The 55,664-nt window shown below is 43.1% G+C and carries 45 protein-coding genes; 31 read left to right on the plus strand and 14 right to left on the minus strand.

All coding sequences use genetic code 11. From position 1 onward, the window contains the following. Positions 1-143: 143 nt before the first annotated feature. Positions 144-626, minus strand: coding sequence for a YajQ family cyclic di-GMP-binding protein (locus tag AB6E52_RS13125; RefSeq protein ID WP_017059699.1), 483 nt, complete (start codon positions 624-626; stop codon positions 144-146). A 12-nt stretch (positions 627-638) separates the two neighbouring features. Further along, positions 639-1,697 carry a 3-deoxy-7-phosphoheptulonate synthase gene (locus AB6E52_RS13130; protein ID WP_017059698.1) on the minus strand — a complete coding sequence of 353 codons (1,059 nt, stop codon included), beginning with the start codon at positions 1,695-1,697 and terminating at the stop codon, positions 639-641. Positions 1,698-1,904: 207 nt separating this feature from the next. Here AB6E52_RS13130 and AB6E52_RS13135 point away from each other — a divergent pair, with 207 nt between their 5' ends. Beyond that, a complete protein-coding gene (locus AB6E52_RS13135) occupies positions 1,905-2,792 on the plus strand; it encodes a putative PEP-binding protein (protein WP_102321144.1) in 888 nt (295 codons plus the stop codon). Between the two features lie 159 nt (positions 2,793-2,951). Beyond that, the gene (locus tag AB6E52_RS13140) at positions 2,952-3,437 is read left to right on the plus strand and encodes a PaaI family thioesterase (RefSeq protein WP_102321145.1); all 486 of its coding nucleotides are present in this window, start codon (positions 2,952-2,954) and stop codon (positions 3,435-3,437) included. 108 nt (positions 3,438-3,545) lie between these two features. Here AB6E52_RS13140 and AB6E52_RS13145 read toward each other — a convergent pair whose 3' ends face one another. After that, positions 3,546-4,901: a hypothetical protein gene (locus tag AB6E52_RS13145; protein WP_017063834.1), complete on the minus strand. Its 1,356-nt coding sequence runs from the start codon at positions 4,899-4,901 to the stop codon at positions 3,546-3,548. 28 nt (positions 4,902-4,929) lie between these two features. Here AB6E52_RS13145 and AB6E52_RS13150 point away from each other — a divergent pair, with 28 nt between their 5' ends. Continuing rightward, positions 4,930-5,838 carry a S1 RNA-binding domain-containing protein gene (locus AB6E52_RS13150; RefSeq protein ID WP_017059694.1) on the plus strand — a complete coding sequence of 303 codons (909 nt, stop codon included), beginning with the start codon at positions 4,930-4,932 and terminating at the stop codon, positions 5,836-5,838. Positions 5,839-6,137: 299 nt separating this feature from the next. On the opposite strand, the gene rsmF is transcribed toward AB6E52_RS13150, so the two are convergent. The 4 genes from rsmF to AB6E52_RS13170 form a co-directional block, all read right to left on the minus strand. Beyond that, positions 6,138-7,559 carry a 16S rRNA (cytosine(1407)-C(5))-methyltransferase RsmF gene (gene rsmF, locus AB6E52_RS13155; protein ID WP_017063836.1) on the minus strand — a complete coding sequence of 474 codons (1,422 nt, stop codon included), beginning with the start codon at positions 7,557-7,559 and terminating at the stop codon, positions 6,138-6,140. A gap of 149 nt (positions 7,560-7,708) precedes the next feature. After that, positions 7,709-10,366, minus strand: coding sequence for an MlaD family protein (locus AB6E52_RS13160; RefSeq protein WP_102321146.1), 2,658 nt, complete (start codon positions 10,364-10,366; stop codon positions 7,709-7,711). Beyond that, positions 10,353-11,636 carry a paraquat-inducible protein A gene (locus tag AB6E52_RS13165; protein WP_102321147.1) on the minus strand — a complete coding sequence of 428 codons (1,284 nt, stop codon included), beginning with the start codon at positions 11,634-11,636 and terminating at the stop codon, positions 10,353-10,355. Before AB6E52_RS13165 ends, AB6E52_RS13160 begins: the two co-directional genes overlap by 14 nt. Positions 11,637-11,690: 54 nt before the next feature. Continuing rightward, a complete protein-coding gene (locus AB6E52_RS13170) occupies positions 11,691-13,487 on the minus strand; it encodes an ABC transporter ATP-binding protein (RefSeq protein ID WP_017059690.1) in 1,797 nt (598 codons plus the stop codon). An 89-nt stretch (positions 13,488-13,576) separates the two neighbouring features. Here AB6E52_RS13170 and AB6E52_RS13175 point away from each other — a divergent pair, with 89 nt between their 5' ends. The 14 genes from AB6E52_RS13175 (at position 13,577) to rmf (ending at position 35,113) form a co-directional block, all read left to right on the plus strand. After that, positions 13,577-14,068: a GAF domain-containing protein gene (locus tag AB6E52_RS13175; RefSeq protein ID WP_017059689.1), complete on the plus strand. Its 492-nt coding sequence runs from the start codon at positions 13,577-13,579 to the stop codon at positions 14,066-14,068. A 97-nt stretch (positions 14,069-14,165) separates the two neighbouring features. Beyond that, positions 14,166-14,789: an RNA chaperone ProQ gene (gene proQ, locus AB6E52_RS13180; protein ID WP_017057223.1), complete on the plus strand. Its 624-nt coding sequence runs from the start codon at positions 14,166-14,168 to the stop codon at positions 14,787-14,789. Positions 14,790-14,806: 17 nt separating this feature from the next. Beyond that, positions 14,807-16,801, plus strand: coding sequence for a carboxy terminal-processing peptidase (gene prc, locus AB6E52_RS13185; RefSeq protein WP_102321148.1), 1,995 nt, complete (start codon positions 14,807-14,809; stop codon positions 16,799-16,801). Between the two features lie 322 nt (positions 16,802-17,123). After that, positions 17,124-17,807 (plus strand): hypothetical protein, encoded by a 684-nt coding sequence (locus AB6E52_RS13190; protein ID WP_102321149.1) that lies wholly within the window; start codon positions 17,124-17,126, stop codon positions 17,805-17,807. Between the two features lie 218 nt (positions 17,808-18,025). Continuing rightward, positions 18,026-20,632, plus strand: coding sequence for an aminopeptidase N (gene pepN, locus AB6E52_RS13195; RefSeq protein WP_102321150.1), 2,607 nt, complete (start codon positions 18,026-18,028; stop codon positions 20,630-20,632). Between the two features lie 219 nt (positions 20,633-20,851). Next, positions 20,852-21,070, plus strand: a complete 219-nt coding sequence (locus AB6E52_RS13200; protein WP_081325156.1) for a DUF2835 domain-containing protein — start codon at positions 20,852-20,854, stop codon at positions 21,068-21,070. Positions 21,071-21,298: 228 nt separating this feature from the next. Further along, entirely contained in the window at positions 21,299-26,140 is a 4,842-nt protein-coding gene (locus tag AB6E52_RS13205) for an NAD-glutamate dehydrogenase (protein ID WP_102321151.1), read from the plus strand. A 330-nt stretch (positions 26,141-26,470) separates the two neighbouring features. Continuing rightward, entirely contained in the window at positions 26,471-27,481 is a 1,011-nt protein-coding gene (gene pyrD / locus AB6E52_RS13210; protein ID WP_069597199.1) for a quinone-dependent dihydroorotate dehydrogenase, read from the plus strand. A gap of 206 nt (positions 27,482-27,687) precedes the next feature. Beyond that, a complete protein-coding gene (locus AB6E52_RS13215; protein WP_017063848.1) occupies positions 27,688-28,236 on the plus strand; it encodes a cell division protein ZapC in 549 nt (182 codons plus the stop codon). A gap of 507 nt (positions 28,237-28,743) precedes the next feature. Continuing rightward, complete coding sequence (gene rlmKL / locus AB6E52_RS13220) at positions 28,744-30,864, plus strand: bifunctional 23S rRNA (guanine(2069)-N(7))-methyltransferase RlmK/23S rRNA (guanine(2445)-N(2))-methyltransferase RlmL (protein ID WP_102321152.1); 2,121 nt, start codon at positions 28,744-28,746, stop codon at positions 30,862-30,864. Positions 30,865-30,889: 25 nt separating this feature from the next. Then, positions 30,890-31,150 carry a glutaredoxin family protein gene (locus tag AB6E52_RS13225; protein ID WP_019823251.1) on the plus strand — a complete coding sequence of 87 codons (261 nt, stop codon included), beginning with the start codon at positions 30,890-30,892 and terminating at the stop codon, positions 31,148-31,150. After that, positions 31,128-33,044: an ABC transporter ATP-binding protein gene (locus tag AB6E52_RS13230; RefSeq protein ID WP_102321153.1), complete on the plus strand. Its 1,917-nt coding sequence runs from the start codon at positions 31,128-31,130 to the stop codon at positions 33,042-33,044. The genes AB6E52_RS13225 and AB6E52_RS13230 overlap by 23 nt, the downstream gene beginning before the upstream one ends. Before the next feature lie 9 nt (positions 33,045-33,053). Then, positions 33,054-34,778: a DUF3466 family protein gene (locus tag AB6E52_RS13235; protein ID WP_102321154.1), complete on the plus strand. Its 1,725-nt coding sequence runs from the start codon at positions 33,054-33,056 to the stop codon at positions 34,776-34,778. Between the two features lie 161 nt (positions 34,779-34,939). Then, complete coding sequence (rmf, locus tag AB6E52_RS13240) at positions 34,940-35,113, plus strand: ribosome modulation factor (RefSeq protein ID WP_017059676.1); 174 nt, start codon at positions 34,940-34,942, stop codon at positions 35,111-35,113. Positions 35,114-35,365: 252 nt separating this feature from the next. Here the strand turns inward: rmf and fabA are convergent, their stop codons facing one another. Both fabA and AB6E52_RS13250 read right to left on the minus strand, forming a co-directional pair. Further along, the gene (gene fabA / locus AB6E52_RS13245) at positions 35,366-35,881 is read right to left on the minus strand and encodes a bifunctional 3-hydroxydecanoyl-ACP dehydratase/trans-2-decenoyl-ACP isomerase (protein WP_017059675.1); all 516 of its coding nucleotides are present in this window, start codon (positions 35,879-35,881) and stop codon (positions 35,366-35,368) included. Positions 35,882-35,951: 70 nt separating this feature from the next. Next, the gene (locus AB6E52_RS13250; RefSeq protein ID WP_102321155.1) at positions 35,952-37,604 is read right to left on the minus strand and encodes a Lon protease family protein; all 1,653 of its coding nucleotides are present in this window, start codon (positions 37,602-37,604) and stop codon (positions 35,952-35,954) included. A gap of 189 nt (positions 37,605-37,793) precedes the next feature. Between AB6E52_RS13250 and matP the strand changes: the two genes are divergently transcribed. From matP to AB6E52_RS13270, 4 genes are all read left to right on the plus strand, one after another. Continuing rightward, entirely contained in the window at positions 37,794-38,249 is a 456-nt protein-coding gene (gene matP, locus AB6E52_RS13255; protein WP_102321156.1) for a macrodomain Ter protein MatP, read from the plus strand. A 23-nt stretch (positions 38,250-38,272) separates the two neighbouring features. After that, complete coding sequence (locus AB6E52_RS13260; protein ID WP_102321157.1) at positions 38,273-38,581, plus strand: DUF3634 family protein; 309 nt, start codon at positions 38,273-38,275, stop codon at positions 38,579-38,581. Between the two features lie 105 nt (positions 38,582-38,686). Continuing rightward, complete coding sequence (locus AB6E52_RS13265) at positions 38,687-38,998, plus strand: hypothetical protein (RefSeq protein WP_017059671.1); 312 nt, start codon at positions 38,687-38,689, stop codon at positions 38,996-38,998. Positions 38,999-39,142: 144 nt separating this feature from the next. Beyond that, a complete protein-coding gene (locus AB6E52_RS13270) occupies positions 39,143-40,363 on the plus strand; it encodes a hypothetical protein (RefSeq protein ID WP_102321158.1) in 1,221 nt (406 codons plus the stop codon). 100 nt (positions 40,364-40,463) lie between these two features. Here the strand turns inward: AB6E52_RS13270 and AB6E52_RS13275 are convergent, their stop codons facing one another. The 5 genes from AB6E52_RS13275 to AB6E52_RS13295 form a co-directional block, all read right to left on the minus strand. After that, the gene (locus AB6E52_RS13275; protein ID WP_017059669.1) at positions 40,464-41,066 is read right to left on the minus strand and encodes a DUF2971 domain-containing protein; all 603 of its coding nucleotides are present in this window, start codon (positions 41,064-41,066) and stop codon (positions 40,464-40,466) included. 311 nt (positions 41,067-41,377) lie between these two features. After that, positions 41,378-41,980, minus strand: a complete 603-nt coding sequence (locus AB6E52_RS13280; RefSeq protein WP_102321159.1) for a porin family protein — start codon at positions 41,978-41,980, stop codon at positions 41,378-41,380. A gap of 938 nt (positions 41,981-42,918) precedes the next feature. Further along, positions 42,919-44,640 (minus strand): ATP-binding protein, encoded by a 1,722-nt coding sequence (locus tag AB6E52_RS13285; RefSeq protein ID WP_017070552.1) that lies wholly within the window; start codon positions 44,638-44,640, stop codon positions 42,919-42,921. Further along, positions 44,640-45,824 carry an FIST signal transduction protein gene (locus AB6E52_RS13290; protein WP_102321160.1) on the minus strand — a complete coding sequence of 395 codons (1,185 nt, stop codon included), beginning with the start codon at positions 45,822-45,824 and terminating at the stop codon, positions 44,640-44,642. Before AB6E52_RS13290 ends, AB6E52_RS13285 begins: the two co-directional genes overlap by 1 nt. 115 nt (positions 45,825-45,939) lie before the next feature. Next, positions 45,940-46,305 (minus strand): hypothetical protein, encoded by a 366-nt coding sequence (locus AB6E52_RS13295; RefSeq protein ID WP_102321161.1) that lies wholly within the window; start codon positions 46,303-46,305, stop codon positions 45,940-45,942. Positions 46,306-46,557: 252 nt separating this feature from the next. Between AB6E52_RS13295 and ccoN the strand changes: the two genes are divergently transcribed. The 10 genes from ccoN to uspE all read left to right on the plus strand — a co-directional run bounded on the left by ccoN (position 46,558) and on the right by uspE (position 55,562). Beyond that, positions 46,558-47,991: a cytochrome-c oxidase, cbb3-type subunit I gene (ccoN, locus tag AB6E52_RS13300; RefSeq protein ID WP_009846707.1), complete on the plus strand. Its 1,434-nt coding sequence runs from the start codon at positions 46,558-46,560 to the stop codon at positions 47,989-47,991. Between the two features lie 11 nt (positions 47,992-48,002). Then, a complete protein-coding gene (gene ccoO, locus AB6E52_RS13305; RefSeq protein WP_017059643.1) occupies positions 48,003-48,623 on the plus strand; it encodes a cytochrome-c oxidase, cbb3-type subunit II in 621 nt (206 codons plus the stop codon). Positions 48,624-48,632: 9 nt separating this feature from the next. Continuing rightward, positions 48,633-48,806, plus strand: coding sequence for a CcoQ/FixQ family Cbb3-type cytochrome c oxidase assembly chaperone (locus AB6E52_RS13310; protein ID WP_004733679.1), 174 nt, complete (start codon positions 48,633-48,635; stop codon positions 48,804-48,806). After that, positions 48,806-49,780, plus strand: a complete 975-nt coding sequence (gene ccoP, locus AB6E52_RS13315; RefSeq protein WP_017063857.1) for a cytochrome-c oxidase, cbb3-type subunit III — start codon at positions 48,806-48,808, stop codon at positions 49,778-49,780. Before AB6E52_RS13310 ends, ccoP begins: the two co-directional genes overlap by 1 nt. 108 nt (positions 49,781-49,888) lie before the next feature. After that, a complete protein-coding gene (locus tag AB6E52_RS13320; protein WP_017059641.1) occupies positions 49,889-50,368 on the plus strand; it encodes a FixH family protein in 480 nt (159 codons plus the stop codon). Positions 50,369-50,373: 5 nt separating this feature from the next. Then, a complete protein-coding gene (locus AB6E52_RS13325; RefSeq protein ID WP_029235846.1) occupies positions 50,374-52,746 on the plus strand; it encodes a heavy metal translocating P-type ATPase metal-binding domain-containing protein in 2,373 nt (790 codons plus the stop codon). Then, positions 52,746-52,982 (plus strand): cbb3-type cytochrome oxidase assembly protein CcoS, encoded by a 237-nt coding sequence (gene ccoS, locus AB6E52_RS13330; protein ID WP_017059639.1) that lies wholly within the window; start codon positions 52,746-52,748, stop codon positions 52,980-52,982. The genes AB6E52_RS13325 and ccoS overlap by 1 nt, the downstream gene beginning before the upstream one ends. Continuing rightward, entirely contained in the window at positions 52,972-53,646 is a 675-nt protein-coding gene (locus tag AB6E52_RS13335) for a sulfite exporter TauE/SafE family protein (protein WP_102321162.1), read from the plus strand. The genes ccoS and AB6E52_RS13335 overlap by 11 nt, the downstream gene beginning before the upstream one ends. 86 nt (positions 53,647-53,732) lie before the next feature. Then, positions 53,733-54,479: an FNR family transcription factor gene (locus AB6E52_RS13340; RefSeq protein ID WP_017059637.1), complete on the plus strand. Its 747-nt coding sequence runs from the start codon at positions 53,733-53,735 to the stop codon at positions 54,477-54,479. 132 nt (positions 54,480-54,611) lie between these two features. Continuing rightward, positions 54,612-55,562 (plus strand): universal stress protein UspE, encoded by a 951-nt coding sequence (gene uspE / locus AB6E52_RS13345; RefSeq protein ID WP_102321163.1) that lies wholly within the window; start codon positions 54,612-54,614, stop codon positions 55,560-55,562. The last annotated feature ends 102 nt before the right edge of the window (positions 55,563-55,664 follow it).

Consider the following 55,664-nt stretch of genomic DNA (forward strand, 5'->3'; position numbering starts at 1 on the left):
CCAGCTAAATATCCGTTTAGATTCAAACAGTAATGCTTATCCGAACGGCATTGACTTCAAAAGAAGTGGCTTTTTGCTATTTCAAACACGACATTGTGCTGATGAATGAGCAACCCAAATAGGCGGTTGCTCCAACTCAATAATTAGTCGCGGAAGTTGTCAAACTGGAAAGGTTGACCAAGTTCACCGCTGCGAACTAGAGCCATAACAGCTTGTAGGTCATCACGCTTCTTACCAGTAACACGAACTTTGTCGCCTTGGATAGAAGCTTGAACTTTAACTTTGTTGTCTTTGATTAGCTTAACGATCTTCTTAGCGACATCAGTTTCAATGCCTTGCTTAAAGATAACCGTTTGGTGCCAAGTGCGACCTGTTTGGTCTGCCGCTTTCGCTTCCATCGCGTTAGGATCAACATTACGCTTCGTTAGGTTGCTGCGAAGGATATCGCGCATTTGCTTCAGTTGAAAATCGTCTTGAGCAGTCAATTTTACTGATTCATCTTTGTAATCAAAGCTTGCGTCAACGCCGCGGAAATCGAAACGAGTCGATAGTTCACGGTTTGCGTTGTCTACTGCGTTACGCAGTTCTACTGCTTCTACTTCAGAGATAATGTCAAATGATGGCATTGTGTTGATTCCTTAAGCTAAGTTTCTATCTTTAATTGCTGTTGCAAGCATGTCTAGCATTGTTGCAGTATCTTCCCAGCTTAGGCATGGGTCAGTAATCGACTTGCCATATTCTAGGTTGTTGATGTCTGTCATTGGCTGGTTGCCTTCAATAATGAAGCTCTCTGCCATAATGCCTGCAATTTGGTTCTTGTTAGATTTAATTTGCTCACAAATGTCTTGTGCAACTTCTAACTGCTTACGGTGTTGCTTCTGACAGTTAGCGTGGCTAAAGTCTACAACCAAACGTTGAGGTAGATCGAATTCAGCCAGTTGCTTACATGCAGTATCTACAGATTCAGCGTCGAAGTTAGGGCCTTTATCACCACCACGTAGAATAACGTGACCGTATGGGTTGCCAGAAGTACGGTAAACCGTCATGCGGCCGTTCTTATCTGGAGAGTAGAAGTAGTGTGAAGCATGTGCTGCACGAATTGCATCGATAGCAATCTTGATGTTGCCGTTGGTCGCGTTCTTGAAGCCAACAGGGCAAGACAGTGCAGAAGCCATTTCACGGTGAATCTGAGATTCAGTTGTACGAGCGCCAATCGCACCCCAAGTGATAAGGTCTGCAATGTACTGACCTGTGATCATATCAAGGAATTCAGTCGCGGTAGCGAGGCCAAGCTTGTTGATATCTAGCAGAAGCTTACGAGCTTTGTTCAAGCCTGTTTCAAGTGCGTATGAACCATCAAGGTTAGGATCTGTAATCAAACCCTTCCAACCTACAACAGTACGAGGCTTCTCGAAGTAGGTTCTCATTACAACGAACAGTTCATCTTTGTACTGGTCTTGAATTTTGCTTAGGCGCTCAGCGTAATCAAGTGCCGCATCTGTATCGTGAACAGAGCAAGGGCCTACGATAACTAATAGGCGGTTATCACGACCAGTTAGGATATCTTCGATTTGGCGGCGAGAATTTTTAATGCGCTCAGCAACGTCGTCAGTAATAGGGTGTGCATTGCCTAGTTCGGCAGGAGTTGGCATAGGACCCAGAGCTTGGGTTCTCAACTCATCAGTTTTTAATGGCATGTGATAGCTTTTTTATTCTATTGCGGAGTGGTTAAGATAACGGAATTGAACAGAGGAATAAACTCTATTGAGTCAAAGTTATCTCAGTTATTGCTAATATTCTTATTTTTATCAGCAGGCCAGCGTCAAATAAGGGATTTTCACTTGTATTAACAGGCAGCTATCGGTATTTTCGTTTGAACACAACATAAAAATGCTGGAGCAGCAATGACTCAAGAAAATCAAAGCACTTTGCACCCAGAACTCGTCTTAGGTGATGTGCTGCCTTCTTACAACGATAATAATAATTCTAACCACTTATACGTTTCATTATCAGAATTAGTGATGGATCGTGTCTTCTACCACCCAAGTATCGAGAGTCACTTAGATACTTTGACTGATATTGAAAAAACGTCTTTAGAAGCGATCCTTGGCGATAAAACAGTCGATGAGCATTTTGTTTCGACCTTAGTGATTGCCATTCAAGCTGCCGTTCAGCCAAATCACACTTCTGTTCGTATCGCATTAAGTAGTGCAGACAGCTATGGCTTCCGTTCGCTACTTGGCGGGAACTGTGAAGCTGAAGAGATTAACCCAGCACTAGGCGTTCGTGGCGTTGCTCGCTATGCAACACCAGAATACAGCAAGGCTTTCGCTTTAGAGTGTCAGGTCATTAAAACATTGCGTGAGCAGGGTATTAACGTTGAAGTGGTTGTGCCTTATGTACGAACATTAAGCGATGCCGCTAAGATTATTGACCTGCTTGCCGAGCAAGGGCTACCACGCGGCCTTAACGGTTTGAAAGTACTGTTCTCGTGCGATGTGCCGTCTGCAGTGCTACTGAGCGAACGTTTACTGCATTACTTCGATGGTGTAGTGGTAAACGTTGATAGCTTAGCGTCTTTCACTTTAGGCGTAGACAAACACAATGAAGCTCAGCAACACGCTTTTGATCCACAAAACGAAGCGGTTATTACCTTGTTGGATATGATTGTTAAAGCAACCCTGAACGCGAAGAAGCCAGTGCTGCTAGTTACGCAAGGTTTAGTCGATTATCCACGTCTACAAGGTTACATTGCTGACCTTGAAGGTGTTGAAACGGTCGTGACTGCGTAAATCGATTAGCTTGCCTGATAAGCCGACTTAAGGCGCTAATGCTTTGAGAATGAAAGAGATATCATTGTGCGATGATATCTCTTTTTTGTAACATTTTTTTGACATTCTTATCGCTAGTCGATTAACTGGTCTGATGACTAACTTGGCTAGGTAATTCGAATGTTGACCCCTCTACAAAAAGCAAATTTCTACTTAAGCATGTTTGGCTTTTTCAAAGTCCCACTTATCTGGTTGTGCCGACCAAAACTACTCGCGTTGGACAACCAACATGTTGAAGTGAAAATCCCGCTTAGAAGGCGTACTAAGAATCACCTTAACAGTATGTACTTTGGCGTTTTGGCTGTAGGTGCGGATGTCGCGGGTGGGTTTCTTGCGATGAGCAAATCTCAGCAGCAAGGTGAAAAGATCTCGTTGGCTTTTAAAGAGGTGACGGGTAACTTTTTGAAGCGCCCTGAAGGTGATGTGCATTTCACTTGTAACGACGGTGAGCTGATCAACACTATGCTGGCAGAAACCATGTCGACCGGAGAACGGGTCAATCAACCCGTAACCATTATCGCGACTTGCCCATCTTTACATGGTGACGAGCCGATGGCGGAGTTCACGCTTACGCTTTCAATTAAGAAAGTCCCTTCAAGAAGATAGCGATTAAATAATAGATTTTGGTTTAGAAGTCATGGGTAACGTTGAAGAGATAAAACAACGGTATGTGAATGGTTTCCACATACCGTTATAGAGAACTTTATAACGGCTCTATGACTCTTGAGTGATCTGCTCAATATCAACTATTTTTGAACGGTTCATAACGATCTTCCAACGGTAGTAGGTTGGTTCGTTATCATGGTTGTTCTCTTTAATGATCAGGTTGAGAAGATGACGCTTTTCTACTGATTCGCGGCTCACTTGTCCTTCATTCAAGCGGTAGATCTTGTTTGAGCCTTTATCCATCAACCGTGTCAGCGCTCTTAGGCTGATCGATAACGTTTCACGAGTCTCCTCATAACCACTCATAAAGGTCGATGTCGACATCTCAGTATGAGAGCGGTAATGCAAGATTTGCTCTTCACGTTGTACCACACGCTTTTTACGGATCGACTGAATGCGATCTGCAAGCTTAGAAAAATTTGCGTAGTCCAACCATTCCAGTTTATGGCCTACTGACTTGTTGGTCGTTGGATCATAGTAACGACGCTTCCATTTTGGCTTGCCTTTACGCAGCCAGCGCCAAAGGATGTCTCTCAAGTCATCTTTAAAGATCTCACGCAGTGCGTAAATGAAAGACATTGCCACGATGAAAGAGGCGGTAATCTCACCAAGAAAGTCACGAGCCAAGATCACAGTAGTGGTCACGACAACCATCACCAAACCGGTCGCGATGCCTTTCACGGCACGCTTAACGTTCTTACCCATCGACGTTGTCTTTTCTTTAAGCACGATAGGGTGTTCAATCAAACGACGCAGCAAACGCATCTTGTTACTCAAGCGGGTAACGTCCTCTCGAACTCTTGCTGAGTTGTAGCGGTTCAGTTTACGGTGCGCGGTCTCTTTATCACAAAGCGTTAAGAGTCGTTCTTTAATCGTTGAATACTCACTACCTCGTGGCATGTGTGAAACTAGCGATAGGAACTTTTGCTCGGTATACCAAGATAGGTAGTTATCGATATTAGCGTAGTAGCGCTTGAGATTTTCTTCGTAAGGGATGCTTCGGCGTAGCTTCTTCAAGATATCTAAAGCCAATTCAATGACTTCATCTACTTCATCAGCCGTTACGTCGTCACTATCAGTTTTATTTAAGCTGCTGACTGCTTTATCTAACGCGATAACATATTGGTAGGCAAACAGACTCAAACTGACACGATACTGTGTTGTAGATAAGCGTCCACGTTTTGCCAAGCGACTGTGTACCAAAGGTAAAAGTGTTTTGTCACTATAGTAGGCACGTTTTTGAGTGATTGAGCTGTAGAAAAAGGCACTTTCAGAAAGCACTTCAGGAGTCAGTCCAAGTTCACCGGGAATGAATAGATAAACGTCCATGTCGAGCTTTTTGGTCTTAGCCATGGCATGGTTAATTTTAAGTGTTATCGCATCTTGTTTATCAACGGTGATCAACGATGTCTCCTAGAATGTAAAAATATGAATGAAACTAGCGAAAGCATATCAGAGATCACGTATAATCTCCGCCAAATTTAAAGTAGAGACAACCTTGATGATTAATATTGGTCAAATAAACAACTTAGAAGTAGTAAAACAAGCAGACTTCGGTGTATTCCTTGACGCGAGCGACTATGGAACCGTGTTGCTGCCGAAACGATTTACTCCTGAAGGTGTTGAAATTGGTCAAAAGCTAGATGTTTTCTTATACATAGATTCTGACAACCAGATCGCTGCAACGACTGAAAAACCAATAGCTCAAGTAGGCCAGTTTGGTTTGATGACGGTTGAAGGTGTTAACAGCACTGGTGCATTCATGAGCTGGGGCGTGAAAGGTAAAGACCTTCTTGTTCCTTTCAGCGAGCAGCGTGGCCGTTTAAACGAAGGTCAGTCAATCTTAGTATATGTGTATATCGATAAAGCATCGAGCCGTATCGTTGGTACAACGAAGTTCAACAAATGGTTAGACAACACGCCTGCGACTTATAAGCAAAATGAGCAAGTCGATCTCATTATCGCTGAGCGCAGCCAGTTAGGTTACAAAGCGATCGTGAACGGTGAACACTGGGGTATGATTTTCCCATCTGACATCATCGGTAAGCTGTTCATTGGTAAAACACTAAAAGGCTACATTAAAAACGTTCGTGAAGAAGACGGTAAGATTGATTTGTCTCTTCAGAAGGTTGGTGTGGCTAAGATGGATGACTTAAGCACTAAGGTTCTTGACCTGCTTGAGAAGAAAGGCGGTTACCTGCCTTTGAATGATAAGTCTTCTCCTGAAGTTATTTTCTCTGCATTCAGAACCAGCAAAGGTACGTTCAAGAAGACAATTGGTGGTCTATACAAATCTGGCAAGATCACTATCGACAAAGAAGGTATCAGCTTAGTTAAGTAAGCGGTCCTTTCGGTCAAAAAAAAGCCCAAACCTTCCTGTTTGGGCTTAGGGGAAAGGGCTCCGAAGAGCCTACGCTAATCGTTTTAATCTTTTGACTGTTAGATTGAAGTCTAGTTTAGATTCTCTAAAGTGAGATTTTTCTTTTTGGAAATAGTGACTTGAATTGATATTTATATAATTAGCTGTTGATTTACAAGCGCTCGCACACTGACTTATATGGCCGATAGAATAGAAAAAGCCCAAACAATTAACGTTGTTTGGGCTTTTTGTTTATTAAGGTGTACTCAGTGCGAACGCTTTTAGAAAAGGTTCTTATCGCGCACGAGTTCGCGTGGTAAACCGTTCTTCACTCGGTTGCCAACCCACTTACCAAGGCCGATGATTGCACCATTGTACTTCACTAGTACTTCACCTTTTCCTGACAAGTTTTCAGGGCGAACATCGCGGCCCATGAACCATTCACGAGCATCTTCAATACTAAGCTCTACAACATTAGCTTCATTACCTGTTGCGAGCGTTGTCGCTACTTGGTGCTGCCAGCGGTAACCTTTTTTATGGGTTTCAGCGATCTTGATTCCCATGCGAGAAAAACGGAACTCACCGATCATCGGCTCTAGCGCTTCTGGGAATAGCCAAACGTCTTTGTCGCGAATCCAAACCTGAGTATCGCTTGGCAATTCGATATCGAGAGTACTCATTAGTTGTTCAGCGACTTCTTGCTGAGTTTTCTTTGATGCTTTTTCAAATGGGAATTTACCCATACGTTTTTTAACTTCTGGTGGAGTAACAGACGCTAGTTTACGGATACGTGCAACAAAGAAACCTTCAGAGTCATAGACCTGTGGGAAGATGTGAAGAAAGCCTTCTTCTGTCGTGGTTGCTTTTGCGTTGTCGAATAGTGATTCCAGAGATTCGAATTCAACCGCATCACCAAAGGTTTCTTTTAGGTGATGACACACTTGTTGGTTCTCTTCGGTGCTAAGCGTACACGTTGAGTAAACCAAAACACCATTAGGTTTAAGAGCATGGAATGCACTTTCAATCAGATCTTTTTGCGTGTCGGCAATGTCGACCACTGATTGATACGTCCAGTTCTTCATCGCATCGGCATCTTTACGAATGGTGCCTTCGCCAGAGCAGGGTGCGTCTAGCAACACAGCATCAAACTGTTCTGGTAACCAACCACCAAAAACTCGACCGTCAAAGTTACTTAGAGCGGCATTACGAACGCCACAACGTTCGATGTTAGCGTGAAGGACTTTCACACGGCTTGCTGCATACTCATTGGCAACCAATACACCGCGATTATTCATTAGCGCAGCGATTTGCGTTGTTTTAGAGCCGGGTGCAGCCGCAGTGTCTAGCACCGCTTGGTAATCAGCTTCGCCTTGGAAAAGTGCCGAGGGTGGCATCATCGAGCTGGCTTCTTGGATGTAGAAAAGACCAGACATGTGTTCTGCCGTATTACCTAGTGGCGCTTCACTTTCGTCCGCTGTAATCCAAAAGCCCGTTTCACACCAAGGTACAGGTTCCAGTTCCCAGCCTTTCTCTTTTGCTCGTACTAGGAAGTCTTCAACACTGATTTTCAATGTGTTGATTCGAATACTTTTACGAAGTGGTTTTTGGCATGACGCAACAAAAGAAGCCATATCTAGATGACTAGGCATGATTGCTTCGATGTGCGTTAGGAATTCTTCAGGAATATATACGTTAGCGTGCAAAAGAGTATCTCGATTTATTGCATTAATGCGGGGAGTTTAAAGCAAAATGAGGCCGTCCTAAACCATATTTGCAGCAAACAACAAAAATGCAGCCTAATGGCTGCATTTTGATGAAGAATTAATCTTCCAGAAACGTCAGAGAGTTCACTCTATGGACGAGGAATTGCGGTTCTCCATGATTTCCACTCATCTTCGGCTTGAGGATAGAGGTAGAAAGACTGATCTTCGCTTGCTACTGGTTGAAGTTCATTTGTCGGTGGCGTTGAGAATGTAATACCACCTCTTAACAAGCTGTCTACCGTTCCGGCTTTGATGTTTGCGCCTGACAGGCCGATAGAGACATCGACGCCCGACACGTTCCAGAACACGGTGTTTGCGCGGATTAGATACGCGTAGTCAGGTTCTATTTGAATCGTAGATATGATGCGATCAGCAAACTCGCCCAGCTGAACATCTATAACACTGCCAATTTCTAGTTCACGGAATAGGATAGGTGTACCTTCAGATACTGAGCCGCGCGTTTCGCTTTGCAGTTGGAATATCTTGCCTTCAGGCTGCACAGGTCCTTTGCTAAGCTCAAATTTCGTGTTTCTTTCACCTTTGCCCGGGTCTACGTTGATGTGTTTAGAGAGCAGCGCAGAGACGTTTTTGATGCCATTAAGGCCAATCTCAGGTTCTGCCAACCAGAAGTGACTGTTCGTTACGGCAATCTTGTCGACGTACTCAGGTAAAATACGCGCAGTAATTTCAATGCCGCCCTTGTTGAAGTTCGGAATCACCAAAGTAACCTCACCAACAGTGACACCTTGATATTTGATCGCCATGCCCTTGCTGACTTCTTGATCGCCAGAAGAGGTGATAGTAATCGCGCGGCCAAATTTTCGAGCGGATTTCGAATCTTTATAAAGCTTCCACACATCGCCGAGTTTGTTGTCGATTCCTGGCAGAGAGTCAAAAGCAATACCGCCTTGGATAAGGGTTTTAACTGGTGCCGCTTTAATGCTGATACCCGATAGCGACGCATCAACCTCAACGCCTGAACGGTTCCAGAAAACAGTGTGCTTGTTGAGTAAGTGCGTGTAACGATTTTCGATTGTGACTTTGATTCTTACGCCACCGTCTGCAAGCTGAAAATCAGAAATATTACCCACTTGTAGGTTGCGGTAGAGGAGTGGGCTGCCTTTAGAAATTGAAGGTAACTCACTGGCAAACAAAGAAAGTGTCTTTGAACCAGACTGATTAAACTTAGCAATTTCTGCTAACGACTTACTTTGGAAAAGTTGGTAGTCCGTTCGAGCTTCAGATTTACCTTCACTCACAAAGCTAATCGAGCCGGTAAGAAGCTGTTTTGCTGGTGGGACCGTAACACTCAAGCCTGATTCGGTTAGCTCTGCAGTCGCACTACCTGTCACAAAGAAACGGTTGTGGCTTTTGATAAGGTGCGCGTACTCATTATCGATAAGTGCATCCATGAAGACTTCGTGTTTATCAGAGCCCGTACCAACACCATCAACTAATCCCACATGGATGATAGAGCCAACGGCAATGCCTTTGTAGAGAAGTTGTGTACCGACATCTAACCCGAACGAATTGTTCGACGTTAAGCGAATCGCAACGGATTTCTCTTGTTCCTGACTGAATTCATTTTTGCGGATTGCAGTAAATCGACGCGCCTTTTCACCTTCACCCGGTACCAAGGTTAAAAAGTTACCTGTCACTAAATTGGCAATGTTTTTCATGCCAGTAAGCGACAGTTCAGCCTCTTCTAGAACGAATTTACTGCCGCTGTTTAAAAAGTCACTGAATGCCGGTTGGATAGCGGCAGATGCAACGACGTTTTCACGCCCTTCACTTAGCGATAAATCAGTGATTTGACCGATTTCAATGCCGCGATACATGATCGGAGCACCCGTTGCACTGATTTTATTATCATCGGGAACGGCAATCTTGATAGAGATACCTCGACCCGCTGTTTTCAGATCTGGGTAGAGTTTGAACTTAGTATTCATCTCAACCGGTTGGCCTTCTCCTGGAGAGTCGACCGCAATTGAACCGCCAAGCAATGCACTTAGGCTCTCTAAGCGAACATCAACACCAGAAAAGCCAATACTGGCACCTAAGCCACTGACATTCCAAAAACGGCTTTGGTCGGTAATGATATGGCTGTATTCATCTTTAATCGACGCTTGAATCGTAACGGATTTCGCGTTGTCGTTTAACTGGTAGTTGTAAACCTCACCAATTGGGATTTTACGGTAAACGATTTGAGAGCCAACAGACACACCACCTAGATCTTTGGTCGTCAATGAGATGTTTAGACCTTCAGAAGCCAGCAAATCAGAAGGGGACGACTCTAAAGCCTGAAAAACGGTTTCTGGCTCTTCTTTAGTTTCGCTAGGATGTATAGCGATATAGTTACCTGAAACAAGTGCATCTAACCCAGAGATACCAGACAAACTAGCGGTTGGCTTTACGAGCCAAAAACGTGTGCCTTTTGATAGTAGTTTCTTCGCTTCTGGGTAGATGTCAGCATCGACATAGATGCTCGATAGATCTTTGGATAAGGTGATGTCGCGCACCATACCCACCTCTAAGCCTTGGTAACGAATCGTTGTTCGACCTGCGACTAAACCTGCGGCATCTGAAAAGTATATCTGCACACGTTGGCCTGCATCGTGGATCGATTTCATGACCAACCAACCGGCTAAGGCGACGGTTAATATCGGCAGAATCCACAAAGGTGAGATGCCTTTGTTTTTCCTTACTTCTGGTGAATATGACGTTTGTGATTGGTTATCGTTGTTCATTCACTGACTCATCTTTAGAGGTGTAGTTATCCCAAATTAGCCTAGGATCTAAGCTTTCCGCTGCTAGCATCGTGAGAACAACTACGACGCCAAAAGCGACTGCACCATAACCTGGTGTAAAGTTTAAAATTTGTCCGCGGTCGACCAAGGTCATCATGATCGAAATAACGAACAGATCCATTACCGACCATTTCCCCACCCATTTCACGATGAAATAGATGGTCATACGTTGCCTGTGGTAAACGGCGCGCTTCATCTTGATACAGATTAAGATGTACGCGAGGCCCAGTATTTTCGCGACTGGCACGACGATACTGGCAATGAAAATGATCGCAGCGATGCCATACATATCGCTATTAATCAGCGAAGCGACACCGGAAATGATGGTGTCTTCTAGCCTTTGACCGTTGGTAATAAGAATAGAAATAGGAATGACATTGGCTGGCACGATAGCCACGGATGCGGCAAATAGCAGAGCCCAAGTTTTCTGTATAGAGTAGGGCTTGCGGTGATATAAGTCATGGTGACAACGCACACAAGTATGACCGTCAGGCTGAGATAGGTGACAGTTGTGACAGTGTACGTTCTTACTCTCAGCAAAAGAGTATTCGGATTCTTTTGCCCAAGCTTCCCAGTAGCGACGTACACTGATACGGCTTACTAGTAATACGCTGAAAAGCTGCAGAAGAATCAGGCCAATCAAACCAGGGCCGACGAAAATGTCAGAGTAATCTTGCAGTTTGAAACATGAGACCGCCAAACTTACCAGAAACACATCCAACATCATCCAATGTTTGAGAGTCTGAATAATGGCTAATGCATAACGAAAGGGTGTGAAGATCTTAAGACGCAGTGATGCATGAGTGATGAGTACCGAGGTGCACACGAGCAACGGAGCGATCGAACTGCAGAACAGGATCAGCAAACCAAGTAGAGGAAAGCCTTCGCCCATTAAGGTAAAAACACCCGATGGTAACGTCGCGGGTATCATGACGCCAATCAGGCGAATACTGATGAATTCAAAAAAGTGCGATGGGATAAACAGCAATAAGCAGGTAATTGCGATTGCTAGGTTTCCAGAGAGGCTAGGGGTACCGCCTCTATAAAGCTGAGTTCCGCATCTTGGGCAGTAAGCTGATTTCCCTAAAGGGATGTCCATTTTATCTACGGGAAGTTCGCAGCCCTGGCAAAGACGCACTGAGCTGCTGTCGCATTGGTGTTTTGTTGATAAAGGGTTGGTTACGGATGGGGAGGTCACGCGACCTCCCAAGTTGAAACGTAAGTTAGGTTAGCAACCCGACTTAAAGACTCAGAGCCACAAACATCAGGCGTGCGATTGCACACTGCCGTAGAGTGTTTGATAGAGTCCTTGTTGTTCAACCAATTCACCATGTGTTCCCGTCTGTGTGACTTGTCCATCTTCTAAAACATAGATTAGATCGGCTTGTTTCACCGCTGATAATCGATGAGCCACTATCAAAGTTGTGCGATCTTTCAAAAACTCGCTCAACGCTTTATGCAGTGCTGACTCTGTTGCTGTATCGAGTGCAGATGTCGCTTCATCAAGAATAACAAACTTAGGATTGCTCAGCACCATACGAGCTATTGCTAAGCGTTGTCGTTGACCACCAGACAGTCGAACGCCATTCCTACCAATTTGTGTATCTAAGCCATTGCTCAGTTGCTTGATGACATCTTGCATTTGAGCGACTTCAAGCGCACGCCACAACGACATTTCGTCGTATTCAGCACCAAGGGTCAGATTATGCCTTAATGTATCGTTAAAGAGTATAGGTTGTTGTAAAACAACGGCAATTTGATTGCGTATTACATCAAAGCTGATGTCATCGGTTGTTTCACCGTTATAGCGAATGCAACCTGAGTCTGCTTGGTAAACCCCAATCAGCAACTGGATTAACGTAGATTTACCCCCTCCACTCGCACCGACCAAAGCGACTTTTTTACCTGCAGGGATGTGCAGCGATAGCCTATTTAAAACAGTGTTTTCTAATGTGTAAGAGAATGTAACGTCTTCGATGTCAACTGTCACTTCTTGATCTTCAGTAAATGGGTTCACTTTACTGATAGGGCGCTTCTCTTCTTCTAACTGAAGAAGATCGTTGATGCGTTGCAGTGCCGCTTTCGCGCTATACCAAGAGAATTGAATCCCTAGTAGCTCTTGAACTGGGCCTAACATGAACCACAAGTAGCCAAATACCGCGAAAATCTGACCAATGGTTAAGTCACTGAATAACACCATTAGCATCGCGACGGCACGGAAAAGCTCGAAACCTAATAAGAAGAGTAGAAACGAAACACGGCCAGCAGCTTCAGATTGCCAAGCGTATTTGTCGGCATCGATTCTTACTTGGTTTGCTTGAACCTTAAGCTCATCGAGAAAGATACGCTCTTTATTCGCCGCGCGCAGTTGGTAAATACCATCTAAGGTTTCCACCAAACGGTTTTGAAAGCGCTCAAAAGATTGGTTTTCGTATTTCTTAAGGTGTTTGACCCTGCTGCCTAGTTTACGGGAGAAATAAATCACAACAGGATTGACCAGTAAAATGAACAACCCTAAACGCCACTCTAGCCACAACAGCACGATCGCTGTACCGAACACGGTCAGGAAGCTGATGATAAATTTAGAAAGAGTCGAGCCAATGAACTTATCTATTGTCTCTATGTCTGTTATTAGGTGGGCGTTGATACCGCCGCTGCCTTTGGTTTCGTATTGTCTAATACTGATGCGACCAAGCTTATCTATCATCTTGCTGCGCATTTGATAGGTAATTGTTTTGGACACAAGCGTAAACTGACGCCCTTGCAGAATGTTCAACGCTTGGCTAACGGAGCGCATGATAATCACTAACAACAAAGTTAGTGCTATATAGCCAGTCGGTGTTTGTAATGAAGATGGAAGTAGGTGGTTCATCATCTCTAAGCCTGAAGCGGGCTTATCGAGTAATACTTCATCAACCATTAATGGCATGAGCAACGGGATAGGGACACTAATGAGAGTTGCAAATATGGCAATAATGTTAGCAAACAGTAATTTGGACTTGTGTTTTTTTACTTGAGTTATTAACCAAGAACGGCTAATAGTGTCTTCTGAATTGTTCATTGTAATGAGAATAAGTCCTATTTAGTTTGATGGCCGCATTCTACTGCGTTCTCTTGATAATGGAAGTCTCAATTTAATTGGAAGTTAATATGAAAATAGAACATTACCAACGCTTAACCAAACAAGCCGTTGCATTAATTGAATCAGAAACCGATCTAACTGCTAATCTTGCTAATATCAGTTCATTATTATTCATGGAATTGGATGACTTGAATTGGGCGGGTTTCTATTTAATGAAGCAGGATTTAGCTAAGGAAAAAGACGAACTTGTACTGGGCCCTTTCCAAGGTCAACCTGCTTGTGTGCGAATTCCGGTCGGGCGTGGTGTGTGTGGAACTGCGGTTGCGACGAATACAGTTCAGCGCATTCATGATGTCCATGAGTTCGAAGGTCACATCGCTTGTGACGCTGCAAGTAACTCAGAAATCGTTATTCCGTTCTCGATTGGCGGAAAAATCGCGGGCGTTCTTGATATTGATAGCCCAAATGTTGGTCGTTTTTCTCAAATTGACGAGGACGGATTGACATTTTTCATGGCAGAAGTGGAAAAGCTGCTTAATTCGCACGCGAACAAGGCATAAATTATTCTCTTACTGTGGTTTTTCCCAAGCATCTCTCTATAATACGTAAAAATATTTTCTTAATGCTCGCGGAAAACCGCAAAAACCAGGAACCCACATGGAAAACACTGAAAAGTTAAAAAACAGCAAAGAAGTTATCGCATATATTGCTGAATGTTTCCCTAAATGCTTTACTCTAGAAGGTGAAGCGAAGCCACTTAAAATTGGTATTTTTCAAGATCTTGCTGAACGTCTAAATGAAGACGAAAAAGTAAGTAAGACTCAGCTTCGTGCAGCGTTAAGACAGTACACATCATCATGGCGTTACCTGCACGGCGTAAAAGCTGGCGCAGAACGTGTTGACCTAGACGGCAACGCGTGTGGCACACTAGAAGAAGAGCACGTTGAACACGCTAAAGCTACACTTGCAGAAAGCAAAGCGAAAGTTCAGGCTCGTCGTAAAGAACAAGCACAAAAAGCTCGTGAAGAGGGCAAAGCGAAACCTAAGGCGAAGAAAGCTCAACAGCCTCGTCGTCAAGCGCCTAAAGCACCAAAAGTAGAAAAGCCTGTAGAAACACGCGCTTTGAACGCTGACGAATTCATCGCTGGCAAAGAAGTAAATGTGAACATGGGTAAAGGAAACATGGCTGCGACCATTGTTGAAATCAATAAGGAAGATGTGCGTGTTCAGTTAGCAAACGGCCTACAAATGGTTGTTAAAGCGGAGCACTTGCGCGCTTAAAGGAGATACTCCTACGCATGAAATGCCGTTCAAAATTGACACTGATTGCTGCTAGCTTTTGGCTAGCAGCTTCAGCTCAGGCTCTTGAAGCCAAATTAGATCAGGACGATTTACCTCTACTCGCTCCTGAGGTCCAACACGAAACTGCTAGTAAACGTGTTACTTCTCGATTTACTCGTTCTCACTATAAACACTTCAATCTCAACGATGATTTCTCTCAAGCTATCTTTAATCGTTACTTAGAGATGCTGGATTATAATCGTAATATCTTCACTCAAGCTGATATTGACTCTTTCTCTGCGTCATCTAAACAAATTGATGATCAGCTGAAATCGGGCAATAACCAGATTGCATTCGATGTTTATAATCTGTCTATGCAGAAGCGTTTTGAACGTTTTCAATATGCATTGTCTTTGCTAGATACAGAGATTAAGTTTGATACCGATGAAAGTATTGAGCTCAATCGTAGTGAAGCGGAATGGCCAAAAGATATCGCTGAAGTGAATGAGCTTTGGAGAAAACGCGTTAAATATGATGCGTTGAATCTAAAACTTACTGGTAAAGAGTGGCCAGAGATTCAAGAAGTTTTGGAAAAGCGTTACAACAATGCGATGAAGCGTATTACGCAATCGCATAATGAAGATGCTTTCCAGATCTACATGAACGCATTTGCGCGTGAAGTTGATCCTCACACAAGTTACCTTTCTCCAAGAAATGCAGAACAATTCCAATCTGAGATGAACCTATCTCTAGAAGGTATTGGTGCTGTGCTTCAGATGACAGACGACTACACCGTTATTCGCTCTTTAGTTGCTGGTGGCCCTGCGTCAAACAGCAAACAATTGAGTGATGGAGACCGCATTGTTGGTGTTGGTCAAGATGGCGAAGAAATTGTTGATGTTATCGGGTGGCGTTTAGACGATGTAGTACAACTTATTAAAGGCCCTAAAGGGACCAAAGTTAAGCTACAGATCTTGCCAGATGGTAAAGATGCAAAAAGTCACGTTGTCACAATTGTTCGCGATAAGATTCGTTTAGAAGACCGCGCTGTTAAATCAGAAGTGATCGAGAAAGACGGCAAGAAAATTGGTGTATTAGAAGTACCAAGTTTCTACGTTGGCCTTTCTAAAGATACCGATAAACTGATCACCGAGCTTAAAGAGCAAGGTGTTGAAGGTATTATTGTTGACCTCCGAAACAACGGTGGTGGTGCACTGACTGAAGCAACTGAACTCTCTGGTTTGTTTATCAAAGAAGGACCTGTTGTTCAGGTTCGTGATAGCTACGGTCGTGTCAAAGTGAACAGTGATACTGATGGTGAAATCAGTTACCAAGGTCCGTTAACGGTATTGGTGAATCGCTACAGTGCTTCAGCATCTGAAATCTTTGCAGCAGCGATGCAGGATTACGGTCGTGCAATCATCTTAGGTGAAAACTCTTTCGGTAAAGGTACGGTACAACAGCATCGTTCTTTGAATCATATTTATGATTTGTTCGACAAAGAGTTGGGCTATGTTCAATACACAATCCAGAAATTCTACCGAATCAATGGTGGCAGTACGCAAAACAAGGGTGTAGTACCTGATATTGCTTACCCAACGCCAATTGACCCAGCAGACACTGGTGAAAGTGTTGAAGACAATGCTCTACCTTGGGACAGCATTGATAAAGCAAATTACTCAGTGTTACAGCGTAACGATGAGCAAATTGCTGCTTTAACAGCTCAACACCAAGCTCGTATTGCGACAGATATGGAATTTGGCTTTATCGCGCAAGATATTGAAAAATATAAGGCAGATAAAGACGACAATGACCTTTCTTTGAATGAAAAGGTTCGTCAACAAGAGAGTGATGATGCGGATGCGCTTCGTCTAGAGCGTATTAACCAACGTCAAAAAGCCGCTAAGTTAGAGGCATTTAAAACGTTGGATGATATTCCAAAAGACTACGAAGCCCCGGATGCTTATCTTGATGAATCAGTTGCTATCATGCTGGATATGATCAAGAAATAAACAAAATACCTGTTATAAGGTGATTGTTTAAAGACGTACTATTTGAAAAGCGAGCTTAGGCTCGCTTTTTTTGTACCTGTGTTCTTGCCTCGAATAATGTCATGTTAACGGCATGCTTCCTCGCTTTTTAACTTGCTGCAGAACCACTGTTATTTGATTTTCGGCTGTGAAGTACACTGTAAAAATAACTAAACTTAAGTATTATTTTTCGAGTGATAATGACATTTAAGTTACTTCGCACTTAAAATTTAGTGACTTAGATCATATTTTTTCGCTTTCTATTCATTACGTGCCTAAGCTTAAAGAAAACGAGGGGACGCTTATGAAATGGATTCTACTATTTTTATCTTGTTTAAGTTTTGTGGCTTTTGGGAGCGAGGTCGCTTCGAGTAACCAACAATCAAAAAGTGATAGTAATCTATCTCATTTTGACCTTCCTTTGCTGCTTGGTGATTGGTATTTGATGAATCCTGATCCTGAGCAAGGCACTGAAAACTTTAGAGCGATCAAGCTCACTCTTGATTCAAACTACTCATTCACTATCGATATCCAAAAGAAAGACTACAGTGTCGATCATTGGGAAGGTTTGTATAACGCCAATGAAGACACGATTATTTTGGGTTTGAATACCTCAGAACCTCAGGTTTACGCGTACAGCAGTAATCACAACATGCTGAATCTTAACGGTGTTATGTTCACCAAGGCCTTGCCAAATGCATTGGCGGGAATCTGGTCAAGTGCCGAACTGTCTGGAAGCGATCTACGTGCGAGTAACATTCAAAAAATGGATTTAGTCCTTCAGCCGGACTTTATATTCATGTTCCGAGTATCAGATGAAGAAGGTGGTGAAGTCATTCGTCGCGGGGTGTATTACACAGAAGGCGATCAACTAGTGTTACTTTATGAGAACGGTGAACACGGCACTCGATATACACTGAACAGCGATGTGTTAACGCTGCAAGGTGAAGAGGGAGATATGTTTGCGGTACTCAATCGCATTCGATAATCGTGAGTTTTAGCATTAACGGCGTACTCGTTGATAATATTGTGCACAGTTCATTTCTTAGGCGTTCCTGTCTGATTTGATTGATAAAATAGCAAAACATGGAGGCATTTTCTTACAATGCCTCCTTTTTTTAATATTCCCCTTGTTTTATTGGCGCTCAACCTTTAGATATATACAGTTAAAAAATAATTACGTATAACGATCAAAAGGAACCCGTCATGGCACATACACCTCAAGCCAAGTATCGTAAAGATTATCAATCACCATCTCACACGATTTCTGAAATCGATCTTACTTTCGATTTGTACGACTCAGCATCCATTGTTACGGCTGTTTCTAGTGTTAAGCAGGAGAAAGACAGCACGACATTAGTACTTGATGGTGAAGGCTTGAAGTTGGTTTCTGTTTTGGTTGAAGGCAACGAATGGACTCAGTACGAGCAGTCTGAAACTCAACTTACGCTGAATGACCTTCCAAAAGAATTTACTCTAACTATCGTTACCGAAGTTAACCCTGAAGGGAACAGTGCACTTGAAGGCTTGTACAAGTCGGGTGGCGCGTTCTGTACTCAATGTGAAGCTGAAGGTTTCCGCCGTATCACTTACTACATGGATCGCCCAGATGTGTTGGCGAAATTCACTACAACGGTAATTGCAGACAAAGCAGAGAACCCATTCTTATTAAGTAATGGTAACCGTGTAGATGAAGGTGAAGCTGAAAACGGTCGTCATTGGGTGAAGTGGCAAGACCCACATCCAAAACCAGCGTACTTGTTTGCTTTAGTAGCGGGTGACTTTGATGTACTTCGTGACGCATACACTACACAATCGGGTCGTAAAGTTGACCTAGAAATCTTTGTTGATAAAGGCAATCTAGACCGTGCGAGCCACGCGATGGTTTCTTTGATCAATTCAATGAAGTGGGACGAAGAACGTTTCAACTTAGAGTACGACTTAGACATCTACATGATCGTAGCCGTTGATTTCTTCAACATGGGTGCGATGGAAAACAAAGGCTTGAACGTATTCAATTCGAAGTTCGTTCTAGCAAACGACCAAACTGCAACGGATACAGATTACCTAGGTATTGAAGCAGTAATCGGCCATGAATATTTCCATAACTGGACCGGTAACCGAGTGACTTGTCGCGATTGGTTCCAGCTGAGCTTGAAAGAAGGCTTAACCGTATTCCGCGATCAAGAGTTCTCATCTGATCTTGGCTCTCGCGCAGTAAACCGAATCAACAATGTTCGTATTATTCGCGGGCCACAATTCGCTGAAGACGCAAGTCCGATGTCTCACCCAATTCGTCCAGAAAAAGTGATAGAAATGAATAACTTCTATACTTTGACCGTGTACGAAAAGGGCAGTGAAGTGATCCGTATGATCCACACATTGTTGGGCGAAGATGGTTTCCAAAAAGGCATGAAGCTGTACTTCGAACGTCACGATGGTACGGCTGCAACATGTGAAGACTTCGTCGCGGCAATGGAAGATGCGTCGGGCGTTGACTTATCTCAGTTCCGCTTATGGTACAGCCAGTCTGGTACGCCGACGCTGTCTGTTGAAAGTAAGTACGACGCAGAGAAGAAACAGTACACGTTAACAACTCGCCAAGTAACAGCGCCAACTCATGAGCAAACGGAAAAGCAGGCTCTGCATATTCCTCTTGATATCGAGCTGTACACAGCTGCAGGTGAAGTTGTTGAGTTACAATGTAACGGTAAGCCAGTTCATAATGTATTAGATGTGAAAAAAGCAGAGCAAACGTTCGTGTTTGAAAACGTTTCTGAGCAACCGATCCCATCATTACTTCGTGAATTTTCTGCGCCAGTGAAATTGGAATATGACTACTCAGATGAAGAACTGATCTTCTTGATGGTGAATGCTCGCAATGAATTCTCTCGTTGGGATGCGGGTCAAATGCTATTAGCGAAGTACATCCGCAGTAACGTGGAGAAAGTTCAGCAGGGTCAAGCGTTTGAGCTTTCTGATTCTGTTGTTGATGCATTCCGTGGCGTACTGCTGAGTGATTCACTAGAGCCTGCGTTTATTGCAGAAATGCTTTCTCTACCAAGCCACAATGAAGTATCGGGTTGGTACGAGCGCGTTGATATTGATGCGGTCGCATCGGTTCTTAACTCGATGAAAGTTACATTAGCTGCAGAACTTGAAGACGAGTTAGCGGCGGTTTATCACAGCCACGCACTAACAGAATACACGATCGATCACGATTCGATTGGTAAGCGTACTCTACGTAAAGTTTGCTTAAGTTACTTAGCTCATACTGGGCAGGGTAATGACTTGGTTGTTGCGATGTATCAACAAGCGAATAACATGACAGATACGATGGCAGCAATGGGCGCGGCAAACAGTGCACAACTACCATGTCGTGAAACCTTGATGGTGGATTACAGTGACAAGTGGAAACACGATGGTCTTGTTATGGATAAGTGGTTTGCATTGCAAGGTACAAACCCAAGTTCAAACGCACTTGAAGTGATCAAAGCGTCGATGTCGCACCAGGCGTTCAGTTTGAAGAACCCGAACCGTACCCGTAACTTGGTCGGTTCATTCTTAAACATGAACCCGGTTCAATTCCACGACAAGTCTGGTCAAGGCTATGCATTTGCAGGCGAGATCTTACGTGAACTGAACAGCAGCAACCCGCAAGTGGCTTCACGTCTGATTGATCCACTTCTTAAATTCCGTAAGTACGACGATGAACGCCAAGCTCTGATCAAAAAAGAACTAGAGACGTTAAAGAACATGGACAACCTAGCAAAAGACTTGTTTGAGAAAGTGACGAAAGCACTAGAGGCTTAAGTCAGCGCGCATTCAGGTAACTGTTTGCTAATAAGCGGTTTACTAATAAACTGTTTGCTATAACGAAAGGTCATCAGTGGTAGAGAATATCTGCCACTGATTTTTTGTTTCTGGTTCATCGAATTTTCGATAAGCTAGAGCAGCTTCAAGTTCAGTTTCACCGTCAGACATCTAAAAGTGCCAAAAAACACTGGCACTGTATATTTATACAGGTATCGTATGAATCGCTATATTTTCCAACTTAACATCTCATATCAGCAGTTTTTGGCCAGCTATTCTGGTACGGCAAGTAAAGTTCAAGTGATAACAACAACAGGTTTACGCTTACAGTTACCTGCAACTCGGTTCAGACCATTTCTTACACAAATAGGGGTTAGAGGGCAGTTTAGGCTGACAACTGACCAAAAAAATAAGTTTATTAAGTTAGAAGCTCTGTAAACCTTGGCATGCCTAGTGAGTTAAAAGGAATCTTAATCACATAATCAAACATTTCAGCTCTTACCACCTCCAAAACAATTAACTATTTTTCAATAATGCTTTTACAATAAATGAATGCATTACCTTTGCTTAACTCGTTAGTAGAAAAGCGCTCAACGGCACGTTTCAAACACCAGATTAAGTGATCCCCCTAATAATAAAATATAATTCTAATTGTGGAGTGTGACTATGACCGCACGTGAAACTGTGGTTCCAGTTTTACTTGAAAAAGTTTACAAGCTGATTCAAGACAAACTTGACCTTGCTCATCGACCTCTCGTAACTCAACTTGCTCAACACTTGTTTAGTAACGTTTCTCACGACGATCTGACTCAGAGAAACGAATCCGATTTATACGGTGCTGTAGTTAGCTTATGGCATCACATCAATGAAAAGAAAGCCGACGAAATCTCTGTACGCGTTTTCAACCCGACGGTAAGTCGTCAAGGTTGGCAGTCTACTCATACTATCGTTGAGATAGTCGTTCCAGACAGCCCATTCCTTGTTGATTCCGTAAAAATGGCATTGACTCGCCTAGACCGTTCTTCTCACCTTATGCTTCATAACCCAACACAAATCTCTCGCTCAGATAAGGGCAGTGTTGTCGGTGTAAGCAATAACGAAGGTGCATTCCAATCGCTTTTCCATATCGAAGTTGACCGTCTGAGTAGTAAAGCTGAAATGACAGCACTTAAAACGGAGTTGCTGGATATCTTTACCGACACTAGCTTAGTCGTGAACGATTGGTTGAAGATGGTTGAAAGACTTGAAGAAGTGACCAATCAAGTTGAACAGCAAAAAGAGAGCATTCCAGTAGACGGCCAGCGCTTTGATGAAACGTTGGCGTTTCTTCGTTGGTTAGGCCAACACAACTTTACATTCATGGGTTATAAGGAATATGACCTAGTTTCAGTTAACGGCGACACTGAACTGCAACCGACCAAGGAGCAAGGTCTTGGTTTGTTTGCGAACTCAGATCGTGTACGTAACGTTAAGCTATCTGAGTTTTCTGATTCGGCACGTCTTGAAGCGAAAAAGCCTTATGTGCTTATCGTAACCAAGGGCAACACGGCTTCACGCATTCACCGCCCAGCTTACAACGATTACATTGGTATTAAGAAGTTCGATAAGAACGGTAAGGTCATTGGTGAGCACCGCTTTACTGGTCTTTACACATCTGCCGTTTATAACCAAACCGTTGAAACGATTCCTCTTGTTCGCGAGAAAGTAGAACGTATTTTGGATGCGAGTGGTTACCGTGAAGGTTCATACTCTTACAAAGCGCTGCACAACATTCTTGAAAACTACCCACGTGATGAACTGCTGCAAGCTCGAGAAGAAGAGCTACTAGAAGTCGGTACGGGCGTAGTACAAATGCAAGATCGCGATCTCCTGCGTTTGTTTGTTCGCAAAGACCCGTTTGGTCGTTTCTTTAGCTGCATGGTTTACGTAACAAAAGATCGTTACAACACTGAGCTTCGTCGCCAAACACAGCGCATCTTGAAACAGTACTTTGGTTGTGAAGAAGAGGTTGAATTTACAACGTACTTCTCTGAAAGCCCGCTAGCAAGAACGCACTATATTGTTCGTGTTGATAACAACAACATGGATGTGGACGTGAAAACAATTGAGCAAAATTTAATGGAAGTATCGTCTACGTGGGATGACCGTCTGTCTGAATCTATCATTGCAAACTTCGGTGAAAGCAAAGGTCTTCCATTGTCGAAAGAGTACATGCGTGCATTCCCACGTTCGTACAAAGAAGACATGATGCCAGGTTCTGCTGTTGCCGACATTGAACGTTTAGAAGCGCTAAGTGAAGACAACAAACTGGGTATGCTTTTCTACCGTCCTCAAGAAGAAGCGGCAGATTCAAAAGCCGTTCGTTTGAAGTTGTTCTACCACAGCGATGAGCCAATTCACCTTTCTGATGTTATGCCAATGCTTGAAAACTTTGGCCTACGCGTTATCGGTGAATCTCCATATGAAGTGCGTAAAACCAACGGTGTGACCTATTGGATCCTTGATTTCTCTATGCTGCACAAGAGCGATAAGACCATTGATCTTCGTGAAGCTCGCGATCTTTTCCAACAAGCCTTTGCGGCAATCTGGGCGGGTGAGTTAGACAGCGATGGTTTCAACCGCTTAGTACTTGGCGCTGGTCTTTCTGGCCGTGAAATCTCAATCTTACGTGCTTATGCTCGTTACATGCGTCAAGTTGGTTTCCCATTCAGCCAACAATACATTGAAGACACATTGTCTCATTACCCAGAATTAGCGAAAGGGCTAGTGAGCCTATTCGGCAAGCGTTTTGACCCGAAACTGAAGGGCAGCGTAAAAGGCCAACAAGATCTTATTAAGAAGATCACTGAACAGTTGGATCATGTAGAAAGCTTGGATGATGATCGTATCATTCGTCGCTACATGGAAATGATCACTGCAACGCTTCGTACTAACTACTACCAAGTAGACGAGAATAAGCAGTCTAAACCTTGGTTGGCTCTGAAAATGAGACCAAGCGAGATTCCAGATATCCCTGCGCCGGTTCCTGCGTTTGAGATCTTCGTTTACGCACCAGACATTGAAGGTGTGCATTTACGTGGCGGTAAAGTAGCACGCGGTGGTTTACGTTGGTCAGACCGTCAAGAGGACTTCCGTACTGAGATTCTAGGCCTAGTTAAAGCGCAACAAGTTAAGAACACGGTTATCGTACCGGTTGGTGCTAAAGGTGGTTTCGTTTGTAAGCGTCAACACATGATGTCTGGCCGAGACGAGATCTTTGCTGAAGGTCAACGTTGTTACAAGCGCTTCATCCGTGCATTGCTAGACGTTTCAGACAACATCATTGAAGGTGAGGTTATCCCACCTAAGAGCGTTGTTCGTCACGATGAAGATGACCCATACTTGGTTGTTGCAGCCGATAAAGGCACCGCGACATTCTCAGATCTAGCGAACTCAGTAGCTGAAGAGTACAACTTCTGGCTAGGTGATGCGTTTGCATCGGGTGGCTCTAACGGTTACGACCACAAAGCCATGGGTATCACGGCGAAAGGTGGCTGGGAATCGGTTAAACGTCACTTTCGCGAAATGGGTATTAACTGTCAAAGCACAGACTTCACTGCCATTGGTGTGGGTGATATGGCGGGTGACGTATTTGGTAACGGTATGCTGCTATCTAAGCACATTCGCTTGCAAGCTGCGTTTAACCACATGCACATCTTCATTGACCCGAATCCAGAATCAGCATCAAGCTGGGTAGAGCGTGACCGTCTGTTTAATCTGCCTCGTTCAAGTTGGGAAGATTACAATAAAGACCTGATTTCTCAAGGTGGTGGCATCTTCTCTCGCCGAGCGAAGTCTATCTCTTTGACACCTGAAATTCAGAAAATGCTGGGTACCAAGAAAGCATCAATGGCACCAAACGACTTGATCAAAGCGATCTTGTCTATGAAAGTTGATCTACTTTGGAACGGCGGTATTGGTACTTACGTTAAGTCTTCTAGTGAGACTCATACCGATGTGGGTGACCGTGCAAATGACGTGCTACGTATCGATGGCCGTGACCTGAAAGCTAAGGTTGTTGGTGAAGGCGGTAACTTGGGTATGACTCAATTGGGTCGTATTGAATACGCTCTAACGGGCGGTCGAGTTAATACTGACTTTGTCGATAACGTTGGTGGTGTAGATTGCTCGGATAACGAAGTTAACATTAAGATCTTCTTGAATGGCTTGGTGTCTAATGGTGATCTTACCGTTAAGCAACGTAACCAAGTTCTTGAATCTATGGAAGATGAAGTAGGTGAAATCGTACTAGACGACGCTTACTGCCAAGCTGAGTCTATCTCTGTTACTGAGCATCAAGGTGTAGGCTTAGTGAAAGAGCAAATCCGCTTTATCCACACAATGGAAAAAGCCGGGTACTTAGACCGTGGTTTGGAATACATCCCAGATGACGAAACGCTGCTAGAACGTGAGAAGCAGGGCCAAGCACTAACAAGACCAGAGCTATCAGTATTGATCGCTTACGGTAAAATGGTTCTAAAAGAAGATCTTGTGAGTGATGACATTGCGAATGATGAGTTCCATGCTCAACAACTGATGCAATACTTCCCAACAGAGTTACGCCGTAACTACTCTCAGCACATGGATAACCATCCACTTCGTGCAGAGATCATTGCGACTGCGCTTGCTAACCAAATGGTTAACGAGATGGGCTGTAACTTCGTGACTCGCTTGCAAGAAGAGACGGGCGCGAACATTGTTGATATTGCGAATGCTTACGCGGCATCACGTGAAATCTACGGCCTGGGTGAGGTATTGAAGAGCATCCGTGAACTGGACAACATCTCAAGTTCTGAAGCTCAATACGAATTGCTTTACCATGTACGTCGTACGCTTCGTCGTCTAGCACGCTGGTTGCTAAGAAACCGTACCGGTAAACAGTCAGTGAATGCATTGATTGAGCTTTACCAAGGTGATGTCGTCGCAATTACTGAGAAGCTGGATGAAAACCTAGTGGCTTCAGAAGTAGAAGAGCATCAAGCAATGGCTCAAGTATGGATTGACCAAGGTGTAAACGCTGAGCTGGCTAATTCCGTGGCTCGTTTGTCTAGCTTGTACTCAGCACTGGATATATCCACAGTGGCTCGTGAAACAGGTAAAACAGTACAACAAGCTTCTAAGCTTTACTTCAACCTCGGTGATCGTTTGTCACTGCATTGGTTCTTGAAGCAAATCAATGGCCAAGCTGTAGACAACAACTGGCAAGCACTGGCGCGTGCAGCATTCAGAGAAGATCTGGATTGGCAGCAACGCCAGTTAACTGGTCAAGTACTTAACTGTGGTTGTGCTTCAGATATCGATGTGATTAAAGCGCTTGATGACTGGATGGAAAGTAACTCTGTTTCTCTACATCGTTGGGAAAGCATCCTAAACGAATTCAAAGTAGGTTCTGTTCATGAGTTTGCTAAGTTCTCAGTAGCACTGCGTGAATTGATGCTGTTGAATCTAAACTGCATGTCAAAAGACTAGTTACTAGATAAGACGAAAAAGTATAAGGGCAGGCCAAAAGGTCTGCCTTTTTCGTTTCGGTAAAGTGGAAACAATAGGCCTAACGACTTTTGAAGAACAAACTTCGACGCAAACGTTGTTTGTTGTTAAGTGACCTGATGGCTGTACTAAGGTTGAGATTAGAAATGGCTTAATAACTTGAAGAAACGATAACGTTTGCTTAATAATGAACCTCATTCGTTAGCAAACTTGATTATCTTACCCTTACAGACAGTAATAGATTGAATAGTTGGGTAAATAAGTAAATAATAGCGCCCCGTTTACACGGGGCTTTTTTCTATCGGAGGCACAATGCTTTACCGTCTAGCCAGAACTGGCTTTTTCCAACTTGATGCCGAAAAGGCACATGATCTTGCAATTCAAAATTTCAAGCGCTTCACAGGCACACCTATTGATCTTTTGTATCGCCAACAATTACCTCACCGACCTGTAGAGTGCATGGGTCTTACTTTTAAAAACCCAGTTGGCCTTGCTGCTGGCCTAGATAAAAACGGCGAATGTATTGATGCATTTGGCGCAATGGGTTTTGGTTTCGTAGAAGTAGGAACAGTGACTCCACGTCCGCAAGCGGGTAACGACAAACCTCGTTTATTCCGTCTTGTTGAAGCTGAAGGTATCATCAACCGCATGGGTTTTAACAACCTAGGCGTCGACAACCTTGTTGAGAATGTTAAGAAGTCGAACTACGATGGCATCTTAGGCATTAACATTGGTAAGAATAAAGACACACCAATTGAAAAGGGCGCTGAAGATTACTTGATCTGTATGGAGAAGGTATATCAATACGCTGGTTACATTGCTGTGAACATCTCTTCACCAAACACTCCAGGACTTCGTTCTCTACAATACGGCGAAGCTCTAGACGATCTATTGTCTGAACTTAAAACGAAACAATCTGAACTGGAAGAGACGCATGGTAAATATGTTCCTCTTGCTCTTAAGATTGCTCCGGATCTAAGCGACGACGAAATTCGCCAAATTTGTGAATCATTGATCAAAAATAAGATCGATGGTGTGATCGCAACAAACACAACATTGGATCGTTCAATCGTTGAAGGTATGAAACATTGTGATGAAGCGGGTGGCCTAAGTGGACGTCCTGTTCAATCTCGTAGTACTGAAGTAGTTCGTAAACTTCACGAAGAGCTGGGTGACAAACTGCCGATCATTGGAGTAGGTGGTGTTGACTCGTATGTTGCTGCAAAAGAGAAAATGATGGCGGGCGCGAAGCTTGTACAGGTTTACTCTGGTTTCATCTACAAAGGCCCAGGCCTAGTTGGCGACATCGTTAAAAATCTTTAAACGGCAAGACGCTTTTATTTCTGAAAAGCGACAATCTGGCATCGTCTTAATAAAAGAGACACTGTAACTCACTGAGTTGTAGAGAAAAGCGATAAGAAAGAGGAATTCATTTCCTCTTTTTTTTTGCCTATTGCTCAGTAAAATTACTGTAATTGAAGGTAATTTTGCGTTTTACCTAATGGAATGGTTCAACAGTGTGAGACGAAATGATGCTTAAACCTAGCGATACATGGAGTTGGTATTACGATGAGCAGCAATGTTCATTAATGCTAAACCTCGGAGAGGATATGATTTTCAAAACGAATCTGGTCCGCAATAAGCTGGTGGACTGCGCGTTTCGAGATAATGAATTCACCGTTGATGACGCATCTTCATACCAAACCTTCAAAGAACAAATTTCTGGCTTAGAACTGTCTGAGCCTCGTCAAGCTGAATTAGCACTCTATTGTGTGGCAGCAAAGCGTTTCCATAAGCCTGTACAGCCTAAGAGTTGGTTCTTCGACTCACAAGGTACTGGCCATGAATATCCTCAAGAAGGGGATATTGTACAAATGAATAACGAGCATAGCTTAGGGTATTTCATTGTATTAGAAGTGGGAGAGTGTGCGAGCCTATGTGCATTTGTTGACCTAGAAGAGTTCCTGTTAACGCCTTCAAAAGGACTGCGATTTGGAGACTCAATCAAGGTGATGCACGATAGAATGGTAGACGCGAACGCTATCCTTCATCAGACACACATAGCGATGGTAGGTTAACCTCTAATCTAGCACATCATTTCAACCACGCATCGCAGCACACAAACGTATAAACCTTCCTCAGAATCGGCTCATTAGCCGATTTTTTTGTGCCTAAAAAACCTCATCCTGATAAATACATCACGGCTTAACCATTTAAATAGTGAACTTACGACTATTTTTTCACCTTAATTTCTGCCCGTTTTCATCGCCAGAAGAGTAAATCTACCGTCTTTATTCCCTGTTTTTGGTCTTTTGTAGTTAAATTCCATCCATAAATCTACTTTGGTATATACCAGTTTTGAGGTGAATATAAATTCACATTGCTACTTTGGTTAATAAGTGGTCAGAAATGAAGTTGGTTTGATAGGTCTTATGTTCTAAGGGGATGTGGGTAAGCGATCGCTTCAAGACTGTGCATTTGCTAGCCAGTTAGTCGAAAGATTCAATGAAAAGACGTGTTTAGTGTGATGCTCTAGTTACAAATTCAGGTATAATCGAACTCATTTTTATCAATAAAAGAACACTATGAATCAATATCTAGCGGTTACCTCAAACGGCCTTGAGAATTTATTAGTTGAAGAACTAACCCAACTAGGGATTACAAACGCAAAACCTGTTCAAGCAGGTGTTAAATTCAAAGCGACCAATGAGCAAATTTATCGTTGTTGTTTGTGGAGCCGTTTGGCTTCTCGATTTGTACGTGTCCTTTCTGAATTCACTTGTATGGACGACATGGATTTGTACCTATCAACCACTGCGGTTAACTGGGTAAATCAATTCCATAGCTCTAAGCGTTTTGTTGTTGACTTCAATGGTACGAACAACGAAATCCGTAATAGCCAATACGGTGCGATGAAAGTAAAAGATGCCGTTGTTGATTGCTTTGAGAAGAAGTCTTTACCTCGTCCTTCTATTAGCAAAGAGAACCCAGACATTCGTATCCACGTTCGTTTACACCGTGATAAAGCGATTCTTGGTGTTGATATGGTAGGTAGCGGTCTTCACCAACGTGGTTACCGTCCTGAATCAGGTCGAGCACCACTACGTGAAACTCTTGCTGCCGCGATTCTTCTTCGTAGTGGTTGGGACGCAACTAAGCCTTTCCTAGATCCAATGTGTGGTTCAGGTACGTTAGTGATTGAAGCGGCGATGATGGCTGCAAACCTAGCACCGGGTGTTAAACGTCAGAAGTGGTGTTTTGAATCACTAGAAGATTTCGAACCAGAGCTATGGGCTGAAGTGAAAGCTGAAGCGAACGTTCAAGGTCGTCGTGGTGTTAAGAAAGTGGAATGTAAGTTCTATGGCTACGACAATGATGAACGTATGATCAAAACTGCGCGTGACAATGCTCGTCGTGCCGGTGTTGAAGAGTTGATTGAATTCGAAGTAGGCGATGCTGCAAAGCTTAAGCGTCCTACAGAGTTTACTGATGGTGTGATTGTTTCTAACCCGCCTTACGGTGAACGTCTTGGTACCGAGCCGGGTCTTATTGCACTTTACACAGCATTCGGTGCACAGCTCAAAGCTGAATTTGGTGGCTGTAACGCATCTATCTTCTCTAGCTCAGACGAGCTACTAAGCTGCTTACGCATGCGTGCAGATAAACAGTTCAAGTTGAACAACGGTGCGTTACCTTGTCACCAAAAGAACTACTCAATTTCAGATCGTCCGATGTCAGAGCGTCCATCAGGCGAGCAAGAACAATTGATTGCACCTGATTTCGCGAACCGTCTTAAAAAGAACATCGGTAAAATTGGCAAGTGGGCTAAGAAAGAGCAATTAGATTGCTACCGTATCTACGACGCTGACCTACCAGAATACAATGTAGCGATTGATGTATACCCAGGTCACCTTGTGATTCAAGAATACGCAGCGCCTAAAGATGTACCGGAAGAGAAGGCAAAACGTCGCTTAACCGATATCATCCGTGCTTCTATTCAAGTAACAGGCGTAGAAGCAAACAACGTTGTGCTTAAAGTTCGTCAGAAACAGAAAGGCCGTTCTCAATACCAGAAATTGGCTCAAGACTCATCGAACTTAGAAGTGAACGAGTATGGCGTTAAGCTGATTGTTAATCTTCATGATTACCTAGATACCGGGTTGTTCCTAGATCATAAGATCACTCGTCGTCGTATCGGTGAGATGGCCGCAGGTAAGGATTTCCTAAACTTGTTTGCTTATACAGGAAGTGCATCTGTTCATGCTGCTGTGGGTGGTGCTCGTTCTACAACTACTGTTGATATGTCTAATACCTACCTAGAGTGGGCGAAAGAGAACATGGAGCTTAACGGTCGTGTTGGTCGTCAACATCAGTTTGTTCAAGCTGACTGTCTACAATGGCTAGCTAAGGAGCAGGGTTCTTATGATCTGATCTTTATCGATCCACCTACGTTCTCTAACTCAAAGCGTATGGATCAATCTTTCGATGTTCAACGTGATCACATTCAGCTGATGGAAAACCTTAAACGTCTTCTTCGTGAAGAAGGCACGATTGTGTTCTCTAACAACAAGCGTCACTTCAAAATGGACTTGGAAGCTCTAGATGAGTTAGGTCTTAAGGCTCAGAATATCTCAGCGAAGACACTTCCATTGGACTTCTCTCGCAATAAGCACATTCATAACTGCTGGTTGATTACACATAAGTAGTTAAGAGATCGTATAAGGATATATAGTGCTGACTCTCTACAGTACAGAAGGGTGCCATCTATGTGAGATGGCATTCCAACTCACGGAACAGTTAAACATTAGCCATCACGTCAACGTTGTTGACATTGCATTTGATGATGAGCTCTTTTCCCGTTACGGGGTCACTATTCCGGTGCTCAAATTTGAAAGCTCTGACCTTTCTCAAAGCTCAGAGCTTAACTGGCCATTTGGCTTGTTAGAACTTAATGATTGGTTAAAGAAGAATGGCATTACTTACAATTCATAATGGGCAATTAGCGTTTGGTGATCACCCATTATTAGATCGTGCGGACTTCGTGCTGCAAGAAAACGAACGTGTATGTTTAGTAGGGCGCAATGGCGCTGGTAAGTCGACATTGATGAAAATCCTATCTGGAAACATCATCATGGACGACGGTAAGATGCAAATCACGCAAGATGTGGTTGTGTCTCGTCTAGAACAAGATCCACCGCGTAATGAACAAGGTACAGTTTATGACTATGTTGCTGGTGGCCTTGCTGAAATCGGCGAACAGCTGAAGATCTATCATGATCTTCTGGATCTCATCGCGACAGACCCAAGTGAAAAGAATCTAAACCGCCTCACTCGCGTTCAAGAACAACTGGATCATGCTAATGCATGGCGTTTTGAAGATCGTGTAAGTAACGTATTGGCAGCACTTAAGCTGACTGCTGAAACCAAACTGACAGATTTGTCTGGTGGTTGGCAACGTAAAGCGGCACTTGCTCGTGCGCTTGTATGTGACCCTGACGTGCTTCTACTCGACGAACCGACTAACCACTTGGATGTTGCAACCATTGAATGGTTAGAGGGCTTCCTGAAAGACTTCCGCGGTTCAATCATCTTTATCTCGCATGACCGTGCGTTCATTAAATCGATGGCAACACGTATTGTCGATCTTGATCGCGGTAAATTGAGCTCTTTCCCGGGCGATTACGAAAATTACCTTGTTGAGAAAGAAGAGGCGCTTCGTGTTGAAGAAATGCAAAACGCTGAATTCGATAAGAAGCTTGCTCAAGAGGAAGTTTGGATTCGTCAGGGCATCAAAGCTCGTCGTACTCGTAACGAAGGCCGTGTTCGTGCGCTTAAGAAGCTACGTGAAGAACGTTTGAACCGTCGTGAAGTGCAGGGCAAAGCGATTATCCAAATCGACGATGGCCAGCGTTCAGGCAAGATTGTATTTGAAGCTGAGAATCTTAACTTTGGCTTTGAAGGCAAAGAAATTGTTAAGGACTTCAGCTTCAACATCATGCGTGGCGATCGTATCGCTCTGATTGGTCCTAACGGTTGTGGTAAGAGTACGCTACTTAAGCTGCTTCTTGACCAGCTTAAGCCTGATTCAGGTCGTTTGCATTGTGGTACTAAGCTTGAAGTCGCTTACTTTGACCAATACCGCGAAATTCTAGACCCTGAGAAGTCTGTAATTGATAACCTCGCGGATGGTAAGCAAGAAGTGACCGTAGGTGGCCGTGAGCGTCATGCTCTAAGCTACTTACAAGATTTCTTATTCTCTCCAAAACGTGCTCGCACTCCTGTTAAAGCACTATCTGGTGGTGAGAAAAACCGTCTGTTATTGGCGCGTATTTTCCTTAAGTCGAACAACTTGTTGATTCTCGATGAGCCAACCAACGATCTAGATATCGAAACTTTGGAACTTTTAGAAGATTTGCTTGCCAACTATCAGGGTACGCTGCTTTTAGTGAGTCACGATCGTCAGTTTGTTGATAACACAGTGATGACAAGTTGGATCTTTGAGGGTAATGGCGTTATTGAAGAATTTGTTGGTGGTTACCACGATGCTCAGCAGCAAAGAAAGCAAGCATTAGAGTACCGACAGGTTGAAAAGCCATCAAAGCCAGCGAAAGTAGTTGAGGAAACTCCCAAAACTGCACCAGTTAAGGCTAAACCTAAGAAGTTATCGTATAAGCTACAACGAGAGCTAGAAGCGTTACCAATGCGTTTGGAAGAATTGGAAACTCAAATTGAAACTCTTCAGGAAGAAGTCAACGATCCAAGCTTCTTTTCAAAATCTGTAGAGCAGACACAACCAGTATTAGATAAGCTATCTGCAGCAGAGCAGGAGCTTGAAGTTGCTTTTGAGCGCTGGGAAGAGCTCGAGGCACTACAACAGGAAAGTTAAGAAGTAATAATGACTTGTACTAAATTCAAATTAACAACTGTTGCAGCCCTAGTTTTGGCTGCAACTAATGCCAACGCTGCGCTTTACAAGGTCGTTGAAGTCACTCCTTCAATTACAGGTGCCTCTGAAATCTATGGTGTGGCGATTCAACCTGGTGTTGCGACAGACGGAACGAATGAGCTTGCGTTAGGTTGCTTCGATTCAGCTGCAACCAACTGTACCGATAGTGCATTTAAACTTGCTGGTGAGACTCGCGATACGCTTGAAGCGGTAAGTTATCGTGAAGAAGTACCATTCGCAATGGATGCACCATTTCAGTACATTCAAGAGCGTGATGATTTCGAAAACTATTGTTATCGAGAGCTGAGATATTCTACATGTGAAAGTTGGGCTGAAAACCGTTGGAATGACACTTGGAGTAAGGAAAGAAATGACCTTACTCACGTAAATGCGAAAGCGTTTGTTGAAGGTGGGGATACTTTTGAAACTCGCAATACGGTAATCAATTCTTTAGATGAGAATGCCCAACCTGTGGGGATCAAATCCAAAGATGATATTCGCAATAATGCATTGTTTACGACGACAGCGGCGCCAACTGGAGCTTCAGAAACTCGTGCTTGGAAAGCGATAACGGCAAGCAACGGTACCGTTTACAATGTAGGTAGTATCTCTGAAGAGTTTGATCCGACTGACACTTCTGAACCAGATAAGGCGTTTGCTTCTAAAGCGGCAATTTGGGGTGGCACAACAACAAAAGAAATTGATTGGGTCAGAAGTGGTAATGCCCAACAAGGCGATTATTTTGCTCAAGGCAGTATGCGTTCAATTGTTGAGTCGAGTTCGATCTTTTATGGTGTCGGTTACAACACTGTAGATGGGAATGGCGACCTTCAAGACATGAACGCAAGTGTTTTTGTTAGTGATTCATTAGACATTTCAGGCTCTTGGTCAACGAAAGTTATTAGCGGTGCAGAGGTTAAGTCTGGTTCATCTAACGATGATGCTAGATACAGTAACTCAGTAGCAACCGATATTAACGACAACTTGTTTGCAGTTGGATATTCAAAACGTAACGGTTATGTTCCTGAAAATGGTAGTGCCGGTAATAAGCCTTTTATTGTAACGGATGCTAAAAACCCAACAGCAACGTATTTGTCTGGCGGTATCTTCTTCAGTGGCTCAAGCGGTGAAGCTAAAGCGGTAAATAATTACAATGAACTTGTTGGCCAGATCGATGCGGAAACGACGCGTGAAGTCGATGGCAGCGAAAGAAGACACAGAGGCTTTATTTACCCTTACGATCTCCCGTCTTCAACTGATGAACGCCGTGTTGATATTTTTGGTGGTAAAGCATGGTGGTTAGATGACTTAACAAATGATGGTGATGCGTCTAGTCACAATAACCAATTTAGAATCATTGATGCGACGGATATCAATGATGCTGGCGTGATTTCAGCAACGGCTATCAAATGTACAGTCGACGGTAATGATAAGCCTTATGACACAACATCACACAACTCATACTGTGGTGGTGCCTCATCTAACGCAGTCGAAAAGGTTGTAGCTGTTAAGCTTATCCCAATCAAGGGAGCAAGGTATGACACTGGCTCTGACATTGATAGCGTAGTAACTCGTAGCACCGACACCGAGAAAGTTGAGCGCCAAGGTGGTAGCCTAGGTTGGTTAACTTTGACTGTGCTTGGTCTATTAGGGTTCCGCAGAAAATTTAAATAATTTTATCTCCTGAGCCCGAGTTCACAATTCTGAACTCGGGCTTTTTTTCACCTTGAGAAAAGTGAAAATTTGACCGATTCTTAAAGTTGGAGTCACAAAAACTCCGTAAAGTTGTAATCATTGTATGTTAGTAAATGTAACACCCGTATGAGGACTGCACTATGAAGAGACAAAAGCGTGATCGACTAGAACGAGCACAATCTCAAGGCTACAAGGCTGGTTTAAATGGACGGTCGCAAGAAGCTTGCCCATATAGCCAAATGGATTCTCGGTCTTATTGGTTAGGTGGATGGCGTGACGCCAAAGATGACAAGCAATCAGGTCTCTATAAGTAGATAGGGCGTAAAGAATTCAAGGTCAGGGCTCCATTGTCTGTTGATTACAACGGCTGGAGCCTTGTTAGTTTCAGAACAACACAAAGACTCCCAGAGCTATGTAGCATTCTAGTTTCGCTATCATAAGCGTATCGCTGGTGGATTTATCCTGTTTCAAGCTTAATACGGGATACTTTAATGCACTATAACTAAACTTATTGGAACGAAAATAAAGCAGCCATGGGCTGCTTTACTAAAAATCTAACTATTAGATTAGAATGCTGACGTATCTTGGAAAAGGCCAACTTTCAAATCTTTAGCAACGTAGATCTCTTTACCATCAACAAGTACGCGACCATCCGCAAGGCCCATAACTAGACGACGGTTAACAACACGCTTCATGTGGATCTCGTAAGTTACTTTTTTTGCAGTAGGTAGAATTTGACCAGTGAATTTCACTTCGCCAACACCTAGAGCACGGCCTTTACCTTCGCCGCCAACCCAACCAAGGTAGAAGCCAACAAGCTGCCACATTGCGTCAAGACCTAGACAACCAGGCATTACTGGGTCACCCGGGAAGTGACAATCGAAGAACCATAGGTCAGGAGTAATATCCAGCTCAGCAAGAACTAAACCTTTACCGTAATCACCTTCAGTTTCAGACATCTTAGTGATGCGATCCATCATTAGCATGTTCGGTGCTGGTAGTTGAGGGCCTTGTGGCCATAGTTCGCCTTGGCTTGATGCTAGAAGCTCTTCGCGAGTGTAAGAATCACGTTTGTTTTGCATTATCAATTACTCCGATTTTTGATAGGTGCATATTAGTGAACAGGTGTACGCTAAACAAGTCCGATCAGTACTAGACAAACCAGTTTTTAATGCGTCCAACGATTCCAATAGGGTGCTCATGTCTTTCAAAGTTTTCAATACGTTCCGCGATTTTACTCAGAACGCTTTCTTGTTCATCGTCTCTAAATGGCTTGTTCATAATGAGAGGAATTGCTTCGTCTACATTAGACACAGACCAAATATGGAATTCTTCATTCTTAATGCTTTCAATAAGGTCAGGCTTTAGTGCAAGATGCCTTAAGTTCGATCTTGGAAGGATCACACCTTGTTCGCCTGTTAAGCCGTTGTGCTTACACACATGGTAGAAGCCTTCGATTTTCTCGTTTAGCCCGCCAACAGCTTGCACACGTCCAAATTGGTCAACTGCACCTGTAACCGCAATTTGTTGATTGATAGGGTATTCAGACAAAGCACTCACCAGAGAACAAAGCTCAGCAAGAGAAGCACTATCGCCGTCTACTTCGCAATACGATTGCTCAAACACAACAGAAGCAGCGTATGGCAACGGATCTTCAAGGTTTAGTGCGCTGCTCACAAATGCTTGCATGATCATCATGCCTTTAGCATGAAGATTACCACCCAGCTCGGCTTTGCGCTCAACATCGGCAATATCACCATCACCAAAGTGAATAACACAGGAAATTCGTGCAGGTTCACCATACGATATTGGGTGTCCCGGTACATCGATGACCGTCAATCCATTAACTTGACCAACTTGTTCACCTTCAGTTTCGATAATGACTTGGCCATCACGAATATCATCAAGGGCGCGTTCTGGTAGATAAGATTCACGGTTGTATTTGTGCTGTTGAGCTTGCTGGATATGGTGAATATCAATCTCACCATTGTCGGCTTCAATCAAAGCTTCGTTCAATAACGCGTTGTGCCAAATAGGGCACAGTGGGATATAGCTTTGATCTTCGGTTTCTCTTGCTCCGGCAGTAAGAATGCCAGTCAACGCTTGTTGCGTGATGGTTGGCAATTCATAACGTTGTTGAAGCCACTTAAGGTAACCAAGATATTGAGTCAAAGTCTCTTCAGAGAGCTTGATATCTTGTTCAATTTCGCTAAATAGGCAAAAACCGGTTTGAATATCGCTGTCCAGGTAATCAAGGTCACCTAGTTGAGCTCTGTCTCCAACCACAATCAACTTAATGTTGTAAGTCAAAGGCAAAGTCGGGGATTGGTTCAAGTGCTCTGGATTACTGCTGATTGGTTCTACGACTTCACCAAGCAGTGCTGATTTAAGCAGTAACCAGCTTCCTGGGTTGGCCAAGATCAAGTTTGCTGAAACGATCAGATAGCCGTTGTTTGCTCTAGCCAGTAGGCCGGGCTTTGTCGCTACAACCTTACCGTCTTTTGACTGAACTTGGTCAAACAGAGAGACAGCATTTAAAGACTCAGTTTTTATAACCGGTAGAGTGTGATCATCTAAAGCAGTGACTAGAGATTCAACAATCATTTGACGATAGATCGAATTGTCTGGAGCGTTTACAAGTAAAACACGCGAAAGGTTAGACAAACGGACAAAGCGGGTTAGCGCATCTTTGAATCTATGTTGAATATCTGAAAACGGGAAAGGCGAGATGTCAGGGAATTGCTCTAATTGAGCGCTATATTCGTCGTACTGAGGCGTAACATGTCGCCAATCTACTTGAGTCATTTAAGTTTCTGATTATGATAATGAGGTAGGGAGTATATAGAAAAACCGATCTCGCTTGTAGCTCTATGTTGTAGTTACTAATCACTAAGCTAATATAAGTATGATCTTGGTCTATTCTTTCAAGATCATAATTGTTAAATAGCCTATTTTGGGTTACGCTGTCACTAGGATTAACTCTCGAGATTAGACATGAAATATCAGCAACTTGAAAACTTGGAATGTGGTTGGAAATGGAACTATCTGGTCAAAAAATGGAAAGAAGGCGAGTCGATCACCTGCCACATAGATTCAAGCGAAGCTGACGTTGCTGTTAAAGCCTTATTGAAGCTTGAACACCAACCTACAGGTGTCCCTGAGTGGATATCTAACAACATGTCTCCTGAGCTCGATAACAAGCTTAAACAAGCGATCAGAGCTAAGCGAAAACGCCACTTCAATGCTGAACAAGTTCATACAAAGAAGAAATCAATCGACCTTGATTACCGTGTATGGGAAAAGCTATCTCAACGTGCGAACGAGCTAGGTTGTACGCTCTCAGATGCCATCGAGTATTTGGTTAGCGAAGCGTCTCGTAGTGAGCAGGCCAGCAAGACGGTGACTAGCCTCAAAGAAGACTTAAGCAAGCTCCTTTCTGACGATAAATAACCATCAACAGTAGTGGTGACATTATGATGTACGTAATCTTAATCGGTGCGGTATTAGTTTTTTGGTTAGTAGCAGTCGACCGACCGGTATTGAAAATTAAATTTAGCTACGGGGCGATCGAACAAGTTAAAGGGCATCTTCCACCGAGCTTTAAGCACAACCTTCAAGAGATTGCTCATAACAATACCTTTAAAGGCGAGCTAAAAGTGTATGCAAAACGTTCTGGTTACAATCTCAAGTTCACTAAAGATGTTCCTAAAAACGTACAGCAACGTATTCGTAACGTGTTCCCGCATAATGGTTTTAAGTCTAAAGGCTCAAAGAAAGCGTAATCGTTGAGAGTTACGCGTTAGCTGGTCAATCCTCATACTAAGTTAATCCTTCATTTCTCTTAAATCTCCGCATACTGTTCTCACCCTCAACAAAGAGAGAGCAGTATGAGATATCTAGTATTACTATTATGTTTTTTATCCCCAGTCGCTTTTCCCGACGATGCATTGGTTAATCCTGTAGCTAAAAAGATAAAAGTCACCGTCATGAAAGGGCTCAACAAGAGTAATGTTGATTTCGAGGGTTATTGCGATCTGATGATTGAGATGAAGCACTCTAAAGGTTATGCAAGAATCAAAAAGGTGAGAACGTCTGGAGATAGTAAAGTTTGCAAGCAGGCGAAAAAACACCTACCGACGAAGAAAAGGTTCAAATACAGCTTTCCAGAAAAGTATATCCGGCTACATATCACACACTAGCCACTCTCAACGCACTATAACTAAATATCCTTAATTTTATTGAAACAATTTCGTGAACCAATCTCTAATTTCTATTAATATTAGTTTTGTTATAAAGGCAGGATATGCCGATACAAGAGCATTTACGACAAAGGAAAGTCACGGTTGTTGTTAGCAAATAAAAGTTATACCCCTGAAGTAGTTGAGATCTCAAGGAAGGTCTCAATCAATGTTGAAGCTCGCTTTAATCGATGGTTAATCTCACCTGAATATAAGCTCGCACAATCTACAGTAGACACGTTACTAAGTTTGGAAAATAGGTATTGTGATAGTGTCATATTTGATGAATCTGACCGCATATCTCACAATCAACGTATTTTATTGCGCTGCGAGCAGGATAGAGTCAATGCTCATCGTGAAAAAGTCGACGCGAAGCAACAAACCTTACGATACGTTATCGATGATGTCAGCAATGCCGCTTCTGCGCTAATGCTTGAGAAGCTTCAAGGTACCTTAATAAGTTCGTTGTTTTCAGACTTACCCGATTACAATCAGTTCGCTAGTGTTGCGTATTCGCCATCTTTAAACTTTTCCAAACTCCATGAAATATCCGCGAAAAGTAGGCCATTGAGCTCAAGTTTAATCGAGTTTGTTTCCAATCAAGAGTTTGCAGATAAATATGGAAAGAAATCTAAGGTAATTCTCGATCCAAAAGTTGCAGCACGACAAATAGGAATAGAAAATTGTCGTTTATTGTTCCCATTGTTAATGAGTCAACAGCTGATTAAGTGGAATGATGTCAACATTAAACACATCACACCTAAGGTTTGGCAACACTTGGTCGTGACGTCAAATGCGACTCGAATTCGACTTCAAGAAACGTCGGTTAAAGATCCTAACGTAGGCATTTTACTTGGTGTGTTGAGAGTTCTGCCTTTGTTTTTAATTTGTAACCACTTTTCTTCAACGTTTGAAGACGCATTGGTAAAAACGATGCTTGGTTATCGTGAAGCAAGTGACAAGCATGACGAATATTATGCTTGTACTGAGGTGATGCCAAACACACAGTTTCTTGAATCAATGGTCGAGCAGCTAGAGCTTAAGCTACTAAAAAACCTCGTTGAATTTATAGATTGGAGTCCTGGAAATCAGTTCATCAAGAGGGCACTTCTAGAGGATGTGAATGACATTCCAGTACTTGAGCGAACGGTTTATGGTGCAGCTTTGGCTCAAGGTAGAAAATATTCTGTTTTCGAGGCGTTAGATAATAGTGAACTATTTAACGTTAAGCACCGACCTTATTGGTTTTCAACTGTTCAAATGTCTATCGCGACGATTGAGCAGATGCAAGATAAAGGATTGGGAAAGCTTACGGTGAACATGTAATAAAAAGAGAGAGTCTCATTAATGTCGCTCTCTTTTTTGTTGCGCTGTAACTTTATGTGAATGTCTTGTTTTGGCGCTAAACAGTAGGATTACACTCTACTTAACTGACCACTTCGAAGGTAAACGACTCTTGCTTTGCTATTGCGTGTTTAACAGGGATACCAAGGCGCTGGCAAGTCATCAGAACTTTCAATTTCCTGTCGGCAGGAGCGTGCTCTGACAGAATCACCGAGCTTAGGCACTCTCTATTAAGGTAGAGTTTATTTCCGATCATCTCGTCATCAGGTAATACCCAGCGGTATTCCTTTTCATAACGCCAATTAGAATGCTTAATTTTGAATATCTCAGCTCCCAGTCTTGATGTTTGTAAACCTCTTAGCGATGCCGGGCGGAACATATTCGGTTCGTCTTCATACTGGACTTCAAAACAGTTGAGATTGGCCTCGCCGTTATAGCAGTTGAGATCATACTCGATACACATGCCTTTAAAGTTGTCACCATACTGCGACCATAGTATTGGGTGGTCGTTCGACTGAGAGAAACACATGATCTTAAAGTTTTGTTGAAGCTCTTTGTTGAATGCGTGGTTAGATTCAAAAGGGTTATTAAAAGTTTTAGCGTAATCAAACCACAACGAACACTCGGAAATAGATTGTATGTTTCTGTCGTGGAGCGATCTGAACTTATAAAGTTTAGGCAACATATCAAACACCTAGTTTACAAAATTGCCTGATGTTAACACTTTAATTTACTTTTAAGGATTGAATGCATAGCATTTGATTGCTTAACCACCAAATTTATTCATATAACTGTTTGATAGATCAAAATTTAAACGCGAAATAGTAGCCTGTTAAAGTGGTTTATTTTGCGTTAAGGCTAAGTTTTCAGGCTGCAGCTTTAAATAAAGATACAACGTAACTTTTATAGACTGATTCAGTCAAGATAAAGGACCGATTAAAGCCCACTTTAGAGAGTAAGGCTTTGCTAGAGTGGGCTAACGGTTATTCGAAGGGGTTAAAACTTGTATCGCGCACCAATATAAGCGGTTTGTGAAGAAACATCGACATCGTAGATTTCAACACGTGCATTTCGGTAGCCAAGGTGAATGTCGATATTGTCTGAGACTATCGCACCAAGCTCCGCACCAACTTGGTAAGCTGCTTCTGATTTAGATTCCGAGGTTCCTGGCATTTTTACGTCCATATCCATCGAGCCAACACCAGCTAATAAAGATACATACAGATCTAATACGTCACCTTCAACAATAAACTTTGGTTTAATGTTTACGAAGAAAGCATGGCCTTCAATATCCATTAAGTCGTTATAGCTAACTTTTCCGATTTTTCGGTACTCGGCTTCTAGCCCCAGTTTGACGACATCATGTGTATTGAATTCGTAGCCTCCAACCAAGTTATAGCTAAAGTCTGATAGATCAGATGAATCTTCAATGGCGCTGCCACGATATTCTAATTCAGTTTCATTATAAAAGCCGATATCAACACCAGCATAAAAATGACCATGCTCTCTAGGTGAGTTTTCGTTTTCACTAGCAAGCGCCTGCGAGCTGATGCCAAAAAAAGCGGTGAATAGCGATAGGGCGATTGTACTGATTTTCATGTAAAGCCTTCTAAGATAATAAGTTATTCTGTTCCAGAATATGTTAACAAACAAAAGATACTCTAACTAATTGAGAACTAGCCTAAAGATCTGATTTTAAAGACTTGTTGGTAATAGAAGTGTCATTATCGCAGTTATGAGACAAGTTAATATAGTCCAGACAGAGGTTAATAGAATTTATGTTGCACTGTAACTTACGATTAGCCAAGTCGTTTATAGAAGTTCGTTTTGGATGGCAACGCAGTTTGGTAACAATGACCGTTGGGCATCAGAAAATTCAAAGTTAGTGGTTTGAAAAACGAGTACGGATGTTACTGATGACGTTGATAGTTGATTCAATTTGGTGAAGAACAAGCCAACATAGGTAAACAAGACTAGATGATTCGGGAGTTCGCTTGGTCTTTTGGGACCGTTAAATCTAGCGAACAAGAGTAACCAAGTCTTTTCAGTTTATTGGTAGTACGGACAATAGACCGAGAGTTAGTGGAAGCGTTAATCATCTAGGTTCTTTTGGTAAGCAAAATCAGGGTAATAGCTTTTAACACTCAACCAGCAGAGACTCTGGACTAACTTTGGAGAGGCATCCGTAATTAGAAGTCTTAATTAAGTTTGAGCAGACATGTGATAAAGCCATCACGATTTAATCCAATTAACGCGGAGTCAAAGCCAGCCAGTAATTAAATAGATAGATTCATGCGGCGCTGTACGTAAAATTACGCGAGTAACAGGCCCTGAAACCTCTCAGATTTCAATCTCCTTTTTGCTGCGTATTATGTATATTATGTTAAATGGTGTTTGGTATTTATAAGGCAGGTATCTTTGTGCGATGCCCTGCCTCTTGTTTATCTACCAAATCGATGTTCTATTTAACAGTAAGGCTATTTACCATAAAATACCTAATAAACATATTTCCTAATCTTCGATTAAGAATACGTTTATTAGACTTCAAGCATTAATCGATCAATTGCTTCTGTGATCTCTTTAGTTCTTACTGGCTTGGTCACGAAATCATTCATGCCGACATCTAAGCACGAACATTTGTCTTCTACTGATGTGTGTGCTGTTAGCGCAACGATTGGTGTTTTGATGTTTGCGTCTCTCATGTATTTGGTTGTGGTTAATCCATCCATGACCGGCATCGACACATCCATTAAGATAATGTCTATTGATTCGTTGCCTCTTTCAATAAAGCCAATCGCTTCTTCACCATTACTTGCGATGAAAACCTCGTGGCCTTGTCTTGTAAGGATTAACTTTATCACCATTTGATTCGTTGGATTGTCTTCGACAACTAACACTGAATAACGGCTTCTTAACTCTCGTGAAGATTCGTCTTCTTTGTTAGCCAGATTATTCGTAACTCTAGTAAGCACTGGCAACTGTACTTCGAATTTGGAGCCTTTTCCAGGCTCACTCTTTACCGATATGCGCCCGCGCATTAGCTCAACCAGTCTTTTAGTGATGGCCAAGCCTAAACCTGTGCCACCAAATCTACGTGTGATTGTGCTATCAGCTTGCACAAATGGACTGAACAGCGACGAAAGTTGTTGCGAGCTAATGCCAATCCCTGTGTCTTCCACCGTTATATAGAAAGAGCTCTGCTGGTACTTTATAGAAACATGGACATGCCCACGCTCAGTGAACTTAATCGCGTTACCGATCAAATTAAATAGGATCTGTGCCAAGCGACTTGGGTCGATGTAATGAAGTTCACCTTCAGGGATATCGCTAGTTACTGTTAGCGGCAAACCTTTATCGTCTGCTGTCTTCTTTTGTTCAGATAATACAAAAGTTACAGTGTCTCTTACGTTGCTCCATCGAGGAGCCAACGAGAAACACCCAGATTCAATCTTAGAAAAATCCAATACGTCACTGATAATTGCCAGCAATAGCTCAGATGATGTGCTCATATTAAGCAGTATAGACTGTTGTTCTTCGTTCAATGATGTGGATTTTAGGGCGTCTATTAGGCCAATTATGGCATTTAGCGGTGTTCTTAATTCATGACTCATCATCGCGAGGAATTCAGACTTGGCCTTGTTGGCTCTTTCTGCGTCTTTTCTTGCTGTGACAAGCTCTGCGGTACGTTCTCGAACGGTTGCTTCAAGCTTTTCTTTGTTCTCAATATCGAAAACAGCACGCTCTATCAACGGTCGAAAACGGTTTAGTGTGGCCTTAGTTTCAATACTAAAGTGCTTGGTATTCGAGTGGATAAAGATGATGACGGATTGTGTTAGTCCGCTATCGATACCAGTAATTAGAACAGAGTTGATTTGATCGAGGATAATGGGATGTAAGGAATTGAATTCACCCAGAGACTTGGGTTCAAAAAGGATGGCGCATTCTCCATTGATCACTCGAGATAACTTGCCACAATCACTCCAATTCATCTGTTCGAAGACTTTGTTATTGCTTAGCAGGGTTTTGAAACTGCCTTCGTTCCCTACCCTTGATACCACGATAAAGTCATCAAACTTAATGTATTTTTTGAGCACGAACTCGAGACTGGAGAATATCTCAGATATGTTACTTGCCTTACTGATCGCAGAGATGGTTGATAAGATCACCCTGTTCTCTTCAGCCAGCTTTCGCTCACGGGCTTTTAGTTTTTGCAGTTCAATACGTGCTTCTTGCAGCGCTTCTTGACCTTCAGACCCCATTACTTTTTCAACCTATAAAACGTTGCAGACGATACCATTAAATTCCCGTGTGCATTCTCGCCACCAGAGAGCCTGCCTTGTTCACCAAACGTAAATGGACATATGTATGGGAGCCCATTAAGTGCTTGATTTATTTGGTCACAAACCTCATCCATATCTTGTTTAAGGTTCAACATTGAGCCTGCACAAAAGATATTGATCGCCCCTAGTTTCTCTTCAAGATCCATGTCGTTGTAGTATGAGGAGTGAATGATATTCGCGGCGCGGCTAATCAACTGCTGCTTAGACCCTTGCATCAGGTAGATGGTGTCGCCTTCACTGATGTCTGTGAACAGCTCAATCCCATTACACTCCGTCTCTCTGATCGAATGAGACAATTTGAAATATGGGTAATCGTAAGAAGAGCCGACTTTCCTGCCTAATGGGTAGACTGACGACTTTTCGAATATGTAGCCATCATCACTGCCATCTAAGTGGAAATTAGTCCATTCGTTGTAAACGGTGACGGCTGGCCTGTGGTCTATCTCCAACAAAATTCGGTTTCTTACTTTGGTCACGGTGCCTGAATACCGCGTAGGCGTATGACCCGCGCTGAAAGAGGAATAGATGGACTGAGACGCAAACACTACCGTTAAAGACACACCATTTATAGACAGCGACTCTTCGGTGAAGATACTCCAATTTCCGGAAACCTGGTTGTCTGCAGCACTGCCACCAATAATTGGCACTTCAGTACCAAATTTCTTATCGATAGCCGCCATCACCTTTTCTTCGTTACCCGGTGTGGAATGCAGCAAGATAAGATCAGGAATTTCACCTTCTCGGTTGGCGTTCTTGAGTGCTTTGTCTATCGCGCTGAAGGTACTGCGGTCTATGGAGTCGCTGAAATGTTCGATTCCCGTACCATAGGCGTTGATCCCCGAGTCATGAATAATGAGGACGCCAATGACTGGACCAGAATGAAAACCAGTTTCGGTCATAATGCCGTGACAAGTGGTGCAGCCATGTATTGGGGTGTTAGGGAGAGCATCTACGAAATATCTCTGCACAGCGAGTGTTGAGTACTCTTCTGTGCAGTAGCAAATAAGACAGGCAATATCGTCAGGGTTTTCTACCCCATTGAGCAACTCATCTACTGCGATTTTATCGTCTAGGGAATAAGAGACTTTTGATAGAAATTTCATAGATTCCGGGAAACTTTATTAATGTCCTCTTTATAACACTTTAATGCATGGTGTTTCACTGATTTGGTACATATTTCTATCAAAAGAACCGAGGCGTGACTCAGTTTTCCCTCTATTACTCTTTAGAAAGGTTTACGGAAAACGTGCTTATCTGTTGTGGAAATGTAACTGTTATTGAGGAGGTCTTATCATTAGTTTGTAACAGCCAATTCGAAGGCCCTTTTTCTTCTAGAATTCCGCTTTCATTATAGCTAATGATAAATTTGCCAGTTTTAGATGTTTCGATCGAATACCCTAGGTTATTGCTTGAAACTGAAACATTATGATTATCAATGCCAAATTTACAAGGTTTTGAAACTATACAGTTTACTGTTTCGTTATTATCGTATGTTACTGTTCTCCAAGTAAATGCAGCTATTAAAATAACCAACATGACGATAATTTGAACAAGCCTGCCTTTTGTTAGCTTTTGTGCCGCCATTATAATCTTTACTCCTTGTTACAAAGTTCAAAGTTTTTAAATAAAAATCCAATTCCAGACCAAGCGTAAGGTTACTACTCTGTCATTGATTTGTTAATTCAAGTATAGTGTCGCGTTGAAAATGCCACTTTTTTTTAAAATCAGCAAGTGGAAATAAAGCCCTGAATAGGCTGAATTTCCTTTTCTAATTTGGGTGGCATTACGACGTGAGTCGTGTTGGAAGTAAAGTGTAGTAAATAAGAAATTGGAAGCATGCAAATGAGCCAAGAAAAGCAGCTTGAACAAAACTACAACTATACGGTCGTCCGTCAATTTACCCTAGTTACAATTTTGTGGGGTATTGTCGGTATGGGCGTTGGTGTTTTGATTGCCGCTCAATTAGTTTGGCCACAGCTAAACTTTGATACGCCGTGGTTGACGTACAGTCGTTTACGTCCCCTGCATACTAATGCGGTTATTTTTGCGTTCGGTACAAGTGCGCTGTTTGCAACATCATATTATGTTGTACAACGTACCTGTCAGACGCGTCTCTTTGGTGGCCCTCTCGTAGCCTTTACCTTTTGGGGTTGGCAAGCGATTATCCTGTCCGCTGCAATTACTTTACCGTTAGGTTTAACCTCTGGTAAAGAATACGCAGAACTTGAATGGCCAATCGATATTGCTATTACTCTTGTGTGGGTAGCTTATGCGGTCGTGTTCTTCGGAACCATGATTAAACGTAAGACATCGCACATTTACGTAGCAAACTGGTTCTTCGGAGCCTTCATTATCACGGTTGCCGTGTTGCACATCGTTAACAGCCTAGCTGTTCCTGTCTCTGCGTTTAAATCGTACTCGATTTATTCCGGAGCGATCGATGCAATGGTGCAATGGTGGTACGGACACAATGCGGTAGGCTTCCTATTGACAGCTGGTTTCCTAGGCATGATGTACTACTTCGTTCCTAAACAAGCTGGTCGCCCTGTTTACTCTTACCGTTTGTCGATTGTTCACTTCTGGGCTCTCGTGTCTCTGTATATCTGGGCTGGTCCTCACCACCTACACTACACTGCACTTCCTGACTGGACTCAATCTCTAGGTATGGTTATGTCTTTGGTTCTGTTTGCTCCATCTTGGGGTGGCATGATCAACGGTATTATGACTCTATCTGGTGCGTGGCATAAGCTTCGCTACGACCCAATCCTACGTTTCCTAATCGTTTCTCTATCATTCTACGGCATGTCGACTTTCGAAGGCCCAATGATGGCAATCAAAACGGTTAACGCACTATCTCACTACACGGACTGGACTATCGGTCACGTTCACTCTGGTGCGTTAGGTTGGGTTGCAATGGTTTCTATCGGTTCGGTTTACCACTTAGTTCCTAAACTATTTGGTCAAGAGCGTATGTACTCTGTATCCCTAATCAATGTTCACTTCTGGTTAGCAACGATTGGTACGGTTTTCTACATTGTAGCAATGTGGATCTCTGGCGTGATGCAAGGTCTGATGTGGCGTGCAGTTAACTCTGACGGTACATTAACTTACAGCTTCGTTGAATCTGTAGAAGCGTCTTACCCGTTCTACTTTGTACGTTTCTTAGGTGGTTTCATCTTCCTATCTGGTATGTTCTTAATGGCATACAACACGTACAAAACTGTTTCTGCACCTAAAGATAGCCTTAAAGCTATCCCTCAACCGGCTTAAGGAGATTTAGAATGAGCTCAAATTCAAATAATCGCCATGAGTTGGTAGAGAAGAATGTTGGCCTACTAGCGATTCTTATCGTTATTGCTATCAGTTTTGGTGCTTTAGTAGAAATTACCCCACTTATTTTCCAAAAGCAGACTACTGAACCTGTAGAAAATCTACGTGTTTACTCTGCTCTGGAAATGGAAGGTCGTGATATCTACATTCGCGAAGGTTGTAACGTATGTCACAGCCAAATGATTCGTCCTTTCCGCTCTGAAACTGAACGTTACGGTCACTACTCTGTAGCTGGCGAAAGCGTTTGGGAACACCCATTCCTATGGGGTTCTAAGCGTACTGGTCCTGATTTAGCGCGTGTTGGTGATCGTTACTCTGATGAGTGGCACCGCGTTCACCTTATCGACCCTCGCGAACTTGTTCCTGAATCAAACATGCCTGGTTTCCCATGGCTTGCTGAGAATGTACTTGATGGCAAATTGACTAAACAGAAGCTTGAAATCTTCCGTAATCAATTTGGTGTTCCTTACACAGACGAACAAATTGCTAACGCTAAACAAGATGTTGAAGGAAAAACAGAGATGGATGCAATCATCGCTTACCTTCAATCGCTTGGCCACGCAATGAAATAAGGAATAATTATGGACATTATTACATTTCAAAGTGTTTGGACTGTTACTGTTTTTGCTTGTTTCATCGGCATCGTTTGGTGGGCTTTCGGTAAAAATCGTAAGTCGCGCTTCGACGAAGATGCAAACCTAGTGTTCGCTGATGAAGCACCTGCGAAAGATAAAAATCAAGGAGTGACGAAGTAATGAGTACATTCTGGAGTATTTGGGTAACAGTAATCACAATCGGTACATTGATTGGCTGTGCAGCCTTACTTCGTTGGTGTTCCAACGATAAAACAGGTGTAGAAGAAGGTCAGGATATGGGCCATGAATACGATGGTATTCGTGAGCTTAATAACCCGCTACCTAAATGGTGGACATACCTTTTCGTTAGCACAATTGTGTTTGCAGCTGTTTATCTAGCTCTATACCCAGGCCTTGGCAACTTTAAAGGTCTACTAGGTTGGACGAGTTCAAACCAAACAGTTCGTAGCGTAGAAGAGTCTCGCTCTGCAATCGCTGCTGCGCAAGCAAACAAACAGTTAGACGCATACGCGAAAGAGCTTGATGATGCAGACACCTACTTTGGTGAAGCATTCAGAAAGCTAGCTCACGACGAAAATGGTCTACGTTCCGTCCCTGACATTGCATCAGATGCCGATGCAATCAAAGTGGGCCAACGTTTGTTCCTACAAAACTGTTCTCAGTGTCACGGCTCTGATGCACGTGGTCAGAAAGGTTTCCCGAACCTAACTGATGACGCATGGTTATATGGTGGTGAACCACAAGCTATCGTTACTACCATCATGCATGGTCGTGTCGGTCAAATGCCAGGTTGGAAAGACGCTCTTGGCGAAGAAGGCGTAAAAGAAGTAGTTAGCTACACGCTTAGCCTTTCTGGTCGTAGCGTAAACGCACGTGAAGCAGAGGCTGGTAAAGCTCGCTTTGTAGTGTGTGCAGCGTGTCACGGTACTGATGGTAAGGGTAACCCTGCTGTTGGCGCCCCTGACCTGACTGACCGCGACTGGCTATTCGGCGATTCTCGCGCTGATGTGACGGAAACAGTCATGTACGGACGTTCTGGTGTAATGCCGGCTTGGAAGGACATCCTCGGTGAGGATAAGGTTCAGCTCGTCTCTGCCTACGTCTGGAGCCTCAGCAACTCAGATAAAGAGTAACATAATAATAACAGCCCCTTCTTAAGGGGCTGTCTTTCTTTTACAGTTATAACCTTAAGTGTTTGTAAAAATTAGTTTTATTTCATTGTATATATTGAGAATAATAATATGGAACAACCTTGGTATAAGCAGTTTTGGCCGTGGTTTTTGATCTTCCTAACCGTTGGCGTTTCTATGCTAACATTGGTTCGAGTCGCGATACTTACCAACCATTCAGTTAACGTTGTCACTGAAGATTACTATAAAAAAGGTAAAGGTATTAATGTCGACATTTCGAAAGTAAATGTTGCTAAAGAGCTTGGCTTATCAGCTTCAGTTAGCGAGAAAGGTAACTCAGTTATCATTACTCTCGACAAAGGCAAACTAGACCACTTCCCTGCTATTAGCGCAATGTTCGTGCACCGAACGCTGCCTGACCGTGATTTTACTCAGCTACTGACCGCTGATGCGAGAGGCAACTACACGTTGACTCTGGATCATGAAATGCAAGGTCCATGGTTTATCGAGCTTTCTCCGCATGATTCTGAATGGTTAGTGCAAGGTCGCATGAACTTCCCTATTGATACTCCTACTCAACTAACGAACTAAATCTTATGTGTGAATCCTGTTATCACTGCGGTGAAGATGTACCAGCGGAAACGGATTTTAAAGTAGAAATCTTAGGATCGGTGCGACCTATGTGTTGTCCGGGTTGCGAAACCGTAGCCCAGACAATCGTTGATAGCGGTCTGGTCTCTTACTACCAATATCGTACCGCTCCAGCTGAAAAAGCGGATCTCGTGCCAGAGCAACTTCTGGCACTCAGTCATTACGACAACGAAGATGTTCAATTGGAGTTCGTCCGTAACTCTGAAAACACCTCTGAAGTGACATTGTCACTAGAAGGTGTCTCTTGTGCTGCTTGTGCTTGGCTTATTGAAAAGCAAGTCTCTTCAAAGTTAGGGGTTGTTAGTATTCGTGTTAATACCACGACTAACCGCGCCCTGCTCAGTTGGGACAACACTCAGACGAAACTGAGCGAGCTGTTGTCTGCAATCCATACCTTAGGCTACAAAGCCGCACCTTTTGAGGCTGATCAACAAGAAGCCGCCTATCATCGATCGATGAAGAATTATCTCTATCGTCTTGGTATTGCTGGTTTAGCAACCATGCAGGTCATGATGCTGGCTGTGGCGTTGTATCTTGAAGTCTTCGGTAACCTTGAGCCCGAATTCAAAAGCTACTTCCGTTGGGTGAGCTTAATCTTTGCAACACCGGTTCTGCTCTACTCTGCATTGCCTTTCTATATCAACGCGTGGCGTAGCCTCAAAGGTCGAACATTGGGTATGGATGTACCTGTGTCGATCGCTCTTTTGTTTGCCTACGTTGCAAGTTTGGTCGCAACGGTGACAGAGAAAGGTGAAGTATTCTTCGAATCTATCTCGATGTTTACCTTCTTCCTACTGCTTGGTCGTTTCCTTGAAATGCGCGCTCGTCGTAAAGCCGCCGCTGCTAGTGGTAACCTGCTTAAGCTCGTTCCTGCTATGGCAACAACGTTAGATGGCGAACAAGTTCCAGTCAAAACCTTAAAAGTTGGCGACCAAATTCGCGTTCTACCGGGTGAGCACATTCCTGCCGATGGCAAAGTATTGTCTGGCAGAGTTCATATCGATGAATCGATGCTGACTGGCGAATCTATCCATGTGGTCAAAAACGAAGGCGATACCGTCTTTGCTGGTACATTGAATGGTGATGAATCATTTGAATTGGAAGTAATGACGTCAAAAGCGGATTCGGTTATTTCCAATATCGTTCGCCTGCAAGACGAAGCGCAATTGTCTAAACCCCGCATTGCAGAAATTGCTGATGTTGTGGCTCGATACTTTGTTGCGGTGATCTTAATCATCTCATTCGGTACTTGGTTTTACTGGCACCAAACACGACCAGAAGACGCTTTCTGGATCATGCTTTCGGTATTGGTAGCAACGTGTCCTTGTGCTCTGTCACTGGCAACACCGACGGCGATTACTTGTTCAACGTCTCGCATGGGTAACTTCGGTATTTTGCTGCGCAAAGGCCACGTATTCGAAACCTTGTGCAAAGTGAATCACTTGATCATCGATAAAACAGGTACATTGACTGAGGGTGATATTCGTATCAGCCAAGTTGAAACCTTCGCTGAACTTGATAAAGACACTTGTCTCAAAGTAGCGGCGAGCCTGGAACAACACGCTAACCACCCTATCGCTAAGGCGTTCAAGACTCATCTTTCTGATGAGATCGAAGTAGAGTCAGTTAATAACGTGATTGGTTCAGGTATCACTGGTGAGTGGAATGGCCAAGAAGTTGCGATTGGTAGTAGTGAATTCATTCTAGGTGAAGCTCAACCATCGGAAAGCAACGGCATTTACTTGTCGATGGCGGGTCGTCATATCGCTACATTTACTTATGAAGATCCAATCCGTAAAGAAAGCATCGAGTTTATTAAGCAATTTAAAGAAGCGGGCATCAAAACAACTCTGCTTACTGGCGATTCTTTGATTAACGCGAAGCCTGTTGCTGAAGAGATTGGTATTACTGATATTGTTGCTAACGCGAAACCTGAAGATAAACTTGCTTACCTGAACTCTCGAGATGCAAGTGACATTACCATGATGGTTGGCGATGGCATTAACGATGCCCCTATTCTTGCAGGTGCCCACCTTTCTGTCGCTATGGGCGGCGGTACAGACGTGGCGAAAGCTTCTGCGGATATGGTGTTACTGGGTGATAAGCTCGATAGATTACTTAAGTCGCGTACTTTGGCGTTAAAAACACGTAAGATAATTCGTGAAAACCTAGCTTGGTCATTAGGATATAACTTACTTATCCTTCCATTGGCTGTCGCGGGTTTGGTTGCTCCATACATTGCCGTTGTGGGCATGTCTGCCAGCTCTATTATTGTTGTGTCTAACTCGTTAAGGCTTTTAAAAGAGCAAGGTAAATAATGGAAAGTTTATACATCCTGATCCCCATTGCGATTGTACTGGTGTGCATCGCTGTTGGTATTTTTCTATGGGCGGTGAAGAGCGAACAGTTTGAAGACCTAGAACGTCAAGGTCACAATATACTGTTTGATGAAGACGAAAAGGCTCACAACCATTCTGATAGTAAACCTGTCAAGAATGAGAAAGCTAACAGCGAAAGCCAAACTAACGTAGACAAAAAGAACGATGACGCCTGATTGGATCGGAGCCTTTGTTGTTGGATTGATCGGCGCAGGCCATTGCATGGGAATGTGTGGTGGTATTGCGTCGCTTCTTTCGATTGGCAACAGTAAACCTTCCCCTGTTATTCCCCTACTTTATAACCTAGGGCGCTTGCTAAGTTATGCCGTGATTGGTGGTGTGATTGGCGGTGCAATCTCTTCGATAGGTCAGCTAAGCGATTTTAACGCTCTGCTAGGTTGGCTGCGATTATTTGCAGCTGGCTTTATGATCGTCTTAGGTTTGTATATCGGTAAATGGTGGTTCGGCTTGTTGTTCTTTGAAAAAGTCGGGCAGAAACTATGGCGCTATATCTCTCCTGTAGGTAAATCATTTCTACCCTTGAAGCACCCTAGCCATGCTTTGCCGTTTGGCTTTATTTGGGGGTGGCTACCATGTGGCTTAGTTTACTCAATGCTTACGTGGGCGGCCGTATCAGGAAGTTGGTACAACGGTGCCGGTATCATGCTTGCTTTCGGTTTAGGTACGCTTCCAGCAATGCTCACAGTAGGCATGGGCGCTAATTTCCTCAAAAAACTGCAACAAGCTGACTTATTTCGCCAATTAGGCGCAATTTTAATCCTCCTTTACGGTTTCTATACCGGATATATGGCATTGCAGCTCATTATTTATACCGTATAGGTAATCTTTAAATCCGGTTTTTTTACTACCCAACTGGATAAAGGAATGCTAAAATATTGACGTATATCAAATAGTGAAAGATTGTTATGATTTCTGAAAAGCCTGTGACGAAACGTGTTCAGTCTGGTGGCTGTGCGATCCATTGCCAGGATTGTAGTATTAGCCAGCTCTGTATTCCGTTTACTTTGAATGAATCTGAACTCGATCAACTTGATCAGATCATTGAGAGAAAAAAGCCTATTCAAAAAGGCCAAGAGTTATTTAAAGCCGGTGACGAGCTTAAATCTCTATATGCTATTCGCTCTGGAACGATCAAGAGCTACACGATTACCGAGCAAGGTGATGAGCAGATTACTGCATTCCACCTAGCGGGCGATCTTGTTGGCTTCGATGCGATTACTGGTGACCAACACCCTAGTTTCGCACAAGCGCTAGAAACTTCTATGGTATGTGAAATCCCATATGAGATTCTTGATGACCTATCAGGAAAAATGCCTAAATTGCGTCAGCAAATTATGCGCCTGATGAGTAACGAGATTAAAGGTGACCAAGAAATGATTCTGCTTCTTTCTAAGAAGAACGCGGAAGAGCGTCTTGCTGCATTCCTTTACAACCTTTCTACTCGCTTCTCTCAACGTGGCTTCAGCCCGCGTGAGTTCCGCCTAACGATGACTCGTGGCGATATTGGTAACTACCTTGGTTTGACTGTTGAAACAATCAGCCGTCTTCTAGGTCGTTTCCAAAAAGCAGACATCTTGAGCGTTAAAGGCAAATATATCACTATCGAAGATCACGATGCGTTGATGGAACTTGCTGGTGTTTCAAAAGAATAGTCTAGATATCAATGATGTAGTTCAATAATGAGCTACATCATGTTTCTCTCTTAAAACCTCTTATATTTCTCTTAATCTCTCCATAACTACGCTACATTATTTATATGTTCGGTCTGAAAAGTAGGCTTAGTTATGAGTATCTATAACAAAATTTTAGTTGTCGCAGACATTAATCACGATGAGCAACCTGCTCTAGTTCGTGCTATCCAACTTGCCAAGAAAAGCACCTCAACAAGCCGCATCACTTTCTTTTTGTCGATATACGACTTCTCGTATGAAATGACATCTATGCTCTCTATTGATGAAAGAGACGCAATGCGCAAAGGCGTAATTCATCAACGCGAAATTTGGATGAATAAAGTCGCAGAACCTTACCTAGATGATTCTATTGAATTTAATGTACAAGTGGTTTGGCATAACCGCCCATACGAAGCGATCATTGCCGAGGTTTACAGTGGTGAGCACGACATCTTAATCAAAGGTACGCGTAAACACGATACTTTGGAATCTGTCATCTTCACTCCAACCGATTGGCATCTGTTGAGAAAGTGCCCTAGCCCAGTGCTATTGGTTAAAAACGATTTCTGGCCAGATCACGCGAAGATTTTTGCTTCAGTTCATGTAGGTTCTGAAACAGAAGCTCATTTAGAGCTTAACGATACGATGGTCGACAGATTGCTAGAGATCACCGGTCGTTTGGATGCGGAACCGTTCTTGGTGAATGCCTACCCTGTGACACCTGCGAATATTACCATTGAACTGCCAGAGTTTGATCCAACGTCTTATACCGATGCGGTTCGTGGCCATCACTTAACGGCAATGAAAGCATTGCGCCAGAAGCACGGTATGTGTGAAGAACAAACTGTGGTTGAACAAGGCTTGCCAGAAGATGTTATTCCTCGCGTCGCTTCTGAAAATAACGCTGCGATGGTGATTCTGGGTACAACGGGTCGTACTGGCTTGTCTGCCGTGTTTATTGGTAATACCGCGGAACATGTTATCGATAAGATTAACTGTGATGTGTTGGCTCTTAAACCGTCTGGTTACGTCAGCCCACTAGATCCTAACCTTTCGAAAGGTTAGGTCAGGGATAGTTTAACTCATAAAAAAACGCCTCAAGCATTGCTTGAGGCGTTTTTGTTGTGCGCCGAGCATGGCGTTGATCTAGGAGGTGAAAGTCCTCTA

It is taken from the genome of Vibrio sp. 10N.247.311.13 (genome assembly GCF_041467595.1).
Classification (GTDB): Bacteria; Pseudomonadota; Gammaproteobacteria; order Enterobacterales; family Vibrionaceae; genus Vibrio; species Vibrio crassostreae_C.

Bases quoted from the DNA above. Each gene is read 5' to 3' on its own strand.
- AB6E52_RS13175 (WP_017059689.1), top strand. From the start codon at position 13,577: ATGAAAATAGAACATTACCAACGCTTAACCAAACAAGCCGTTGCATTA.
- AB6E52_RS13150 (WP_017059694.1), top strand. From the start codon at position 4,930: ATGAAACTAGCGAAAGCATATCAGAGATCACGTATAATCTCCGCCAAA.
- ccoP (WP_017063857.1), top strand. From the start codon at position 48,806: ATGAGTACATTCTGGAGTATTTGGGTAACAGTAATCACAATCGGTACA.
- AB6E52_RS13140 (WP_102321145.1), top strand. From the start codon at position 2,952: ATGTTGACCCCTCTACAAAAAGCAAATTTCTACTTAAGCATGTTTGGC.
- proQ (WP_017057223.1), top strand. From the start codon at position 14,166: ATGGAAAACACTGAAAAGTTAAAAAACAGCAAAGAAGTTATCGCATAT.
- AB6E52_RS13285 (WP_017070552.1), bottom strand. From the start codon at position 44,640: ATGGGGTCTGAAGGTCAAGAAGCGCTGCAAGAAGCACGTATTGAACTG.
- AB6E52_RS13335 (WP_102321162.1), top strand. From the start codon at position 52,972: ATGACGCCTGATTGGATCGGAGCCTTTGTTGTTGGATTGATCGGCGCA.
- AB6E52_RS13130 (WP_017059698.1), bottom strand. From the start codon at position 1,697: ATGCCATTAAAAACTGATGAGTTGAGAACCCAAGCTCTGGGTCCTATG.
- AB6E52_RS13275 (WP_017059669.1), bottom strand. From the start codon at position 41,066: ATGTTGCCTAAACTTTATAAGTTCAGATCGCTCCACGACAGAAACATA.
- AB6E52_RS13340 (WP_017059637.1), top strand. From the start codon at position 53,733: ATGATTTCTGAAAAGCCTGTGACGAAACGTGTTCAGTCTGGTGGCTGT.
- AB6E52_RS13235 (WP_102321154.1), top strand. From the start codon at position 33,054: ATGACTTGTACTAAATTCAAATTAACAACTGTTGCAGCCCTAGTTTTG.
- AB6E52_RS13250 (WP_102321155.1), bottom strand. From the start codon at position 37,604: ATGACTCAAGTAGATTGGCGACATGTTACGCCTCAGTACGACGAATAT.
- rmf (WP_017059676.1), top strand. From the start codon at position 34,940: ATGAAGAGACAAAAGCGTGATCGACTAGAACGAGCACAATCTCAAGGC.
- AB6E52_RS13135 (WP_102321144.1), top strand. From the start codon at position 1,905: ATGACTCAAGAAAATCAAAGCACTTTGCACCCAGAACTCGTCTTAGGT.
- ccoS (WP_017059639.1), top strand. From the start codon at position 52,746: ATGGAAAGTTTATACATCCTGATCCCCATTGCGATTGTACTGGTGTGC.
- AB6E52_RS13280 (WP_102321159.1), bottom strand. From the start codon at position 41,980: ATGAAAATCAGTACAATCGCCCTATCGCTATTCACCGCTTTTTTTGGC.
- AB6E52_RS13205 (WP_102321151.1), top strand. From the start codon at position 21,299: ATGACCGCACGTGAAACTGTGGTTCCAGTTTTACTTGAAAAAGTTTAC.
- AB6E52_RS13160 (WP_102321146.1), bottom strand. From the start codon at position 10,366: ATGAACAACGATAACCAATCACAAACGTCATATTCACCAGAAGTAAGG.
- AB6E52_RS13215 (WP_017063848.1), top strand. From the start codon at position 27,688: ATGATGCTTAAACCTAGCGATACATGGAGTTGGTATTACGATGAGCAG.
- prc (WP_102321148.1), top strand. From the start codon at position 14,807: ATGAAATGCCGTTCAAAATTGACACTGATTGCTGCTAGCTTTTGGCTA.
- matP (WP_102321156.1), top strand. From the start codon at position 37,794: ATGAAATATCAGCAACTTGAAAACTTGGAATGTGGTTGGAAATGGAAC.
- AB6E52_RS13320 (WP_017059641.1), top strand. From the start codon at position 49,889: ATGGAACAACCTTGGTATAAGCAGTTTTGGCCGTGGTTTTTGATCTTC.
- uspE (WP_102321163.1), top strand. From the start codon at position 54,612: ATGAGTATCTATAACAAAATTTTAGTTGTCGCAGACATTAATCACGAT.
- pyrD (WP_069597199.1), top strand. From the start codon at position 26,471: ATGCTTTACCGTCTAGCCAGAACTGGCTTTTTCCAACTTGATGCCGAA.
- ccoO (WP_017059643.1), top strand. From the start codon at position 48,003: ATGAGCTCAAATTCAAATAATCGCCATGAGTTGGTAGAGAAGAATGTT.
- rlmKL (WP_102321152.1), top strand. From the start codon at position 28,744: ATGAATCAATATCTAGCGGTTACCTCAAACGGCCTTGAGAATTTATTA.
- AB6E52_RS13190 (WP_102321149.1), top strand. From the start codon at position 17,124: ATGAAATGGATTCTACTATTTTTATCTTGTTTAAGTTTTGTGGCTTTT.
- pepN (WP_102321150.1), top strand. From the start codon at position 18,026: ATGGCACATACACCTCAAGCCAAGTATCGTAAAGATTATCAATCACCA.
- AB6E52_RS13265 (WP_017059671.1), top strand. From the start codon at position 38,687: ATGAGATATCTAGTATTACTATTATGTTTTTTATCCCCAGTCGCTTTT.
- AB6E52_RS13310 (WP_004733679.1), top strand. From the start codon at position 48,633: ATGGACATTATTACATTTCAAAGTGTTTGGACTGTTACTGTTTTTGCT.
- AB6E52_RS13260 (WP_102321157.1), top strand. From the start codon at position 38,273: ATGATGTACGTAATCTTAATCGGTGCGGTATTAGTTTTTTGGTTAGTA.
- AB6E52_RS13230 (WP_102321153.1), top strand. From the start codon at position 31,128: ATGGCATTACTTACAATTCATAATGGGCAATTAGCGTTTGGTGATCAC.
- fabA (WP_017059675.1), bottom strand. From the start codon at position 35,881: ATGCAAAACAAACGTGATTCTTACACTCGCGAAGAGCTTCTAGCATCA.
- AB6E52_RS13325 (WP_029235846.1), top strand. From the start codon at position 50,374: ATGTGTGAATCCTGTTATCACTGCGGTGAAGATGTACCAGCGGAAACG.
- AB6E52_RS13125 (WP_017059699.1), bottom strand. From the start codon at position 626: ATGCCATCATTTGACATTATCTCTGAAGTAGAAGCAGTAGAACTGCGT.
- AB6E52_RS13290 (WP_102321160.1), bottom strand. From the start codon at position 45,824: ATGAAATTTCTATCAAAAGTCTCTTATTCCCTAGACGATAAAATCGCA.
- AB6E52_RS13170 (WP_017059690.1), bottom strand. From the start codon at position 13,487: ATGAACAATTCAGAAGACACTATTAGCCGTTCTTGGTTAATAACTCAA.
- AB6E52_RS13295 (WP_102321161.1), bottom strand. From the start codon at position 46,305: ATGGCGGCACAAAAGCTAACAAAAGGCAGGCTTGTTCAAATTATCGTC.
- ccoN (WP_009846707.1), top strand. From the start codon at position 46,558: ATGCAAATGAGCCAAGAAAAGCAGCTTGAACAAAACTACAACTATACG.
- AB6E52_RS13200 (WP_081325156.1), top strand. From the start codon at position 20,852: ATGAATCGCTATATTTTCCAACTTAACATCTCATATCAGCAGTTTTTG.